Annotated in this window: 54 protein-coding genes and 1 tRNA gene (2 of these 55 only partly in view); 23 read left to right on the top strand and 32 right to left on the bottom strand. The window is 33.1% G+C overall.

The genetic code is table 11. From position 1 onward, the window contains the following. The 11 genes from NCC77_RS13785 to NCC77_RS13735 all read right to left on the bottom strand — a co-directional run. Positions 1 to 703, bottom strand: partial view of a FecR family protein gene (locus tag NCC77_RS13785; RefSeq protein ID WP_250836086.1) — the 5' portion only. It extends 413 nt beyond the left edge of the window; only the first 703 of its 1,116 coding nucleotides appear in the window; it begins with the start codon at positions 701 to 703; its stop codon lies beyond the left edge, outside the window. A 90-nt stretch (positions 704 to 793) separates the two neighbouring features. Beyond that, the gene (locus NCC77_RS13780) at positions 794 to 1,399 is read right to left on the bottom strand and encodes an RNA polymerase sigma factor (RefSeq protein ID WP_250836085.1); all 606 of its coding nucleotides are present in this window, start codon (positions 1,397 to 1,399) and stop codon (positions 794 to 796) included. Between the two features lie 513 nt (positions 1,400 to 1,912). Beyond that, positions 1,913 to 2,341 (bottom strand): hypothetical protein, encoded by a 429-nt coding sequence (locus NCC77_RS13775; protein ID WP_250836084.1) that lies wholly within the window; start codon positions 2,339 to 2,341, stop codon positions 1,913 to 1,915. A 142-nt stretch (positions 2,342 to 2,483) separates the two neighbouring features. Then, on the bottom strand, positions 2,484 to 3,356 hold the full coding sequence (sucD, locus tag NCC77_RS13770) for a succinate--CoA ligase subunit alpha (protein ID WP_057118027.1): 873 nt from the start codon (positions 3,354 to 3,356) through the stop codon (positions 2,484 to 2,486). Between the two features lie 86 nt (positions 3,357 to 3,442). Next, positions 3,443 to 3,805, bottom strand: a complete 363-nt coding sequence (locus NCC77_RS13765) for a nuclear transport factor 2 family protein (RefSeq protein WP_250836083.1) — start codon at positions 3,803 to 3,805, stop codon at positions 3,443 to 3,445. A gap of 1 nt (position 3,806) precedes the next feature. Next, on the bottom strand, positions 3,807 to 4,736 hold the full coding sequence (locus NCC77_RS13760) for a UDP-3-O-(3-hydroxymyristoyl)glucosamine N-acyltransferase (protein ID WP_250836082.1): 930 nt from the start codon (positions 4,734 to 4,736) through the stop codon (positions 3,807 to 3,809). A 121-nt stretch (positions 4,737 to 4,857) separates the two neighbouring features. Further along, positions 4,858 to 5,424, bottom strand: a complete 567-nt coding sequence (gene efp / locus NCC77_RS13755; protein ID WP_095929274.1) for an elongation factor P — start codon at positions 5,422 to 5,424, stop codon at positions 4,858 to 4,860. 126 nt (positions 5,425 to 5,550) lie between these two features. Then, positions 5,551 to 6,336, bottom strand: a complete 786-nt coding sequence (gene lpxA, locus NCC77_RS13750) for an acyl-ACP--UDP-N-acetylglucosamine O-acyltransferase (RefSeq protein ID WP_091497682.1) — start codon at positions 6,334 to 6,336, stop codon at positions 5,551 to 5,553. Between the two features lie 74 nt (positions 6,337 to 6,410). Further along, positions 6,411 to 7,799, bottom strand: a complete 1,389-nt coding sequence (locus tag NCC77_RS13745; RefSeq protein ID WP_095929337.1) for a bifunctional UDP-3-O-[3-hydroxymyristoyl] N-acetylglucosamine deacetylase/3-hydroxyacyl-ACP dehydratase — start codon at positions 7,797 to 7,799, stop codon at positions 6,411 to 6,413. Next, positions 7,792 to 8,835 (bottom strand): UDP-3-O-(3-hydroxymyristoyl)glucosamine N-acyltransferase, encoded by a 1,044-nt coding sequence (gene lpxD / locus NCC77_RS13740; RefSeq protein ID WP_095929273.1) that lies wholly within the window; start codon positions 8,833 to 8,835, stop codon positions 7,792 to 7,794. Before lpxD ends, NCC77_RS13745 begins: the two co-directional genes overlap by 8 nt. A 39-nt stretch (positions 8,836 to 8,874) precedes the next feature. Beyond that, a complete protein-coding gene (locus NCC77_RS13735; RefSeq protein ID WP_250836081.1) occupies positions 8,875 to 10,104 on the bottom strand; it encodes an HD domain-containing protein in 1,230 nt (409 codons plus the stop codon). A gap of 223 nt (positions 10,105 to 10,327) precedes the next feature. Here NCC77_RS13735 and porX point away from each other — a divergent pair, with 223 nt between their 5' ends. The 4 genes from porX (at position 10,328) to NCC77_RS13715 (ending at position 14,088) form a co-directional block, all read left to right on the top strand. Then, positions 10,328 to 11,881: a T9SS response regulator signal transducer PorX gene (gene porX / locus NCC77_RS13730; protein WP_095929271.1), complete on the top strand. Its 1,554-nt coding sequence runs from the start codon at positions 10,328 to 10,330 to the stop codon at positions 11,879 to 11,881. Between the two features lie 104 nt (positions 11,882 to 11,985). Continuing rightward, a complete protein-coding gene (gene tsaE / locus NCC77_RS13725; RefSeq protein ID WP_095929270.1) occupies positions 11,986 to 12,393 on the top strand; it encodes a tRNA (adenosine(37)-N6)-threonylcarbamoyltransferase complex ATPase subunit type 1 TsaE in 408 nt (135 codons plus the stop codon). An 84-nt stretch (positions 12,394 to 12,477) separates the two neighbouring features. Then, positions 12,478 to 13,677: an alanine dehydrogenase gene (locus tag NCC77_RS13720; RefSeq protein ID WP_095929269.1), complete on the top strand. Its 1,200-nt coding sequence runs from the start codon at positions 12,478 to 12,480 to the stop codon at positions 13,675 to 13,677. Positions 13,678 to 13,713: 36 nt separating this feature from the next. Next, on the top strand, positions 13,714 to 14,088 hold the full coding sequence (locus tag NCC77_RS13715; protein WP_095929268.1) for a DUF4258 domain-containing protein: 375 nt from the start codon (positions 13,714 to 13,716) through the stop codon (positions 14,086 to 14,088). 143 nt (positions 14,089 to 14,231) lie between these two features. On the opposite strand, the gene NCC77_RS13710 is transcribed toward NCC77_RS13715, so the two are convergent. After that, positions 14,232 to 14,897, bottom strand: coding sequence for a uracil-DNA glycosylase (locus NCC77_RS13710; protein ID WP_250836080.1), 666 nt, complete (start codon positions 14,895 to 14,897; stop codon positions 14,232 to 14,234). A 183-nt stretch (positions 14,898 to 15,080) separates the two neighbouring features. Between NCC77_RS13710 and NCC77_RS13705 the strand changes: the two genes are divergently transcribed. Together NCC77_RS13705 and NCC77_RS13700 are read left to right on the top strand one after the other, a co-directional pair. Then, positions 15,081 to 17,246, top strand: a complete 2,166-nt coding sequence (locus NCC77_RS13705; protein ID WP_250836079.1) for an endonuclease MutS2 — start codon at positions 15,081 to 15,083, stop codon at positions 17,244 to 17,246. A 284-nt stretch (positions 17,247 to 17,530) separates the two neighbouring features. Then, complete coding sequence (locus NCC77_RS13700; protein ID WP_250836078.1) at positions 17,531 to 17,944, top strand: thiol-disulfide oxidoreductase DCC family protein; 414 nt, start codon at positions 17,531 to 17,533, stop codon at positions 17,942 to 17,944. A gap of 248 nt (positions 17,945 to 18,192) precedes the next feature. Here NCC77_RS13700 and ettA read toward each other — a convergent pair whose 3' ends face one another. The 3 genes from ettA to holA form a co-directional block, all read right to left on the bottom strand. Then, positions 18,193 to 19,884 (bottom strand): energy-dependent translational throttle protein EttA, encoded by a 1,692-nt coding sequence (ettA, locus tag NCC77_RS13695; protein ID WP_198855721.1) that lies wholly within the window; start codon positions 19,882 to 19,884, stop codon positions 18,193 to 18,195. A gap of 50 nt (positions 19,885 to 19,934) precedes the next feature. Next, on the bottom strand, positions 19,935 to 20,117 hold the full coding sequence (locus NCC77_RS13690) for a CAL67264 family membrane protein (RefSeq protein ID WP_250836077.1): 183 nt from the start codon (positions 20,115 to 20,117) through the stop codon (positions 19,935 to 19,937). Positions 20,118 to 20,181: 64 nt separating this feature from the next. Beyond that, complete coding sequence (gene holA / locus NCC77_RS13685) at positions 20,182 to 21,186, bottom strand: DNA polymerase III subunit delta (RefSeq protein ID WP_250836076.1); 1,005 nt, start codon at positions 21,184 to 21,186, stop codon at positions 20,182 to 20,184. Positions 21,187 to 21,279: 93 nt separating this feature from the next. On the opposite strand from holA, the gene NCC77_RS13680 reads away from it, so the two are divergent. The 3 genes from NCC77_RS13680 to NCC77_RS13670 are packed head-to-tail and all read left to right on the top strand — an operon-like array spanning position 21,280 to position 23,642. Next, positions 21,280 to 21,732, top strand: a complete 453-nt coding sequence (locus NCC77_RS13680; RefSeq protein WP_248726757.1) for a type I restriction enzyme HsdR N-terminal domain-containing protein — start codon at positions 21,280 to 21,282, stop codon at positions 21,730 to 21,732. Between the two features lie 24 nt (positions 21,733 to 21,756). After that, positions 21,757 to 22,776 (top strand): glycosyltransferase family 2 protein, encoded by a 1,020-nt coding sequence (locus tag NCC77_RS13675; RefSeq protein ID WP_250836075.1) that lies wholly within the window; start codon positions 21,757 to 21,759, stop codon positions 22,774 to 22,776. A 32-nt stretch (positions 22,777 to 22,808) separates the two neighbouring features. Further along, positions 22,809 to 23,642, top strand: a complete 834-nt coding sequence (locus NCC77_RS13670) for an OmpA/MotB family protein (protein WP_095929259.1) — start codon at positions 22,809 to 22,811, stop codon at positions 23,640 to 23,642. 187 nt (positions 23,643 to 23,829) lie between these two features. Here NCC77_RS13670 and NCC77_RS13665 read toward each other — a convergent pair whose 3' ends face one another. The 4 genes from NCC77_RS13665 to NCC77_RS13650 all read right to left on the bottom strand — a co-directional run bounded on the left by NCC77_RS13665 (position 23,830) and on the right by NCC77_RS13650 (position 28,445). Continuing rightward, complete coding sequence (locus tag NCC77_RS13665) at positions 23,830 to 24,450, bottom strand: L-threonylcarbamoyladenylate synthase (protein WP_250836074.1); 621 nt, start codon at positions 24,448 to 24,450, stop codon at positions 23,830 to 23,832. A gap of 110 nt (positions 24,451 to 24,560) precedes the next feature. Next, positions 24,561 to 26,897: an ATP-dependent helicase gene (locus NCC77_RS13660; protein WP_250836073.1), complete on the bottom strand. Its 2,337-nt coding sequence runs from the start codon at positions 26,895 to 26,897 to the stop codon at positions 24,561 to 24,563. Positions 26,898 to 27,289: 392 nt separating this feature from the next. Further along, positions 27,290 to 27,448, bottom strand: a complete 159-nt coding sequence (locus NCC77_RS13655; RefSeq protein WP_250836072.1) for a hypothetical protein — start codon at positions 27,446 to 27,448, stop codon at positions 27,290 to 27,292. 229 nt (positions 27,449 to 27,677) lie between these two features. Further along, the gene (locus NCC77_RS13650; RefSeq protein ID WP_250836071.1) at positions 27,678 to 28,445 is read right to left on the bottom strand and encodes a sulfite exporter TauE/SafE family protein; all 768 of its coding nucleotides are present in this window, start codon (positions 28,443 to 28,445) and stop codon (positions 27,678 to 27,680) included. A gap of 125 nt (positions 28,446 to 28,570) precedes the next feature. On the opposite strand from NCC77_RS13650, the gene NCC77_RS13645 reads away from it, so the two are divergent. Further along, positions 28,571 to 29,095, top strand: coding sequence for a DUF7935 family protein (locus tag NCC77_RS13645; RefSeq protein WP_250836070.1), 525 nt, complete (start codon positions 28,571 to 28,573; stop codon positions 29,093 to 29,095). 91 nt (positions 29,096 to 29,186) lie between these two features. Here the strand turns inward: NCC77_RS13645 and NCC77_RS13640 are convergent, their stop codons facing one another. Both NCC77_RS13640 and NCC77_RS13635 read right to left on the bottom strand, forming a co-directional pair. Further along, positions 29,187 to 30,095 carry a patatin-like phospholipase family protein gene (locus NCC77_RS13640; RefSeq protein WP_250836069.1) on the bottom strand — a complete coding sequence of 303 codons (909 nt, stop codon included), beginning with the start codon at positions 30,093 to 30,095 and terminating at the stop codon, positions 29,187 to 29,189. Positions 30,096 to 30,204: 109 nt separating this feature from the next. After that, positions 30,205 to 32,268, bottom strand: coding sequence for a M1 family aminopeptidase (locus NCC77_RS13635; protein ID WP_250836068.1), 2,064 nt, complete (start codon positions 32,266 to 32,268; stop codon positions 30,205 to 30,207). Positions 32,269 to 32,368: 100 nt separating this feature from the next. Here NCC77_RS13635 and NCC77_RS13630 point away from each other — a divergent pair, with 100 nt between their 5' ends. Genes NCC77_RS13630 through NCC77_RS13620 form a run of 3 tightly spaced genes read left to right on the top strand, consistent with a single transcriptional unit; the run spans position 32,369 to position 33,992 of the window. Beyond that, positions 32,369 to 33,106 carry a Dph6-related ATP pyrophosphatase gene (locus NCC77_RS13630; protein WP_250836260.1) on the top strand — a complete coding sequence of 246 codons (738 nt, stop codon included), beginning with the start codon at positions 32,369 to 32,371 and terminating at the stop codon, positions 33,104 to 33,106. After that, entirely contained in the window at positions 33,107 to 33,487 is a 381-nt protein-coding gene (locus NCC77_RS13625) for a hypothetical protein (protein ID WP_250836067.1), read from the top strand. A 1-nt stretch (position 33,488) separates the two neighbouring features. Beyond that, on the top strand, positions 33,489 to 33,992 hold the full coding sequence (locus tag NCC77_RS13620) for a hypothetical protein (RefSeq protein WP_250836066.1): 504 nt from the start codon (positions 33,489 to 33,491) through the stop codon (positions 33,990 to 33,992). Positions 33,993 to 33,994: 2 nt separating this feature from the next. Here NCC77_RS13620 and NCC77_RS13615 read toward each other — a convergent pair whose 3' ends face one another. The 4 genes from NCC77_RS13615 to NCC77_RS13600 form a co-directional block, all read right to left on the bottom strand. Beyond that, positions 33,995 to 34,396, bottom strand: a complete 402-nt coding sequence (locus NCC77_RS13615; protein WP_250836065.1) for a DUF4348 domain-containing protein — start codon at positions 34,394 to 34,396, stop codon at positions 33,995 to 33,997. Further along, a complete protein-coding gene (locus NCC77_RS13610) occupies positions 34,396 to 34,935 on the bottom strand; it encodes a DUF1697 domain-containing protein (protein WP_250836064.1) in 540 nt (179 codons plus the stop codon). Before NCC77_RS13610 ends, NCC77_RS13615 begins: the two co-directional genes overlap by 1 nt. 30 nt (positions 34,936 to 34,965) lie before the next feature. After that, a complete protein-coding gene (locus NCC77_RS13605; protein ID WP_250836063.1) occupies positions 34,966 to 36,735 on the bottom strand; it encodes a hypothetical protein in 1,770 nt (589 codons plus the stop codon). 130 nt (positions 36,736 to 36,865) lie between these two features. Further along, positions 36,866 to 37,291, bottom strand: a complete 426-nt coding sequence (locus NCC77_RS13600; RefSeq protein ID WP_250836062.1) for a hypothetical protein — start codon at positions 37,289 to 37,291, stop codon at positions 36,866 to 36,868. 241 nt (positions 37,292 to 37,532) lie between these two features. Between NCC77_RS13600 and recG the strand changes: the two genes are divergently transcribed. Then, positions 37,533 to 39,641, top strand: coding sequence for an ATP-dependent DNA helicase RecG (gene recG, locus NCC77_RS13595; protein ID WP_250836061.1), 2,109 nt, complete (start codon positions 37,533 to 37,535; stop codon positions 39,639 to 39,641). A 251-nt stretch (positions 39,642 to 39,892) separates the two neighbouring features. Here the strand turns inward: recG and NCC77_RS13590 are convergent, their stop codons facing one another. The 4 genes from NCC77_RS13590 to NCC77_RS13575 all read right to left on the bottom strand — a co-directional run bounded on the left by NCC77_RS13590 (position 39,893) and on the right by NCC77_RS13575 (position 42,446). Then, positions 39,893 to 40,495, bottom strand: a complete 603-nt coding sequence (locus tag NCC77_RS13590) for a PAS domain-containing protein (protein ID WP_095929244.1) — start codon at positions 40,493 to 40,495, stop codon at positions 39,893 to 39,895. 57 nt (positions 40,496 to 40,552) lie between these two features. Continuing rightward, positions 40,553 to 40,897: a hypothetical protein gene (locus NCC77_RS13585; RefSeq protein WP_250836060.1), complete on the bottom strand. Its 345-nt coding sequence runs from the start codon at positions 40,895 to 40,897 to the stop codon at positions 40,553 to 40,555. A gap of 66 nt (positions 40,898 to 40,963) precedes the next feature. Continuing rightward, a complete protein-coding gene (locus NCC77_RS13580; RefSeq protein WP_095929242.1) occupies positions 40,964 to 41,818 on the bottom strand; it encodes a histidine kinase in 855 nt (284 codons plus the stop codon). A 28-nt stretch (positions 41,819 to 41,846) separates the two neighbouring features. Then, positions 41,847 to 42,446 carry a TlpA family protein disulfide reductase gene (locus NCC77_RS13575; RefSeq protein ID WP_250836059.1) on the bottom strand — a complete coding sequence of 200 codons (600 nt, stop codon included), beginning with the start codon at positions 42,444 to 42,446 and terminating at the stop codon, positions 41,847 to 41,849. Between the two features lie 477 nt (positions 42,447 to 42,923). Here NCC77_RS13575 and NCC77_RS13570 point away from each other — a divergent pair, with 477 nt between their 5' ends. The 5 genes from NCC77_RS13570 to NCC77_RS13550 all read left to right on the top strand — a co-directional run bounded on the left by NCC77_RS13570 (position 42,924) and on the right by NCC77_RS13550 (position 50,616). Further along, a complete protein-coding gene (locus NCC77_RS13570; RefSeq protein ID WP_250836058.1) occupies positions 42,924 to 43,982 on the top strand; it encodes an efflux RND transporter periplasmic adaptor subunit in 1,059 nt (352 codons plus the stop codon). A gap of 115 nt (positions 43,983 to 44,097) precedes the next feature. After that, positions 44,098 to 47,196, top strand: a complete 3,099-nt coding sequence (locus NCC77_RS13565) for an efflux RND transporter permease subunit (RefSeq protein WP_250836057.1) — start codon at positions 44,098 to 44,100, stop codon at positions 47,194 to 47,196. 37 nt (positions 47,197 to 47,233) lie between these two features. Continuing rightward, positions 47,234 to 48,544 carry a TolC family protein gene (locus NCC77_RS13560; protein ID WP_250836056.1) on the top strand — a complete coding sequence of 437 codons (1,311 nt, stop codon included), beginning with the start codon at positions 47,234 to 47,236 and terminating at the stop codon, positions 48,542 to 48,544. 213 nt (positions 48,545 to 48,757) lie between these two features. After that, on the top strand, positions 48,758 to 49,621 hold the full coding sequence (locus NCC77_RS13555; protein ID WP_250836055.1) for a bestrophin family protein: 864 nt from the start codon (positions 48,758 to 48,760) through the stop codon (positions 49,619 to 49,621). 71 nt (positions 49,622 to 49,692) lie between these two features. Further along, on the top strand, positions 49,693 to 50,616 hold the full coding sequence (locus tag NCC77_RS13550; protein ID WP_250836054.1) for an AraC family transcriptional regulator: 924 nt from the start codon (positions 49,693 to 49,695) through the stop codon (positions 50,614 to 50,616). Positions 50,617 to 50,694: 78 nt separating this feature from the next. Here NCC77_RS13550 and NCC77_RS13545 read toward each other — a convergent pair whose 3' ends face one another. Together NCC77_RS13545 and NCC77_RS13540 are read right to left on the bottom strand one after the other, a co-directional pair. After that, complete coding sequence (locus tag NCC77_RS13545) at positions 50,695 to 51,069, bottom strand: DUF779 domain-containing protein (RefSeq protein ID WP_250836053.1); 375 nt, start codon at positions 51,067 to 51,069, stop codon at positions 50,695 to 50,697. 234 nt (positions 51,070 to 51,303) lie between these two features. Further along, on the bottom strand, positions 51,304 to 52,809 hold the full coding sequence (locus NCC77_RS13540) for an aldehyde dehydrogenase family protein (protein ID WP_250836052.1): 1,506 nt from the start codon (positions 52,807 to 52,809) through the stop codon (positions 51,304 to 51,306). A gap of 274 nt (positions 52,810 to 53,083) precedes the next feature. Between NCC77_RS13540 and pheT the strand changes: the two genes are divergently transcribed. Next, complete coding sequence (pheT, locus tag NCC77_RS13535) at positions 53,084 to 55,504, top strand: phenylalanine--tRNA ligase subunit beta (RefSeq protein ID WP_250836051.1); 2,421 nt, start codon at positions 53,084 to 53,086, stop codon at positions 55,502 to 55,504. A gap of 242 nt (positions 55,505 to 55,746) precedes the next feature. On the opposite strand, the gene NCC77_RS13530 is transcribed toward pheT, so the two are convergent. Continuing rightward, entirely contained in the window at positions 55,747 to 56,259 is a 513-nt protein-coding gene (locus tag NCC77_RS13530; protein ID WP_250836050.1) for an adenine phosphoribosyltransferase, read from the bottom strand. A 114-nt stretch (positions 56,260 to 56,373) separates the two neighbouring features. Here NCC77_RS13530 and NCC77_RS13525 point away from each other — a divergent pair. The 3 genes from NCC77_RS13525 to NCC77_RS13515 all read left to right on the top strand — a co-directional run. Beyond that, positions 56,374 to 56,447 (top strand) — tRNA-Arg (locus NCC77_RS13525). A 386-nt stretch (positions 56,448 to 56,833) separates the two neighbouring features. Continuing rightward, complete coding sequence (locus tag NCC77_RS13520; protein WP_250836049.1) at positions 56,834 to 57,415, top strand: Crp/Fnr family transcriptional regulator; 582 nt, start codon at positions 56,834 to 56,836, stop codon at positions 57,413 to 57,415. Between the two features lie 147 nt (positions 57,416 to 57,562). Continuing rightward, positions 57,563 to 57,671: the 5' end (the start) of an isochorismatase family protein gene (locus tag NCC77_RS13515; protein WP_250836048.1), read on the top strand. Its footprint extends 494 nt past the window's final position; the window shows 109 of its 603 coding nt (coding positions 1-109); it begins with the start codon at positions 57,563 to 57,565; the stop codon falls past the right edge of the window.

Below are 57,671 nucleotides of genomic sequence, written 5' to 3'. Positions count from 1 at the left end.
GAACAAGAACTTCAACATTTTGCTGATCTGGATAAGCTTTTATTCTAAAACTCGTTCCCACAACTCTAGTTACAATTTCGTTGGCATAAACAAAAAAAGGCTTTTTAGGATTTTTACTAATTTCAAAGAAACCTTCGCCGGATAAATACACCTTTCTTTCGTTTCCGGTAAAGATTTTAGGGTAACTTAATTTACTATTAGGCTGTAATAAGACCGAACTTCCGTCAGATAAAGTAATGGTTTGAGATTTTTCAGTATTGTTGGTTTGTTCTACTAAACCTTCATTGTTTTCTTGAACCAGTTCGTTGTAAGTAACTTCATTATCATTTGCAGTTAATTCCGTTCTAAAAAACCATACAGAAAAAATACCAACTAAAATAGCTGCAGCAACACCGCTAATCCAGTATCTCTGCACTTTTATTTTTTTGATTTTTGAAGTCTGATGAGAAAATTCTTCTCTATGTTCAATTTTACGCCAAGTTTCCTGTAAGGCTTCATGAACTTCATTTGAAGATATGTTAGATTCTGGAACTCGCATTGCCAGTAAAACAAGCCTTGCATCTTCAACAAGTTTTGCTCTTTGAAGATTTTCGAGAGTCCATTCTTCCCAGCCTTGTTCATCAATCTTAGACAAAATCCATAATTGAAAAGACTCATCGGCTAAGAAGTCTTCTATTTCGGTATAATTGTTACGTTTTTGCATCTCACTATTAGGGTTACAAAAACATAGAGGACAGTTTTTTTATTATATACTCATCTATTTAAGATTTTTTTTTGATTTTCTCTTAAATTTTTAAAAAACCCCTGAAGATATAAGGATTAAAAGCGGAATACTGCCTTTCCATTCTTTTCGAAGACTTAACAAACCACGATGCAAAAGATTGCTAGCCGATTGATAATTCACATCTAACAAGTCGGCTATTTGATCTACACTAAGGCCTTGATGATAACGCAGATACAATGCTTCTTTTTGACGGCCAGGAAGATCGTTCAACAATTTATTTAAATACAAAACGCGCTCGGCTGTAACTTCATCTTCAACCAAACGGTTTTCTATAGAAAAGTCAAAAAGAAATTCTAAAACATCAGTCGTTGTAGTTTTTCTAAATACATGATCTCTTTCATGCAAACGCGCAATTCGCTTTCTAACACTAGAAAGCAAATAAGCTTTAACAATAACATTATCTTGAAGAGAGTCGCGATAAAGCCAAATATCAGCAAAAACATCTTGAATACAATCTTGCACTTTCTCTTCATACGGACAAAGTGAATTGCCGTAACTGATTAAGTCTGTATAATATTTCTCAAAAAGTAAAGAAAATGATTTCTCATTACCATTTTTCAAATTATTCCATAGAATAAAATCGTCTAAAACTTTGTTCTTTAAAATTTGGCTCATACAAAAAAGCTTTGGGGCGTAAAATCAAATTATTTAAGATGGATTTCTTTAAATAACAGATTAATTACAGGGATTAAATTGTATACTAAATTTTGATTTTTTTTCTAGAATTAAAACTAACCTACAAAACGTTTAATTAACAAAAATTAAACAAGTATTTTACATGCTAACTCGTTTTAAGACCTATAAAAAGAATCAAATTTTAACATTATTTTTTGTTTTTGTTTGATAAATATAGAAAAGCAAATAATCAAAACCCAACTTATTACAAAAAAAGATAAACTTTTTCTAAAATCATCAGAATTTACCTTTTCTTTTTGATTAAACTTAAATTTACTATAATTTAAATTTTAATTAACTAAAATAGATTCAGCTATTAAAATTTTAAGCTCTCAGAACATTTTGCCAAGATTTTATAAAATGAAGTACACTTATAAAGATTGAAACATAATTCCATAAAAAAAGCCTTACTGTTTTTTCAGTAAGGCTTTTCTTCTATAAATTTTGTATTGCTTAAAAAGCTACATTCCATCTTGGCAATTTACCATTTACATCTAAAAAGTTTTGCAAAACCTGTCCTTCAACCGCAGTTGGAATAGCTTTTACATCTGCATTAAAAGTTTCGTACCAAACTACTTCTAATGCTTCAATGTTCTCTAATTTCATTTGTGCTGGCCAAGAATATTTTCTTCCAGTTTTAGCAAATTGGTGTCCATTTACGATTTTATCGTAAAGTCCGCCATTTTTACTTTTTAAAGTCCCGTCATTCTGAACAGTTCCTGTAGAACCAACCATGATCAATTCTTTTTCATCACCTTCAACAGCATAAACAACAAAGATTCCTGCACTACCTTCTGGCGCGTTGCAAGCTTCTTCTAAACTATCATTTACAGTAAAAACAAAACTGTTTGTTGACTTAAATTTTTCTAATTCTTTGTACATATTTCTTCTTTAAGCTTCTAAGATACTGAGGTTCTAAGATGCTAAGTTTTTTTCATTTACGCCTCAGCCTTTAAAATGTAAAAAAGTCTCAACAGAATATTGAGACTTTTTTTTTGGAATTTTTTATTTTGAAACTTGAAAATTATCCAAGTACTTCTTTTACTTTTTTACCAATTTCAGCTGGTGAATCAACAACGTGAATTCCGTTGTCTCTCATAATTTGTTTTTTAGCAGCAGCTGTATCATCAGAACCTCCAACGATTGCACCTGCGTGACCCATTGTTCTACCAGCAGGAGCAGTTTCTCCAGCGATAAATCCAATAACTGGCTTACGGTTACCATCAGCTTTTACCCATCTTGCAGCATCAGCTTCAAGTTGACCACCGATTTCACCAATCATGATGATAGCTTCAGTTTCTGGATCGTTCATTAATAATTCAACAGCCTCTTTAGTTGTAGTTCCAATAATTGGATCTCCACCAATTCCGATAGCTGTAGTGATTCCTAAACCTTGTTTTACAACTTGATCAGCAGCCTCATAAGTTAAAGTTCCTGATTTAGAAACGATACCAACTGTTCCTTTTTTGAAAACGAAACCTGGCATAATACCAACTTTAGCTTCACCTGGAGTAATTACACCTGGACAGTTAGGACCAATTAATCTTGAATTTCTTTCTTTAACATAATTATTTGCTTTAATCATATCTGCTACAGGAATTCCTTCTGTAATAGCAATAATTACTTTAATTCCAGCATCAGCAGCTTCCATAATTGCATCAGCAGCAAAAGCTGGCGGAACAAAAATGATAGAAGTATCAGCACCAGCTTGGTCAACAGCATCTTTTACTGTATTAAAAACTGGACGATCTAAATGGCTAGTACCACCTTTTCCTGGAGTAACACCTCCAACAACATTAGTACCGTACTCAATCATTTGAGAAGCATGGAAAGTACCTTCGCTTCCTGTAAATCCCTGAACAATTATTTTGGAATCTTTATTAACTAAAACACTCATGATATATATTTTATGTAGTTTTTAAATTTGTGTTGCAAAAATAAGGTTTTGTAATGTATTTTGCCTCTTTTATTGTCAAAAAAATATTAAGAAAATTGACTCATTTGATAACCCCTATAAAGTTTATCGTCTTTTATCTGCCAAATGGTTGCAAAATGTGCTAAAAGCATTTCTTCTCTCGGATTCTCGATAGTTTTTACAAAATGAGAGTAACGCACTGATACTAAATCATCTTCGCTAATAATATGGCTAATTCTAACTTTAGAGCGCACATAGGCACGGCTAAGCTCATTGGCCATTTCAACTATCGCATCATAATCCATTTGAATAAAACCTTTACTGCTGTTCCATTCAAGGATAACATCAGGATGCAGATAAGTTTTTAAAATTTCGCTATCAATTAAGGCATCTGACTTGTAAAATTTCTGAACAAATTCTTTAATAGACATATTACTTCAATTTACTTAAAATTTCAGGAATCTTCTTAATATTGGCTAATTGTTTCAATTTTTCTCTAGACTCCTCAATTGGAGTACCAAAATACGATTTCCCACCTTCAACCGACTTAGTAACACCCGTCTGCCCCATTACAACGGCTTTTGCACCAATTGTAATACCGCTAGTCGTTCCTACTTGCCCCCATAAGGTTACTTCATCTTCAATAATCACACAGCCTGCAATACCAGTTTGTGAAGCTATTAAACATTTTTTACCAATTACGGTATCATGTCCAACATGCACTTGATTATCTAGTTTTGAACCAGCTCCAATTGTCGTATCTCCAGTAACACCTTTATCGATTGTGCACAAAGCTCCAATACCAACATTATCTTCAATAACAACTCTTCCACCAGAAACTAACTGATCAAAACCTTCTGGACGTTTCTTATAGTAAAAAGCATCGGCTCCTAAAATAGTTCCCGCATGTATGATTACATCATCTCCAATTACAGTATGATCGTAAATAGAAACATTAGAATGTATTAGACAGTTTTTACCAATTTTCACATTGTTCCCAACAAATGTATTAGGCTGAATTATAGTTCCCTCACCTATTTCTGCAGATGCTGCAATAGCGACATTAGCAAACTGGAATGGTTTAAAATGCTTCGTAAGAATATTGAAATCTCTAAATGGATCATCAGAAATTAAAAGGGCTTTACCTTCTGGACATTCTACTTCTTTGTTTATTAAAACAATAGTAGCAGCCGACTGCAAAGCTTTATCATAGTATTTTGGATGGTCCACAAAAACAATATCGCCAGGCTCTACAACATGTATCTCGTTCATGCCTAAAACTTGAAAGTCTTTGTCTCCAATAAATTTGCAGTTAAGCAAATTGGCAATTTCTTGTAAAGAATGACTCTTTGGAAATTTCATATAGTATAATTAGAAAACTTGTAAATTAGAAAATGAGTCAATTAGAATGTGAATATACAAAATTATGTCGATTCACAGATTATCTAATTGACTCATTGTCAAATTATCTTAATTAAAATAACTATTCTTTAACACGCTCCATGTAAGAACCTGAAGCTGTATCAATTTTAATTTTATCGCCTTCGTTGATAAACAAAGGAACGTTTATGTTTGCTCCAGTTTCTACTGTAGCATTTTTTGTAGCATTTGTAGCAGTATTTCCTTTTACTCCTGGCTCTGCATAAGTAACTTCAAGAATTACAGATGCAGGCATATCTACTGATAACGGCAAATCTGTTTCTGTGTTGATTTGCACCATAACATTTGTTCCTTCTTTTAACAAATCTGGAGCATCCAAAATGTTTTTGTTTAAAGAAATCTGCTCAAACGTTTCAGCATTCATAAAGTGAAATTCATCCCCTTCTGGGTATAAATATTGAAATGTATGCGTTTCAACACGAATAACGTCAATTTTGTGACCTGCTGAAAAAGTATTGTCTAATACTTTACCAGAAGTTAAACTTTTCAATTTTGTTCTTACGAAAGCTGGACCTTTTCCAGGTTTTACGTGAAGAAATTCAATGATTTTATAGATATCGTGATTAAATTTAATGCACAATCCGTTTCTAATATCTGATGTAGATGCCATTTGTTTTTTTATTTTAGATTTTAGAATGTAGATTTTAGATTCTAGACAAAGAATCAATCTTCATTTTTTTTTGTTATTTATTATCTGTCGTTTAGAAATCTAAAATCAGAAATCTAAACTCTAAAATTAATAGTTCCCTGAGTAACCTTTCATAATTCCTCGAGAAGAATTTCTAATAAAATCTAGAATTTCATCTCTTTCTGGAGTTGCTTCCATTTCAGCTTCAATAATACTTAAAGCTTGAGTTGTATTGTAATTCTTTTGATATAAAATTCTATAGATTTCCTGAATTTCTCTAATCTTTTCAGTAGTAAAACCTCTTCTTCTTAAACCAACAGAATTGATTCCAACATAAGACAACGGCTCTTTTGCTGCTTTTGTAAAAGGCGGAACATCCTTTCTAACCAATGATCCTCCAGAAATCATTGCATGATCTCCAATATGAATAAACTGATGAATTGCTGCTAAACCACCAATAACAGCATGGTTTCCAACCACTACGTGTCCAGCTAATGCCACGCCATTTACAATAATTGCATTATTTCCAATCTCACAATCGTGCGCGATGTGAGCATAAGCCATTACTAAACAATTATTACCAATTACAGTCTGACCTGAAGCAATTGTTCCTCTATTTATAGTTACACATTCTCTAATTGTACAATTATCACCGATAATAGCAAGAGAATCTTCACCTCCGAATTTTAAATCTTGTGGCACCGCAGAAATTACAGCTCCTGGAAAAATGTTACAGTTTTTTCCAATTCGAGCACCTTCCATAATGGTGACGTTTGAACCAATCCAAGTACCATCACCAATAACAACATTATTGTGAATTGTTGTAAATGGCTCTATTACAACGTTTTTAGCGATTTTCGCGCCTGGATGAACATATGCTAATGGTTGATTCATCTGTATGTTTTATATTTTTAATTAAAATATTCTAATTTGAAGCAACAAACCTAAACAATAAATTTGATAATTTATTATTGTTTTCTTGCTATTTGTGCCATTAATTCTGCCTCCGTTACTAATTTACCATTTGCATAAGCGTTAGCTTGCATATGGCAAATTCCTCTTCTGATAGGAGAAATTAACTCGCACTTGAAAATTAAAGTGTCTCCTGGCAACACTTTGTGTTTAAATTTAACATTGTCAATTTTCATGAAATATGTTAAGTAATTTTCAGGATCTGGAACAGTGCTCAATACTAAAATTCCACCTGTTTGTGCCATTGCTTCTACAATTAATACACCTGGCATAACGGGAGCTTCTGGAAAGTGACCTACGAAGAAATTCTCGTTCATAGTAACATTTTTCAATCCTACTACATGACGATCAGACATTTCAATAATTCTGTCGATTAACAAGAATGGTGGTCTGTGAGGTAGCATAGACATGATTTTATGAATATCCATCAATGGTTCTTGATGCAAATCATAAGTAGGAACATGATTTCTCTGCTCTATTTTGATAATTTTTGCTAATTTCTTTGCAAATTGAGTGTTTACAAAGTGTCCTGGCTTGTTAGCAATAATTTTTCCTTGGATACGAACTCCGATAAGAGACAAATCTCCAATTACATCAAGAAGCTTGTGTCTTGCTGCTTCGTTTGGATAGTGTAAAGTCAAATTATCTAAAACGCCGTTTGGTTTAACAGAAATCTCTTCTTTACCAAATGCTTTCTTTAAATTCTCCATTGTAGATTCAGAGATTTCTTTATCTACATATACAATTGCATTGTTTAAATCTCCACCTTTAATAAGTCCGTGCTCTAACAAAGACTCTAATTCGTGTAAGAAACTAAAAGTTCTTGAGCTTGCAATTTCAGATTTAAAATCTGTTAAACTTTTAAGAGTAGCATTTTGAGTACCTAAAACTTTAGTACCAAAATCTACCATAGTAGTAACCTGATATTCGTCGCTTGGCATAACAAGAATTTCGCTTCCTGTTGCTTCGTCTGTAAAAGAGATAACTTCTTTTACTACATAAACATTACGTTGTGCGTCTTGTTCTTCGATTCCAGCTTTTTCAATAGCTTCAACAAAATATTTTGATGAACCATCCATAATTGGAAGTTCAGAGGCATTCAATTCAATAATAATATTATCCAAATCACAGCCAACCACTGCAGCTAAAACATGTTCTGGTGTTTGAATTTTTACACCAAGTTTCTCAAGATTTGTTCCTCTTTGAGTATTAACAACATAATTAGCATCAGCTTCAATTACTGGTTGACCTTGCAAATCTACTCTTACAAAAGTGAAACCATTATTAACGGGTGCAGGTTTAAAAGTCATTGTAACTTCTTTTCCAGTGTGTAAACCAACTCCTGTTAGCGAAATTTCATTTTTGATGGTCTTCTGTTTAACCATTATTTCCATTTTTTGGGTTTATTATTTGTTTCTTTAATTCTTCAACTTCAGCCACAATTTTAGGCAGATTCTTAAAATGAACATACGATTTATTAAAATCTGTATATCCAAGAGACGGAGTTCCTTGTAGAACTTCATCATCTTTAATGTTTCTGGCTACACCCGATTGCGCTTGAAGCCTAACATTATTTCCTATTGTTAAATGACCTGCAATACCTACCTGCCCTCCAATCATACAATTCTCTCCAATTTTTGTAGAACCAGCAACGCCACTTTGAGCGGCTATCACGGTATTTTTTCCAATTTCTACATTGTGAGCAATCATAATCTGATTGTCTAACTTAACTCCTTTTCTAATTATTGTAGAACCTAGAGTTGCTCTATCTATTGTTGTGTTAGCACCAATATCTACATTATCTTCAATAATAACGTTTCCAATTTGCGGCACTTTACTGTATTCGCCATTTTCATTTGGAGCAAAACCAAAACCATCAGCTCCAATTATAACGCCAGAATGAATCGTGCAATTGTTTCCAATTACAGTTTCTGAATAGATTTTTGCACCAGCAAAAATGAATACGTTGTCACCAATAGTAACATTGTCGCCAATAAAACTATTTGGATATATTTTTACATTATTACCTAAAACTACATTTTGTCCGATATAACCAAAACTTCCTAAATACAGATTTTCTCCATATTTGGTTCCCTCAGACATAAATGACTGTGGTTCGATTCCTGTTTTGTTTAATTTTACCTGATTATAAAAATGTAAAAGTTTAGAAAACGCCGCATAAGCATCTTCCACTTTAATTAGTGTAGTTGTAATTTCTTGTTCCGGAATAAAGCTATCATTAACAATTGTTACCGTCGCTTTTGTAGTATATATATAATTGATATACTTTGGATTAGCCAAAAAAGTAAGCGATCCTTCGTCTCCTTCTTCGATTTTAGAAAGCTTAGAAACTTCTGCATTGGGATTCCCAACAACTTCTCCTTCTAAAATTCCTGCTATTTGTTCTGCTGTAAATTTCATCGCGACAAAAATATAAAAAATAGGTTTTAAATGTTAATTTTATATAAGTTGTTTTGGAAAACAGATATAATATTTTGTCACCAATTTAGATAACGATTTCAAATTCAGCTGGTCAGAAGCTTCAACAACATCTTCAATTGTTTTATCTTTTTTCAAAATACGAATAGGTTCTGCTTCTTTACTGTATGCTTGGTTTTTTATTTTTCCTCTAAAAATAAAATATCCTGCGTCTACAGCCGAAATTTGATGTGCTTCTGCAAACTCTTCTTTTAAAGACTGAGATTCTTCCATTGGGATTTTTTCTGCACTAAGCTTAATTTTCAACAAATCTCTGTTGATAATCATTTTGCTTAAAGTAGAAAGTATAAAATCATTATGTCTCTGCCAAGCTTTCAACGCGCTAATAATATCAAAATCATCTAATTGCGAAAACAAATCCAAATTTTCGGCGTCAAAATCTTCTAGTGTAATTTTATTTTGCATGAAATACATTAGAGGCTCACTGCAAGGCAATTTAACCCCTTTTAAAGTCAGTTCTTTTGCTCTTTTCAAGACTTTCATCAAAATTAACTCAGCAACTAAACTGGTTTTGTGCAAATAAGCCTGCCAATACATCAATCTTCTTGAAAGCAGGAATTTCTCTACAGAATAAATTCCTTTTTCTTCAATTACTAAAACATCATTTTCCACATTCATCATCTGAATCAATCGTTCAGAATTCACATTTCCTTCAGCAACACCTGTATAAAAACTATCTCGCTTTAAGTAATCCATTCGATCCATATCCAACTGACTTGAAATCAATTGTAACATGAATTTCCTATGATACTCTCCTTTAAAAACCTGAATTGCCAAACTTAATCTTCCGTCAAACTCTTCATTCAGCTGATTCATAAACAATAATGAAATCGCTTCGTGATGCACATCTTCCACAATACTTTTTTCCATAGCATGCGAAAATGGTCCGTGGCCAATATCGTGAAGCAAAATTGCTATTAAAAGTGCATTTTCTTCTTCTTCAGAAATTACAACATCTTTAAAACGAAGCGTATCAATTGCTTTCTTCATCAAATGCATACATCCTAATGCGTGATGAAAACGAGTATGATTTGCTCCAGGATATACCAAATACGACAATCCCATCTGCGAAATACGACGCAGACGCTGAAAGTAAGGGTGCTGAATTAAGTCGTAAACTAGTTCGTTCGGAATCGTAATGAAACCATATATAGGGTCGTTGAATATTTTTAATTTATTGATCTGAGTCACAGTTCAGTTATTTTTTTGGTCAACAAATATAAGTAAATAAGTATAAAGAGTTTGGTGTTTTTTATTTAAAAATCACACTTTAAATTACCATGATTATCAATAAAATACATTTAAAAATGTTAAAATTCAAAATAAAATCATGCTTCAACTTTGGTAATTTTATACTATTTTTAATACTTTTTAAGTTCTATAACTTTAAATTGCAGTAAAATTAAATTGATTTATGGATAAGATAAAAATACTTTGGGTCGACGATGAAATCGATCTTTTAAAGCCTCACATATTATTTCTAGAAAAAAAGAATTACGAAGTTACTACTTGCAATAACGGATTAGACGCGATTGCTTTGTTTGAAGAAGATAATTTTGACATTGTTTTTCTAGACGAAAACATGCCTGGAATGAGCGGATTGGAAACACTTTCTGAAATGAAAGAAAAAAAATCAGCCATTCCGATGATTATGATCACCAAGAGTGAGGAAGAATATATAATGGAGGAAGCCATTGGTTCTAAAATTGCGGATTATTTGATTAAACCCGTAAATCCGAATCAGATTCTATTGAGTTTGAAGAAAAATTTGGATGATTCGAGATTAATCACAGAAAAAACAACTTTAGACTATCAGAAGGAATTCAGAAAAATTTCAATGGAATTGGCAATGGTTAATTCTTATGAAGACTGGATTGAATTGTATAAAAAATTGCTTTTTTGGGAATTAAAACTAGAAGACATCAACGATACAGCGATGATTGAAATTTTAGAATCTCAAAAAGTAGAAGCTAATTCCCAATTCGGAAAATTCATTGAACGAAACTACGAAGATTGGTTTGCTCCAAAAGCAGATAAACCGATACAGTCCAATACCTTATTTAAAGAACTTGTTGTTCCTGAACTTAAAAAGAAAGACAAGCCGATTCTATTTGTGGTAATAGACAATCTAAGATACGATCAATGGAAATCTTTCGAATCTGTCATTTCAAATTATTACAAATTAGAAAAAGAAGTACCTTATTACTCTATTCTTCCAACAGCTACGCAATATGCGAGAAATTCAATTTTCTCAGGTTTAATGCCCTTAGAAATGGAAAAACAGTTTCCTGAATATTGGAAAAATGATGTTGAAGATGGCGGAAAAAACCTTTACGAAGCAGAATTTTTATCGGCTCAATTAAAACGTTTGGGTTTAAATATTAAAGAAGATTATTTTAAAATCACCAATTATGCTGGCGGAAAAAAGTTAGCAGAAAACTTTAAAGCATTAAAAGGAAATGATTTAGTAACGGTGGTTTACAATTTCGTTGACATGCTTTCGCACGCTAAAACCGAAATGGAAGTAGTAAAAGAATTAGCTTCAGATGACAAAGCGTATCGTTCTTTAACATTGAGCTGGTTTAAAAATTCTCCATTATTAGAAATTATTCAGCAGGCACAACTTTTAGGATTCAAACTTATTTTAACCACAGATCACGGAACCATTAATGTGAAAAATCCGTCGAAAGTTGTGGGAGATAAAAATACAAGTCTAAATTTGCGCTACAAAACAGGACGTAGTTTAACTTACGAACAAAAAGATGTTTATGTAGTAAAAGAACCTAAAACCATTGGTTTACCCGCCATAAACATGAGTAGTTCGTTTATTTTTGCCAAAAATGATTTCTTTTTAGCATACGTAAACAACTATAATCATTATGTGAGTTATTACAAAAACACGTATCAGCATGGCGGAATTTCTTTAGAAGAAATGATTATTCCGTTCTTGGTATTTAATCCGAAATAAAAGTTTATCGCCACGAATTTCACAAATTGACACTAATTTTAATTGAAAAGAAAGAATTAATTCGTAAAAATTCGTGAAATTCGTGGCAAAAATCAACACATACAATGAACATCGTTTTTTCATTAGATCAAATTCAAGAAGTTGCCGAGCAGATTATCGCTTCAAATCCTAAAAAAATCATTCTTTTTAATGGCGAAATGGGAGTTGGAAAAACAACTTTAATCAAACAGTTGTGTAAAAGCTTAGGTGTTAAGGATGCTACCAGCAGTCCTACTTTTTCTCTTGTAAATGAATATCAAACTTCTAATAATCAAACCGTTTATCATTTTGATTTCTACCGATTAAACAAAGAAACCGAAGCGCTAGATATGGGAGTTGATGATTATTTATACTCGGGAAATTGGTGTTTTATTGAATGGTCTGAAAAAATTGCGAGTCTCCTTCCTGAAGACACTTCAACAATAACAATTGAGCTATTAGCAGATGGAAAAAGGGAATTAAAATTAGCTTAATATTGACCCTTACTATTAGCAGAATTTTTACACTAATTTTAAAACTTTTTACGTAATTTGTACCCTTAATTTTTTGCATTATCCATGTCAATCACATTAACTCCATTTACAAAACAACAATTAATACCACAAGAGGAAAAACTTGAGGTTGGTCGTTTTAAAAGAGAACTTTTTATAGGAATTCCTAAAGAGACAAGTTATCAGGAACGCCGCATCTGCCTTACGCCTGATGCAGTGACTTCTTTAACTTACGAAGGTCATCGCGTTATGATCGAATCTGGAGCGGGAGAAAGTTCGAGTTATACAGATAAAGAATATGCAGATGCTGGTGCAGAAATCACAAAAGACACTAAAAGAGTTTTTGGTTGTCCGTTTCTATTAAAGGTAGAACCGCCTACTTTAGCAGAAATCGAAATGATAAATCCTGAAACGGTTATTATTTCTGCTATTCAGCTTAAAACTAAAAAGAAGGAATACTTCGAAGCGCTAGCGCAAAAAAAAATTACAGCATTAGCTTTTGAATATATTAAAGATGAGGACGGATCCTATCCTGCAGTAAAATCTTTAAGCGAAATTGCAGGAACAGCTTCAATTCTTATTGCAGCTGAATTAATGATTACTAACGAATTTGGAAAAGGCCTTTTGTTTGGAAACATTACAGGCGTTCCTCCTACTGAAGTTGTTATTTTAGGAGCAGGAACAGTTGGCGAATTTGCCGCAAAAACAGCTATTGGACTTGGTGCAAACGTAAAAGTTTTTGATAATTCTATTACAAAACTACGTCGTCTTCAAAACAATTTAAATCAAAGAATTTTCACTTCGACTATACAGCAAAAAGGTTTATTAAAAGCCTTAAGACGTTGTGATGTAGCTATTGGCGCCATGCGCGGAAAAGAAAGATGTCCGATTGTTGTTAATGAAACAATGGTTGAGCACATGAAAAAAGGAGCTGTAATTGTTGATGTCAGCATAGATACTGGCGGTTGCTTTGAAACTTCAGAAGTTACAACTCACGAAAAACCTACATTTATAAAAAGTAACGTTTTGCATTATTGCGTGCCTAACATACCTTCACGTTATTCTAAAACAGCCTCATTATCAATAAGTAATATTTTAACTCCTTATCTGCATCAGATAGCTGAAGATGGTGGTATCGAAAGTGCAATTCGTTGCAACAAAGGTCTTAAAAACGGGATTTATCTGTATCACGGAATTTTAACTAATAAAGCAATTGGCGATTGGTTTGATTTACCTGATAACGATATCAATTTACTTGTATTCTAAAGGAACTTTAGTGTACCTTTGCAAAAAAATTATTTCATGAAGTTCGCATACCGTTTTGCATATTATCTGATTGGTCTCGTAATGGGATGTTTTATTGTATCAGGATTTTTTATTGGAAAAGACACTCGTTGTAATTATTTCCCAAATGCTCGAGTTTTAAATAACCTTAGAACAAAACCTTTTCAATATTCTCCAAAAGCCGTTCAGACTTTAAGTGAAAAATGGGTTGACACAGCAGACGTCAAAAATACACTAACTTATGGGGATGTAGATTTTGACCAAAGTAATGTTCCGTTCAACAAAGGAAAACTTTATATCATTGAAGGAAAAACAGTAAAAAATCAAGAGATTATTCTAAAAGTGGTCAATTATGAAAATAAAGCTGTTTTAGAAGAAATTGTAAAAAAATAAAAAGAAACCCAATAACATCAAAACAAGTTATTGGGTTTTCTTTTATAAAAAAAATATTTATCTAAAGTCAAAAATATCTAAAGTTTTTCCCTTTTGCCCCTTTGCCCCTTTGTCACTCTGAGACTTTGTCACTTTAAAAAAAATCACCACTCAATTTCCTTAAATCCTTTAGATTTCAAAAATTCATTTGTTTGGCTAAAATGTTTATTTCCAAACCAAAATCCTCTGTTTGCACTTAATGGCGAAGGATGTCCCGATTTTAGAATATGATGTTTTGAAGCATCAATCAAAGCGGCTTTCTTTTGAGCGAAACCTCCCCAAAGCAAGAAAACAACATTTTCTTTTTCAGCAGAAATCTGCCTGATCACGGCATCTGTAAATTTTTCCCAACCTTTTCCTTGGTGGCTTCCTGCTTCAGATTGCCTTACCGTTAAAGTTGCGTTTAAAAGAAAAACACCTTGATCTGCCCAACGTTCCAAATTACCTGTGTTAGGCATTGGTATATTGAAATCATCTTGAATTTCTTTGAATATATTTTGAAGTGATGGCGGAAAAGGAATTCCGTCATTTACAGAAAAACACAAACCATTTGCTTGATTTGGCCCATGATAAGGGTCTTGTCCAATAATAACCACTTTTACTTCATCAAAATGGCAATGATCAAAAGCTGAAAAAATCTGATTCCCTTTTGGATAACAAACTTTTGTTGTGTATTCAGATTTTACAAATTCAATTAAATCGTTGAAATATGGTTTTTCGAATTCTTCATTCAAAACTGGTTTCCAAGAAGAATGCATTTTTACGTCCATAATTTTTTTTATGCGAATTTCAGAAATAATTACTTAAAATCATATTTACTAAAAAGAAAAATATCAAAATCAAAAGTCAAAACTTAAAATCACAGCAAAGAAAAAAACTTATAAAACATAATTCATAATTCACAATTCATTATTGTTTTCGTACTTTTGCCTCTACTTTCATAAAGAAATTAAATGATCAGTATTACAGAAAAAACATTACAAGACTTACAATTTCCAACTGTTTTGGAAACCATCTCAGATGGTTGCAACACCGATATTGGAAAAGAAAAGGCTTTACAAATAAAACCATTTAGAGATAAAGAAGAATTAATGCAATCGCTGATGCAAACATCAGAGTATGTATCTTCTTTTCAAAATAATAACGCAATTCCGAATCACGGATTTGACGCTATCACGCACGAAATTAAATTCTTAGCAATTGAGGATAGCTTTCTTGAAGTAGGAAGTTTTAGAAAAATCTCAAATCTTTCTGCAACAACAAATGTCTTATTGAATTTCTTGAAAAAATTCGATGACTATTATCCCAATTTAAATGCTAGAGCTTCAAGAGTAGAATTAACCAAAGACATTATTACTGCAATTGATGCAATTGTAGATAAGTATGGCGAAATAAAAGACAATGCTTCTCCTGCTTTGGCTGGGATTAGACAAAATATGAACCTGGTTCGCGGAAAAGTGAATCAAAGTTTTGGTGTAGCTTTAACGCAGTACAACGGCTTGGGTTATCTAGACGATATTAAAGAAAGTTTTGTGCAAAATCGTAGAGTTTTAGCGGTTTTAGCTATGTATCGTCGTAAAGTAAAAGGTTCAATTTTAGGGAGTTCCAAGACCGGAAGCATTGCCTATATCGAACCTGAAGCTACTTTGAAATATTCTCGCGAATTAGCCAACTTAGAATACGAAGAGAAAGAAGAAATTACAAGAATTTTAAAGAATTTATCAAACGTAATTCGTCCTTATCTTCCTTTATTAGTAGAATATCAAGACTTTTTGAGCGACATTGATGTAGTTGCAGGAAAGGCAAAATATGCAAATCGAATAAACGGAATCTTACCAACAATTACAGAAGAGAGAAGATTATTCTTTAGAGAAGCGTATCATCCGATTTTGTATCTCAACAATAAGCAGAAAAAAGAAGTTACGCATCCGCAGACAATCGAGTTAAAACAAGAAAATAGAATTATTGTAATTTCGGGACCAAATGCTGGAGGAAAAACCATTTCCTTAAAAACAGTTGGTTTATTGCAATTAATGCTACAATCTGGAATTTTGATTCCGGTTCACGAAAGAAGCGAAACTTTCTTATTTGATAGAATCTTAACCGATATTGGAGACAATCAATCTATTGAAAATCATCTAAGTACTTATAGCTACCGATTAAAAAACATGAATTACTTTTTAAAGAAATGTAATAGCAAAACCATGTTTTTAATTGATGAATTCGGTACAGGTTCTGATCCTGAATTGGGTGGTGCTTTGGCTGAAATTTTCCTAGAAGAATTTTATCATCGTGAAGCATTTGGAATTATTACAACGCATTATTCCAATTTAAAAATTTTGGCAAACGAGCTGCCATATGCTACAAATGCAAATATGATGTTTGACGAAAAATCTCTTGAACCAATGTATAAATTAGCTTTGGGTCAGGCAGGAAGTTCGTTTACATTTGAAGTTGCTCAAAAAAATGGAATTCCGTTTGGATTGATCAATCGTGCAAAAAAGAAAATTGAAGTCGGAAAAGTTCGTTTTGATAAAACAATTGCGACTCTACAGAAAGAGCGTTCGAAGTTGGAAAAAACTTCTTTGAATTTAAAAGAAGAAGAAACTCGTGCTCGAGAAGAAAGCAAAAAGATGGAAAACATCAATACGAGAATCCAGCAAAAATTAGAAAGCTATCAGGAATTATATGACAGCAACCAAAAGATAATTTACATCGGACAAAAAATTGATGATATTGCTGAGAAGTATTTCAACAACAAAAACAAAAAAGAACTGATTGGTGAATTTTTGAAAATTGTTGAGATCGAAAATTCTAAACGTAAAAAAGCAACTCCGAAAGAAGTAAAAGCAAAAGTTGAAAAACAAAAAGAAATTATTGCTGAAGTACAGGTAAAAGTTGAGGAAATTCGAAAAGAGAAAAAAGAGAAGAAACTTAAACCCGTTATTGAAAAACCAAAACCAATTTTGAAAGTTGGCGATAGAGTAAGAATGCTAGACGGAAGATCTGTTGGAAGCATTGATTTAATCGAAAAAAATAAAGCAACGGTTAATTACGGAATTTTCACTTCGAAAGTAAGTTTAGATGAGTTGGAATTGGTAGAAGCGGTTAAAAAGTAAAAATTTCAGTCTCGGCGGCAGTTTTTCGTCTTTAAAAACGGCTAAAAAACTACAAAATCAAAATAAAACGATTTAAGAAACGTTTTTTTAAAATACGATAAAATAGATACTTTATTTTTTAAAATTCATTTTAAAGGATTTATTAAAGCCGTTTTTGATTTGTAAAATTTATTAAAAACAACAATTCAATAAACAAAATAGATAAGTAACTAATTTAATTAATCCAAGTTCACTTTCATATATATCTAAACATGAAATGTAAAATTTGAAATAAACATAATAAAATGGAAAGCCTTCCAGAAAATAAAAAAATAGTTCTTTTTGACGGAGTTTGCAATCTGTGCAGTTCTGCTGTGCAATACATTATAAACCATGACAAAAAAGACATTTTCAGATTTGTTGCATTGCAATCAGAATTGGGTATTTCAATCTGCAAGTATCTAGGAATCAGTTTTTCTAAAATGGATAGTATTATTTTGTACGATCCAAAAACAGCGTATTTTTACAAGTCTTCTGCAGTAATTGAAATAGCTAAAAATTTTGGAGGCCTATGGAAGTTGACTCCTGTCTTTAGAATTGTTCCCATTTTTATCAGCGACAGAATTTACGATTACGTTGCAAAAAAAAGATACAATTGGTATGGCAAGAAAGAAAGCTGTATGATTCCGACTCCAGAGTTGAAATCTAAGTTTTTGTAGAAAATTCCAATGTAAAGATTCCAAATTCCAAAAAGCAAAACTTCAGTGAACGCAATATTGTCATTTCGACGAAGGAGAAATCTTCGTGAGAAATTCGACAAAGATTGGATTCTCGTTGCGGAGTTACTTGCGAAGATTTCTCCTTCGTCGAAATGACAAACTCAACGTAAAAACCTATAAAATATAAAAATCCCAAACTCCGGTAAATTTGGAATTTGGGATTTTTTTATTTGAAAATTATCAAAAAATTATCTGATCAATTTTCTGTATTTCAAACGTTTTGGAGTTAAATCACCGCCAAGACGTTTCTTTTTGTTTTCTTCATAATCTGAGAAACTTCCTTCGAAGAAATAAACTTCAGAATCTCCTTCGAAAGCTAAGATGTGAGTACAAATTCTATCTAAGAACCATCTGTCGTGAGAAATAATTACAGCACAACCTGCAAAATTTTCTAAACCTTCTTCAAGTGCACGAAGAGTATTTACGTCAAGGTCATTCGTTGGCTCATCCAGTAAAAGCACGTTTCCTTCTTCCTTCAAAGTCATTGCTAAGTGCAAACGGTTACGCTCACCACCAGAAAGCATGGAAACTTTTTTGTTTTGCTCGCCACCACCAAAGTTAAAACGTGATAAATAAGCTCTTGAGTTCACTTGCTTTCCTCCCATCATAATCAATTCCTGACCATCAGCAAAGTTTTCCCAAATAGATTTGTTTGGATCAATATTAGAGTGCGACTGATCTACGTAAGCAATTTTTACTGTGTCTCCAACAGAAAATTCTCCGCTATCAGTAGCTTGTTCGCCCATAATCATTTTGAAAATAGTCGATTTACCAGCACCGTTTGGTCCGATAATTCCAACAATACCAGCTTGTGGCAAAGTAAAGTTCAAATTATCATATAATAATTTATCACCAAAAGCTTTCGCAACATTTTTAGCCTCAATAACATTTGTTCCTAAACGAGGGCCATTCGGGATATAGATCTCTAATTTTTCGTCTAGTTGTTTTTGATCTTCATTTAATAATTTGTCGTAGTTCTGTAAACGCGCTTTTTGCTTAGTCTGACGACCTTTAGCTCCTTGACGAACCCACTCCAACTCACGCTCTAAAGTTTTTCTACGTTTAGAAGCCACTTTTTCCTCTTGAGCCAAACGGTTTGATTTTTGATCCAACCAAGAAGAATAATTTCCTTTCCATGGAATACCTTCTCCTCTATCTAACTCTAGAATCCATCCAGCAACATTATCCAAGAAATAACGGTCGTGCGTTACTGCAATTACAGTTCCTGAATATTGCGCTAAATGCTGCTCCAACCATAGAACTGACTCAGCATCAAGGTGGTTAGTTGGCTCATCTAATAACAATACATCTGGTTGCTGCAATAACAAACGGCATAAAGCTACACGACGACGCTCTCCTCCTGATAGGTTTTTAATTGGAGTATCTCCTTCTGGAGTACGCAACGCATCCATTGCGATTTCTAATTTTGTATCGATTTCCCAAGCACCAAGAGCATCAATTTTGTCTTGTAATGCCGCTTGACGGTCCATCAATTTATCCATTTTATCCTGATCTTCGTAGTATTCTGGAAGACCAAATAAGTCATTGATTTGGTTGTACTCCTCTAAAACTGCCATTGTTTCTGCAGCTCCTTCACGTACAATTTCGATAACTGTCTTAGAATCATCAAGAATTGGTTCTTGCTCTAAATATCCAACTGTATATCCAGGTTGAAAAACTACATCTCCTTGGTAGTTTTTGTCAACTCCAGCAATAATCTTTAAAAGAGAAGATTTTCCAGAACCGTTAAGTCCCAAAATACCAATCTTAGCACCATAAAAGAAACTAAGATAAATATTCTTAAGAACCGGTTTGTCTGCTCCCTGATAGGTTTTGCTCAATTTCTGCATTGAGAAAATTACTTTCTTATCGTCTGACATTTTTTATTTTTTTTATTATAATTATTTACTTTTTTTTAAATCTCAAAATTCTAAACTCTGCCTTTCAAAGCATTGAATACCCAAGCATTAGCAAAAAAACCAACTCCAACAGCAGCAAATCCCCACCCTGAGACATCACTGTATCTAAAGACTCCTAGAGCTATAAGCAACAATCCCATAAGTACCATTATAAAAGTAGCCCATCCTAAAACGGTATTTTTATTCATTCCCATAATTGTGTAATTATTTTTAAGTAGTAAAATTTTTAGAAACGCAAATATCGTGAATTTTGATGGCTTAATTAAATATTTTGTACAGCATTTCTTTTAGTAAATCCGATTGCGGTAAAGCATTGGCTCCCACACCTTTACTTTTAACATCAATATCGCGTAAGGCTCCAACAATTTGACTTACTTTTCTCATTGGATAGTTTTTTACTGCTAAATCATACTCTTTTAAGAAATACGGATTAACTCCAAGTGCTGAAGCGACATTTTTAGGGTTTTTATCTTTTAATCCGTGGTATTTTAAAAGCTGGACAAAGAACCCAAATACCAACCCAGTAGTCATAACTAAAGGATATTCTTTAGGGTTATGAGCAAAATTCTCTGCTATCTTATAAGCTTTCAATTGATTGCGTTCTCCGATTGCTTTTCTAAGCTCAAATACATTATAATCTTTGCTAAAACCAATATTCTCTTCGATATGCTCTGCAGTAATCATCGTTCCTTGTGGCAAAATAATCTGTAGCTTTTCTAGCTCATTGTTGATTTTACTCAAATCTGTACCTAAAAATTCAACCAGCATGGCATTGGCTTTCGGATCAATTGTATATTTTTTTCCAGCCAAAACGCGTTTAATCCAGTCTCCTACTTGATTTTCGTATAATTTTTTACTTTCATAAACAACGCCTTTTTGCCCTAATAGCTTAGTAACTTTTTTACGTTTATCGAGTGTTTTATATTTATAGCAAAAAACTAAAACAGTTGTTTGCATTGGATTTTCTACATAAGACTCTATTTTATCAATTGTTCTGGATAAATCCTGTGCTTCTTTTACGATAACAACCTGACGTTCAGACATCATAGGATAGCGTTTGGCCGTTGAAACAATATCATCAATTGATACATCTCTTCCATACAAAACTGTCTGATTAAAACCTTTTTCTTCTTCAGCTAATACATTCTGTTCAATATATTCAGACAATTTATCTATATAATAAGGTTCTTCACCCATTAAAAAATAAATCGGTTTAATATCTCCGGCTTTAATTTCATTAACAATTTTTACTACTTCGTCCATTCAATCTTTTGTTTCAAGTTTCAGGTTTCAAATTCTGTTTCAAAACTTGAAACTTTAAATTTGAAACCTGAAACTATTTTATATTTTTGCTTTATGCTTAAACTTAATTTCCCAGCTTATACTTTCCGATTCAAAAATAGCGAAAATAAAGTGTCTATTTTTGATGAAATCAGGAAAAAATTTATAATTCTTACGCCAGAAGAATGGGTTCGCCAACACGTAGTTCATTTTTTAATGCATGAAAAAAAATATCCCAAATCACTTATTAATGTCGAGAAAGTTTTAACCGTCAACGGATTACGAAAACGATACGACGTTGTTGTATTTAACCCAGATGGTTCTATACACATATTAGTAGAGTGCAAAGCGCCAGAAGTTAAAATCTCTCAGGCAACTTTTGATCAAATTGCACGTTACAATATGACAATGCAGGCACGGTTTTTGAATGTGACCAACGGACTGAACCATTTTTATTGTCAAATGGATTTTGAAAACGAGAAATATGAGTTTTTAAAAAATCTGCCTGACTATAAAGAAAACCACTAACAAATAATAAAGAACTAAGTACTTTTGGATAAAATAGCAGTTGTAATTTTAAATTGGAACGGAGTAAAATTGCTGGAGCAGTTTTTACCCTCTGTTATTCGGTTTTCAGAAGGAGCAGCAATTTACGTTGCTGACAATGATTCTACGGACAATTCTGTTGCGTATGTTACAGAACATTTTCCAACCGTAAAAATTGTAAAAAACTCAGGCAATTATGGTTTTGCAAAAGGTTATAATGACGCCTTAAAACATATTGATGCTGAAATATACGCATTAGTAAATTCAGATATTGAAGTCACCGAAAATTGGCTTCAACCCATTCTAGACACTTTCGAAAAAGAAAATCAAACTGCTATTATTCAGCCTAAAATTCTTGATTTCAAAAACAAGGAATATTTTGAATATGCAGGTGCTGCCGGTGGTTTTATCGATAAATACGGATTTCCTTTTTGCAGAGGAAGAATATTCGATACAATTGAAAAAGACAATGGGCAATACAATGATAATATAGAATTGTTCTGGGCTTCAGGCGCTTGTTTTTTTATTAGAAAAAACGTTTTTCATGAATTGGGAGGTTTTGATGAAAGCTTCTTCGCACATCAAGAAGAAATTGATTTATGCTGGCGAGCTGCAAATGAAGGACATATTATAAAATACAATTACCAATCTGTTGTTTATCATGTTGGCGGCGCAACTTTACAACAAGGAAATCCTAAAAAAACGTATTTGAATTTTAGAAATTCATTACTAATGTTGGTTAAAAATCTGCCTTCAAAAGGATTATTTTTTGTGATTTTTTTCCGCATGGTATTAGATGGCATTGCCGGTATCCGTTTTCTTACACAAGGCAAATTTGGGCACACTTTTGCCATTTTAAAGGCCCATTTTTCTTTTTATTGCTTATCTTTAAAATATCTTAAAAAACGAAAAGATTTTCAAATACAGCAATACTATTCGGTGAAAAGCATCGTTTTCCTTTATTATATCAAGAAATTGACCTTATTTAAAGAAATCTTTAACAGTATTCAAAATATTAAAAACTAAATTTGTAATCAAGTCTAATTAAAATTAAATTTATGAGAAAAATAGTTATCGCACTATCAGTATTAATGGCCCTAACATCTTGTGTTTCTAAAAAGAAATATGCAGAGTTAGAAGCTAAAAACAAAGAGACTCAAGATTTGTTAAACTCTTGTACTGTAAAATTAAACACGTGCTTAGAAGAAAAAGCTGGATTAGCTGCTACAGCTGAAAGCTACAAACAACATAATCAAGATTTAATCAACAGCTCTAAAGATTTAACTATCTTAACTACTAAAGGTGCTGAAAATCTTGAAAAATCTCTTGAAAGTTTAAAAGAAAAAGATTTGAAAATCTCTAGACTTCAAGACGCTTTAACTAAAAAAGACAGTGTTACTTTAGCATTAGTTACAAGCTTGAAAGGTGCTGTTGGAATCAATGATCCAGACATCGAAATTAATGTTGAAAAAGGAGTTGTATTTATCTCTATTGCTGATAAATTATTATTTAAAAGCGGAAGCTACGACGTAAGTGATAAAGCTAAATCTGTTTTAGCAAAAGTTGCTAAAGTTGTAAACGACAAACCAGATTTCGAATGTATGGTTGAAGGACACACTGATGACGTTCCTTACAAAAGCAACGGAATTATCTTAGACAACTGGGATTTAAGTGTTAAACGTTCTACTTCAATTGTACGTGTATTAACAAACGATCTTGGTGTTAACCCAGCTAAATTAATTGCTGCAGGTAGAAGTTCTTATGTACCATTAGTTGCAAACGATTCTGCTGAGAACAAAGCTCGTAACAGAAGAACTCGTATTGTTGTTATGCCAAAAATCGATCAATTCTATGATATGATTGAAAAAGAAATGAAGAAACAACAAAAATAATTAGAGTTTCACATACTTTATAATACAGAAAAAGCAGGTCTAATGACCTGCTTTTATGTATCCTTAATTTTTTTAATAACCAATTAAATATAAATCAAGAATAGCATTATTTTTAAATAACTAACTAAATTTTAACATAATAAAGTTACTCATAATTTCTCTACTTTTATACTTTTAGTGTATTTTTTTACAAAATATCAATATCTCCCTTACCTTCCCTTACGATAACTGGCTCATGTTCAGAAAGATCAATAATTGTAGAACCTACGTTATCTCCATAGCCACCATCGATTACAAGATCTACAATATTCTGCCATTTCTCGAAAATTAATTCTGGATCAGTAGTATATTCTATTACATCATCTTCATCTCGAATAGAAGTAGAAACAACCGGATTTCCTAATTGTCGAACAATCTCTAATATAATATTATTATCAGGTACACGAATACCAACTGTAGTTTTCTTTTTAAACTCTTTTGGCACACTATTATTTCCAGGTAAAATAAAAGTATAGGGTCCCGGCAAGGCTCTTTTTAAAATTTTAAAAGTCGAAGTATCAATCTGTCTTACATAATCTGACAAATTACTCAAATCGTGGCAAATAAATGAAAAGTTCGCCTTCTCTAATTTTACGCCTTTTATTCTAGCAATTTTTTCTAACGCTCTCGAATTGGTAATATCACAACCTAACCCATAAACAGTATCAGTTGGATAAATTACCAAACCACCATTCTGAAGCACTTTTACCACTTTTGCAATAGCAGCTTCACTAGGTTTATCTGGATATATTTTTATAAATTCGGCCATTTTTCTTTTTTGTTAGTTTTTGTTTCAGGTTTAAAGTTTCAAGTTATGCAGTTATTCTCAAAGTCAAGCAACCTGAAACTTGAAACTTTAAACCTGAAACAAAAATATTATTATCCTACGACATCTAATTTAGCAAATCTTAACAACAATTTCTTAATTCCTCCTACTTCAAATTTAATTTCTGCTTTTCTATCTGGCCCAACACCTTCTAGATTCATCACTTCTCCTTTTCCAAAACGTTCGTGCATTACCACATTTCCAACAGTTAGTTTACTGTCAAATAAATTCGAATTTCCGTTACTTGGCGCATTTCCAGAAACTGGTTTTAGTTTTCTAATATTTAAATCAGGCTTCGGATTGTTGTCTGTAATATGTTTTGGTGGAGTTCCTCCTACCGGTTTTGCCAATCGTAATTTTGATTTGTCTACATCTCCAAAAATATCGCCATCAATTGGAGACTTATAACGATAATTTGTTTCGGCTGGAGTTAAATATTCTAAAAACTGACCGTCAATTTCTTCAATAAAACGAGAAGGTTCACTATCCGTTAATTTTCCCCAACGGTAACGAGACTGAGCATAAGTCAAATACGCCTGATGTTCTGCACGGGTTAACGCTACGTAGAACAATCGGCGCTCTTCTTCCAATTCACTTCTCGTACTCATACTCATAGCACTTGGAAACAAATCTTCTTCCATACCCACCACAAATACATGCGGAAACTCCAGTCCTTTTGCTAAGTGAATTGTCATCAAAGCAACACGATCATCATCGTTTGTATCTTTATCCAAATCGGTTGCTAAAGCTACATCTTCCATAAACTCAGAAAGCGCACCTCTTGCTCCGTCAATTTCTCTTTGCCCTTCCGTAAAATCTTTAATACCGTTTAAAAGTTCTTCGATATTCTGAATTTTCGCCATCCCTTCAGGAGTAGCATCTTTCTTCAATTCCTGAACCAATCCGGTTTTCTTTGCAACGTGGTCTGTAATATAAAAAGCATCTTGATTCTGATCGATAACCTGAAAACTCTGGATCATAGTAACAAAATCTTTCAATTTGTTTTTTGTACCAGCATTCAATTTCAAATCGATTTTATCAATATTTACCATTACTTCCCAAATCGAACGTTTATAATGATTGGCCGCAATAGTTAATTTTTCGACTGTTGTATCTCCAATACCACGTGCTGGATAGTTGATTACACGAACCAAAGCTTCTTCGTCTTTCGGATTTAAAACCAGACGCAAATAACATAAAACGTCCTTAATCTCTTTACGTTGATAGAAAGACAAACCTCCATAAATTCTATACGGAATATCCCGTTTTCTTAAAGCATCCTCCATGGCGCGCGACTGAGCGTTGGTACGATACAAAATTGCAAAAGCACCATTATGCAATTGATTTTGCATTTTCTGTTCAAAAATCGTACTTGCAACAAAACGACCTTCTTCTGCATCAGTCAAACTTCTATGAACTTTAATTTTTGGTCCAAACTCGTTTGCTGTCCAAACTACTTTATCTAGTTTGGTTTTATTGTGTTCCATCACGGTATTTGCCGCTTCTACAATGTTTCTTGTTGAACGGTAATTCTGCTCTAAACGAAACATAATTACACCTTCATAATCTTTTTGGAAATTCAGAATGTTATTGATATTCGCACCACGGAAAGCATAAATACTCTGCGCATCATCTCCAACCACACAAATATTCTGAAATCTATCCGATAAAGCCCTAACAATCAAATATTGGGAGTGATTCGTATCTTGGTACTCATCAACCAAAATATAACGGAAACGATCTTGGTATTTAGCTAAAACCTCAGGGAAACGAGTTAATAGCTCATTGGTTTTCAACAACAAATCATCAAAATCCATTGCGCCAGCCTTAAAACAACGATCCACATACTGCTGATAAATCTCTCCTAATCGCGGTCTTTTGGCCATTGCGTCAGCCTCAACCAATTCTGGATTGTTAAAATAAGCTTTAACCGTAATTAAACTATTTTTATAATTAGATATACGTCCTAAAATTTGTTTTGGTTTGTAAATATCACGATCCAGCTGCATTTCTTTTATAATAGAAGAAATCAGCCTAGCCGAATCCTGAGAATCATAAATTGTAAAGTTTGAAGGATACCCCAAATGATCTGATTCGGCACGCAAAATACGAGCAAAAATAGAGTGGAAAGTTCCCATCCAAAGGTTTTTTGCTTCGCTCGCTCCCACAATATCAGAGATCCTGTGTTTCATCTCGCGGGCTGCTTTATTGGTAAAAGTAAGCGACAAAATATTGAAGGCATCAATACCTTGAGCCATCAAATACGCAATTCTAATTGTTAAAACACGTGTTTTTCCCGAACCTGCACCAGCAATAATAATCATTGGCCCGTCTTTCTTTAAAACAGGCGCTCTCTGCGCTTCGTTGAGCTGGTCAATATATTTCTGCATGTAATTTTCTCCTTTTATGCAAAAATAAGAATTAAAAAAGAAAGTTCCTAAGATGCTTTTGGAAGGTTCTAAGTTCCTAAGATTCTAATATGCTAAGTTTTTTTTCGAAGCCAAACAAAAGGCATTTTTTCAAACATGGTTTCCCGCTTTCGGCTATATCTCTCAGCTCCGCTAGGAGGATACCGCCTCAATCGGGGCTAAAATCAAACAATTTTTTTAAGATGCTAAGGTTCTAAGATTCTAAGTTTTTTCGAAGCCAAACAAAGGGCATTTTTTCAGACATGGTTCCCGCTTTCGGCTATATCTCTTCGCTCCGCTACGAGGATACCGCCTCAATCGGGGCTAGAAAACAGACAATTGGTTTTCTTTAAATATTTTGAGAAAACTTGGAATTAGATATTATATTTATTTTTTAATTTTTCTTTAAAATCAGAAAAAGAAATAACTCTTCCAGCTTTAATATCATCCATACTTTTTTGAAGTTCTTTATTTAAATCTTCATCGGGAACATCGTTAAAAAAAACTTCAGCATCTTCTATAATTTCATCCATTTTCTTATGTTTTCTAATTTTTAATTGCCTCCAATTATTATGCCATACAGTTTTGAATAGCCGTTGGTTTTAACCAACGGTCAAGTTTAAAATATAATTAGGCTTTAGCCAAAATCGTAAAGTTTGGCTAAAGCCTAGTCCATTTAATTTAAAGAACCGTTGGTTAAAACCAACGGCTATTCAAAAAAAAAAAAACTCAGTATCTCAGATTCTTAGAATCTTAGAATCCTTATTTAAAAAACACATCATAAGCAAATCGTATCAAAGTTCCGACAACCACAATCAAAAAGAAAATTCTAATAAATCCGTTTCCTTTGTTAATGGCTAGTTTTGCTCCGAGCCAACCTCCAAGTCCATTGCTAATTGCCATTGGAATTGCAATTGTCCAAATGATTTTTCCTTTAATCATAAATAGGCAAATCGAACCGAAATTGGTTGCTAAATTTACCATTTTAGCATTCGCAGAAGCGTGAAGAAAATCGAAACCTAAAAGCGCAATAAAAGCCACAACAAAGAAACTTCCTGTTCCTGGCCCGATGAATCCGTCATAAAATCCAACAATTATACTAATAACAACAGCATAAAATATTTGGGTTGTTGCCGAATGGTCTTTAGCAACATGCTGTCCGAAATTTTTCTTGGCGTAGGTATATACAAATAACAACGATAAAACCACTAACAAAAGCGATTTCATAAAATCATTGCTGACCAATGTTAAAATTGTAGAGCCTAAAAATGCTGACGGAACCGCCAAACACATCATAATAATTAAGAGTTTCCACTGAATCACTACTTTCTTCAAATATTGAAAAGCCGCAAAAGCAGTTCCGCTAAATGCTGGAATTTTCAAGGTTCCAACTACAGTCGAAACAGGAAGATTTGGTAATAAAATTAATCCCATTGGGGTTTGGATTAATCCGCCGCCGCCTACAATTGCATCAATAAATCCCGCAGCAAACGCCGCCAAACAAAGAAAAAGTATTAGATATGAATCCATTGCAAATATATTTTTGATCTCAATAAAAAACAAGTTGCAAAAGTACAGCTTCCTTTTTGTTTATTACCATAAATTTAAAGTTGATTTTTGATCAAAAAGTATATTTTTGCTTAAAAATTATTCAAATGGATTTCAACAAAATAATAGAACTTGCGAGTTATACTTTACCAGCCTTAGTTACAGGAGTTGTAGCTTATCGTTTTTTTGAGTTACATATTAAAAACAACGACAGAAAACGTGCTTTTTTATTAAACAAACAAGCACACAAAGAATCATTGCCCTTACGTTTACAGGCTTACGAACGTATGACTTTGTTTTTGGAGCGTATTAACTTGACAAAATTGTTAATCAGAATTTCTCCTATTTCTCAAAATAAACATGATTACGAAAATTATATAATTGACCAAATTGAACAGGAATTTGAACACAATTTAACACAGCAAATCTATATGTCAGAAGAATGCTGGACAATCATTATAACGGCAAAAAATGCAACAATCCAAATGATTCGTAAAGCTGCAATGAGCGATAAAGTTGAAAATGCTGATAAACTTCGAGAAGTAATCTTGAATGATTTATTAGAAAAACAATCTCCAAGTAACGCCGCTTTGAGTTTCATTAAAAGTGAAGTTGCAGACCTTTGGTATTAAAAATATTTTAGATTGTAGATTGCAGATTTTAGATTGATTTTTCTAAATCTGAACTGTAAAATCTACAATCTTAAATCTTAAATCTTAAATCTTAAATAAATATCTTATTGTCGCTCATTACTTCGGACTTATTCTGAGCATACTCATAACCTTGTTCCCACCATTCTTTCATTACCTCCTTATTAAAAATCAAGGCATTATCGGTTAACTTAATGGGAGTGTAATATAAATTTAGTTTTACATTCTTATTGTTTGCCATAAGTTTTCCTATAGCAATATCATGTTTTTCAACTTGATCTAAAGCAATTCGGAACAAATCGATCATTAAGGAAAACGGATTTTTACCAATTACTGTTTTCGTTGTATTTACCTCTGTTTCAAGTACGATTACGTCTATTTCTGTAGCTCCTCTGTTAATTGCTTCACGTATTGGAACCAAGCTCGAAAATCCGCCATCACCATATTCGCAGTTGTTTTTTTCAACCAAACTCATAAAAGGAACATAATTACTCGATATCCAAGACCATTCGCAAAATTCTTCATACGTACAGTCTTTTACCGATTTATATTCAGATTCGTTTTTAGTAAAATTGGTTACCGTAACAATAACGTCGGTTTTTAGTTTTTTGAGTTTATTAAAATCTGAAAGAGAAAAATTATTCTGAATATACTTTTTTAGTCCTTTACTTTCTCCAAAAGTACGTTTCCCTTTAAAAAACTGACGTAATACATTAAAGTGATTAATGGTCACAATATCAACGCCATCTTTATTTTTTACCACAAACGGACAAATATTAAAAATACTCGACATAGTAACATTGGTATATACAGAATGTATTTTTTTAATATGACCGAGAGCTAAATGCGGAATTAATAAACTTCCTGTTGAAGTTCCTAAAAACAAATCGTATTCATGTCTTTTTTCTTCTATTAAATACTGGGCAACACCACCGGCAAAAGCGCCTTTACTGCCGCCACCTGAAATAACCAATGCTCTCATAAATTGTAATATAGGTTTTGTTTTTGGATTTTATTTAAGCTGAAAGAATATAGAATATAGAAAAAAAGACTTCTGCTCAATTTATTTTCTATTCTCTATTTTCTATTCTCTAAAGCTCTTTCAATAAACGATTCAATTGGAATTGTTCATCGGGTGTCAAATTAGGTAAAATTCTATTAAATGAAGCACGCATTTCAGGATTTTTTAACAGAAGTCTAATTGTGTCCCTTCCAAATTTTGAAAACTGCCACATATGGTGTGTAGTAGCGCCAACTAAATTACTCAAAACCTGATCGTTAATAATTTTAAAGGCGATTAACTTTTCTAAAGCATTTTGTCGTGTTGTGGCTTCATATTTGGTAGACGAAAACGCAATCAACTCATTTACCAAAAAATCTGGATCATTACTATAGTTTGGTGTTGACAAAGCAAGAGAAAGCCACAACGTTCTTAGATTATAATCATTAAAACCAATCCAATCTTTAGATTTATCCAAATATTCGGTTCTATGATTAGGGAAATTTCTCCAAAGCCAATACAGTGCTACTTCTTCTGTCTGATAGGATTTATCATCTAAAAGTGTTTCGTAATTTGCTCTAAAATCTTCTGGAATTTTGGTTAAAGATCCGGCCAGATTTTGACGGACTTTAATATTATTGGTTTGCATTGCTAAAAGCAATAGCGACTTTTTATCTTCGTATTTTTCATTTTCCAACTGATCAACAACCGCTTCTTTTACAGATTGGTAAACATCTGATTCTAAAACATTTTTCAAGATATCTGTTTTTTCTCTTAAAGGCGTTTTTTTTAGTTTATCGATTTCCAATCTTTTTTGGATTGCCTTGTTTTTACTTAATAAAGCATTTGCAGTTGGCGTGTCAAAAGCAGTTGATTCCAGCCAAGTTTTTTGAAATTTATCCAAATCGAAATCAGATACTTTTTTTATTTCGTCGAAAAAATTCTGTGTGTTTACGGTTTGATAAGCGTATTTATTTAAATAACTTTTAATTGCTTTTTTAAACGCCTTATCTCCAATAGATTCATGCAAAACGAATAGTGCCCAAGCTCCTTTTTCGTAAAATGTGAGCGAACTTGCTTTTGGATTTAAAACTGGAATCGTATCGGTGCGAGAAGCAAATTTTATCTGCTGTGCCGTATCGTATAATTTAGAATAAAAGTAATCTTCTCCATAAATATCTTTTTCAGCAAGCAAGGCAAAGTATGTCGCAAATCCTTCCTGAAGCCAATGATGCGTACTACTTTCAGCGGTAATCAAATCACCAAACCAATGATGTGCCAATTCATGCGCATCTACATTGGTATAATTTCGATCGCAAAAACCTGTTGAATCTACTACATATCGTGTTGCAAAAAGAGTTGAAGTTGTATTCTCCATTCCAGCATACAAAAAATCTCTAACAGGAATCTGTCTGTTAATCTTCCAAGGATATTTTACGCCAATTTCTTTTTCCAGAAAATCAAAAATTCGTTTTGAATAACGATAAGTTGGTTCAAAACGACCTGCATCTTTAGGCTCGTAATAATATTCTAAAGGTATTCTGCTTTTAGATTTAAACTCTCTTTTATCAAATTTTCCGATTGCCAGCATTAACAAATACGAGCTCATTGGCTTCTCCATCTGATATTGCCAGTGATTTAGATTTCCGTTAGCCGTCTTTTCTTTTAAAACTCCGTTTGAAACTACTTGATAGTCTTTATCGTAAGAAATGCCTAGATTAAATATCAATTTTTCATTCACATCATCAAAACTTGGAAACCAATTACTCGTGTATCTTCCCTGCCCTTGTGTCCAGATTTGTACTTCTTCGTTTTCCATATCAACAAAATACAAGGCTTGTTTTGGTTTTGTCGAATAATTAAAAGTTAGATGATTTTCTCCTTTTTTAAATGGAAAAACCAATTTTAATTGTTTGGTTGTATTCAAGAAAATGATTTCTTTTTCGTTGATTTTCACATTCGAGAATTCCATGTTTTTAGCGTCAAGCGAAATCGTATCACAGTCCTTTAAAACCTCAAATTGAAAATCGACAGCACCCGAAACTGTTTTTTCTTTTGAATTTAAAGACAATTGACCTGAAACAGATTTAAAATCGACGTATTGTGTTTGCTGTGCAAAAAGAAAACCAGTGAATAATAAAAAGATGTATTTCATTGAAACAAATTTGAAGGCGAAATCCCAAAGTTACAAAAGGTTTCCTTTACAAATAGAATGAAATTTGTAAGTTTACCATATAAAACCGCAAATCGTGTCGATACCTCAAAAAGCCTTATTTAACTGGAGCAGCGGTAAAGATTCTGCTCTAGCCTTATACAAAACACTTCAAAATACTGATTTTCAGACAGAATGTTTATTGACAAGCGTAAATCAGCAATATCAACGCATTTCGATGCACGGAATTCGCGTTGAACTATTACAGGAACAAGCACAAAGCATCGGAATTCCGTTAAAAATTCTTGAAGTTCCAGAAATGCCAACTATGGAAGTTTATGAAAAAGTGATGACTGAAGTCTTAACCGAATTAAAAGAAAACGGAATAACACATTCTATTTTTGGAGATATTTTTCTGGAAGATTTGCGTCAATATCGCGAAAATCAATTGGCAAAAATTGGCTTAAAAGGTGTTTTTCCGATCTGGAAAATTCCAACTCAAGATTTAATTCAGGAATTTATTGCATTGGGATTCAAAACAATTGTCGTTTGTGTAAACGAAAAATATTTGAACAAAAGTTTTGTTGGTAGAGTTATCGATCAGGATTTCATAAATGACTTGCCTAAAAATGTAGATGTTTGCGGTGAAAATGGTGAATTTCATACTTTTACTTTCGACGGACCCATATTTTCTAAACCAATTGATTTTGAAATTGGAGAAATTGTTTATCGAAAATATGAAAAACCAGAACAAAAAGATTCGTCAAACACTGCTTGCGACACCAATGATCAAACTGCTTTTGATTTTGGATTCTGGTATTGTGATTTAATTAAAAAATAAATGAAGTTTTTTTATAAATTTATATTTCTAGTTCTTATTTCTTTCTCTTTGCAAAGTTGTTTGGTTAACAGGTGTAAAAGACCACAAATTACTGGCTATATTTACGATGCAGAGACGAAACAACCTATAGGAAATTGTACAGTTAGAGAGACTTTAAGTCAATCAAACGGTTACTTTTCATTAGCAGAGAAGCGCTATCGCCAATTTACATTTTTTGGTTTCGAGGCGCCAACTTTAGCTGTAAATGAAGCGATTAAAAAAGAAGGTTACGAATCTCAAAACATTCAATTTATACAGCCTTTTGGCGGTGGATTGAAAAAAGGAGCTTTTCATAATGCAGACACTATTTACATCAAGAAGAATATTTTAAAAACAAACTAATATGGCTTTAAAAGAAAATGATGAAGTGAAAAAAGTACTATTCTTTTTGAATGAAATTGGCATTGAAATTATTGAAAAAGAGCTTGAAGAAACCTTTTTGCCAGGCTTAGATTTAGGGCCTAATTGCATTTATATCGATTATACTAAATTATTATATCCTGGCGATATTTTACATGAAGCTGGACATCTTGCAGTAACAATTCCTTCAGAAAGAGAATTGGTTGGTTCGACACAAATTTCTAAAGATTGGCCGACTCAAGGCGATGAGATTGCGGCTATTTTATGGTCGTATGCTGCATTGCATCATTTACAATTTCCTGCTGAATTTGTATTTCATCCAAACGGATACAAAGGTCATTCTGAGTGGTTTATTTCTAACTTCGAATCTGGAAATTATATGGGATTGCCTCTTCTGGAATGGATGGGATTGTGTCTTGGAAATAAAAAAGCCGGAAAAGAAAATAAATCTCCTTTTCCGGCTATGCAAAAATGGCTTCGGGATTGATCTTAAGTAGATTGATCTACAAAAGTTTTCAAGAACCATTTGTTATCTTTTAGTTCAAAAATGTAATCAATATAAATTCCGCTATCAAGTCCTCGTTCTTGAAGTGTGACTTTATTTTTCTTTACCACCAAGGCGCGCTTCAAATATTTCTCATCCGATTTTCTACTCAAATTAAGGGATTTATAATTTTCTTTTGGCATTGTATAATCCGCTAATTCAAAATCATCATTATTCATTTTGTATTTTAAAGGAAAAATAACTCTGCTAATTTGAAATTTCTGATCTTCATTAAATTTCTTAAAAAAGACATTAAAATCTTCTGGAGCTGTTTTGGCATTCTGAGCATAAACTGCAGCATTTAAACTCATTGCAAAAACAAAAACTATAAAAAAGTACTTTTTCATTATTCTTCATACATTTTAAGCAAGTTCGTAACGGTATTCCAGTTTCGAATTGTTGCTGTTACATTCAATTTTTTCTCGATATATTTTTGATCAAAACGTGTTTTTCCAGCGCCAACGGCATATTTAATAAAAATCCTATTTTCATCAATACTGGCTTCGTCTGGTTTAAACTGACTGATTTTCAAATCGTTTATACTTTCCTTTTTTAAATTCATTGAAACAAAGGCCACATAAAGCTTTTTGGTATCAATATCTTTCTCTTTTAAAAACGGATTATTGGCAAAACAAGATTCTAAGTTCTCTTTGGTAATCATCACAACAGGAACTTCATGTCCAAAAACTTTAAATATTTCCTGTTTGATCATAAAACCAACTTTAGAGGCTTCTTCTTCGCTGTCTACAAAGACATTTCCAGACTGCAGATACGTTCGAACATTCTTAAAACCAATATTTTCCAGCATTGCTTTCAAAGCTTCCATTTTCATCATGTTATGCCCAGAAACGTTGATTCCGCGTAAAAGCGCTAAATGTGTTTTCATTTTTCTAATTTTATTCAAAGATAAAAACTACTATTCATCTTCTTCGCTGATTTCGATACCAAACTTTACTAAAAAATCGTTAAACTTTTGCTTATACTTTCTTTGCGCCTGATCTACAATTTCATCTGCTTCTTCGTTAGTTTCTATTGCATCGAGATTAAACTCTTTTTTAACCCATTCGTGAAACTCTTCCAGGTTTTCGCTTTCTTCATAATACTCATCGTCTTTATAGAAATACGCCTTGTCAAAATCAACAGAGATTTCAGTATTTAGAGTTAGAAGCTGAATCAATTTTTGAGTGTTTTCTGCAACGACATGAACTCCTCCTTCGTCACCAAAAACCACAATCGGACAATTATTCAAATCTTTGTCAATAAGCCAATACGCATACGAACTTCCTGAACCATTCGCGCCTGCAAATTCGATAAAACTATTGTAAAACTCTTCTTCTTCAGACCATGTTTTTATTCCTGTTTTCTCTTCAGTTATAGTAAGTCCAAAACATTCCGAATAAGATTCTACTCCATGTTCTTGCTCGAACTCATATAATTTTACTAAATCTTCAGGTAATTTATAGTCGCCAAATTGAACTGCAAATTCTTCTAACGAAAAACTGCTATCATAATCTCCATATTCTGTTTCATCATCTTCGTCATCTTCTTCTTCGGCTTCTAGAGCCATCAATATTTCAAATGTTTTCATGACAGCATTTTTTACGCAGAAAAACTCAATTCCTGGAGCATTTTCGTCATTCATCCATTGGTATTTTGGATCTCCGTTTTCATTAAGATATTCTAGAATAATCATAATTTCTTCATCTTCATGACACCATAAAGCACGCATTCTGATGTTAAAACCATTAGAAATTTCTTCAGAAATCTGGCTGTATTTTTTTCCTTCATAATCAAAAGGAATAAACAAATAAGTGGTTCCAGAAATATGCCTAACTATTTTTCCGTTTTCTTTCAATTCTTCATTTTCAGACAAAACTTCCACCATATTGATAAACTGATTGCGGAAATCTGCATACGAATACTGCTCTTTTTTATCGTAATCTAAGATCGAAAGTCCTTCTTTAAAAATATCTAAATAGTTATTGCCCAATATTTCGCTGCCATAACTTGAAAGCTCTACAAAAGCATCGTCTACAATATCTGAAAGTTTGTGTGTAGAAGGCAGATAATTCTCAACAGTTATAATAGATCCGTCAGTGTCTTGCACATTACTGCAAATCAAAACGTCGGGTCTGCCCGAACTTATAATCGCCTGAACATCTGTAAAACGTTCAAAATGAAACAGCATGTCATCTGTATAAACCAGCCAAGCTATAAGATCGCCTTTTACAAAAAGTTCTCCATGATTGTATTCTCCCGCAAGTGTATCGCACTGTAAGCCTCCGCCTAAATAATGAACGCTTCCGAACAAATTGATATTGACTGTTGTTGTCTTTCCTAAAACAATTAAAGCCGGAGAATTATCCGTATCATAAGAACTGATAAGATTTGCAACTGTTAGATTTCCTTTGAAAATAAATCCTAAAATGAAAATATCCGGATGTTCTTCTGTGCTGAAATCCATCTCAAATAAATCCATTTCTACATCATCTTCTGCTAATAAAAATATCGGATTTTCTTCGTAATCAGGAAAACGCCAAGTATCTTCAAAAACATTATAAATTTTCTGATTCTTGAAATCGGTAAGATCTCCAATAATATTGTGGGCTTCGTGTCGGTTAATTACCTTGAATGTAATACCAGAAAACACCATAGTTTCAAAAGGAACTTTTTCTTCTTTAATCATAATTTGAGGCTTATAATTTAAATGTTTTAACAAATCTAATAATCTTTTTTATTAAAATTATACTGACGATAAAAATAAAAAACTCTGTTAGTTTCCCAACAGAGTTTTACAGCTTTTACTTATTTCAATTTTAATTTGCTTTCTTAAATACAAAACTGCCGTCACATGCGCGAGCATCATCTAGCAGATGTCCTGACTTGTCCAGAGTAAAACTTTCTATCAAACTGCCTGTACAGTTTGAAATGAATGAATTTTCCTTTTTCTCTTTATAAGTTAATACAAAACGAGTTAAATTTTCTTTGCTTATAATCTCAAAAGTTCCTGTAAGCGTTACATCAATATTTTCATAAACTCTCCTTTTTGAAAATGTATTGTCTTTATTAAATACATAAGAATACTGATTTGAAGAAGGGTCGTTTGAAAACTTAGCCTCGGTATACTGTATCCACTTCCCGTAATAATCTATAACGGCTGCATCTGCCTTGTCGCTTGAATCGTCGTTAGAGCAAGAAATTAAAGAAACAAACATTGCAATCAAAAGTCCAATTTTTTTCATTTTTATAGTTTTTATTGAGTTAATTATTATTAAGATTTTACTTTCTTAAAACAGTTGCGTCTAAACATTACAACTTAACGATAAGTTAATATTCAAACACTTGAAAACAACAAATCATTTTCAAAATTCCCAATTAAAATCTATCTTCGCTTTTTAAAGAGAAAAGAAAATAGAAGAAAGAAAAAAGACAAGAGCTTTATCTTTTTTCTTTCTTCTTGGCTCTACAAAATCTAATCTTCGAATGTCTAATAATCTTCTAGAAACTCCAATTGAATACTTAAAAGGTGTTGGCCCGAGCCGTGGCCAGCTGCTTCGTAAGGAATTGGGCATTCATAAATATGGAGATTTAGTCAATCTTTTTCCGAATCGATATATAGACAGAACGCGTTATTACAAGATTAACGAATTGCAGAATACGGGTTCTGAGGTTCAAATTATTGGAAAAATAATCAATATTAAAACCGTTGAATTTGCCAAAAACAAAAAACGTCTTGTGGCGAGTTTTGTTGATGATACGGGACAAATTGATTTAAATTGGTTCCAAGGCCATAAATGGATTCGCGAAAGCTTAAAGATTAACGAACCTTTGGTCATTTTTGGAAAATGTTCATTGTATGGAAGCCAGTTTAGTATGGCACATCCCGAAATTGAATTATTAAGCGAACACGAAAGAAGTTTACGTTCGGCTATGCAGCCTGTTTATCCTTCGACAGAAGCTTTGGCTAATAAAGGAATTTCGAACCGTACCATTAATAAGTTAATGGAACAGCTTTTCTTGGAAACACAGGCATTGTTTACAGAAACTTTTCCACCGTTTTTAATTGAAGAATTAAAACTGATTCCGAAACGCGCTGCATTATTCAACATTCATTTTCCAAAAAGCGCCGAGATTTTAGCGAAAGCGCAATTCCGATTAAAATTTGAAGAATTGTTCTTTATTCAGCTGCAATTAATTACAAAGAATCTCATTCGAAAACATAAAATAAAAGGACATCCATTTGACAAAGTGGGAGAACTTTTTAATGAATTTTATAAAAATCATTTGCCTTTTAATTTAACGAATGCTCAAAAAAGAGTAATCAAGGAAATTAGGACAGATATGGGCAGTAATGCTCAAATGAATCGTTTGCTTCAAGGTGACGTGGGTTCTGGAAAAACCATCGTGGCTTTTATGAGTATGCTTTTGGCAATTGATAATGGTTTTCAGGCTTGTTTGATGGCACCAACAGAAATCTTGGCCAATCAGCATTTTTTGGGTTTATCTGAATTTGCTAAAACACTAAACATTAATATTCGAATTTTAACAGGCTCTACTAAAACTGCTGAAAGAAAAATTATTCATGAAGAGCTAGAAAGCGGAGAACTTAAAATTTTAATTGGAACCCATGCTTTACTGGAAGATAAAGTGCAATTTCAGAATTTAGGTTTAGCTGTAATTGATGAACAGCATCGTTTTGGCGTGGAACAAAGATCTAAATTGTGGAAGAAAAACGATATTCCGCCACACGTTTTAGTCATGACCGCTACTCCTATTCCCAGAACGCTGGCAATGAGTTTATATGGCGATTTGGATATTTCGGTTATTGATGAATTACCTCCTGGAAGAAAACCAATTCAGACCGTACATCGTTATGATACGAATAGATTAAAAGTCTGGAAATTTCTTCGTGATGAAATTGCAAAAGGAAGACAAATCTATATTGTTTACCCGCTTATTCAGGAGTCTGAAAAAATGGATTATAAGGATTTAATGGACGGTTACGAGAGTATATCTCGAGATTTTCCGCTTCCTCAATATTCAATCTCTATTCTTCATGGAAAAATGAAGCCAGCTGATAAAGATGCTGAAATGAAGCGTTTCTCTGAAGGAAAAACCAATATCATGGTGGCAACAACTGTAATTGAGGTTGGTGTAAACGTGCCAAATGCGAGTGTAATGATCATAGAAAGTGCAGAACGATTTGGGCTTTCTCAATTGCATCAGCTTCGTGGGCGTGTGGGACGTGGTGCCGAACAGAGTTATTGCATTTTAATGACAGGACATAAATTAAGCTCTGACAGCAAAACTAGAATGGAAACCATGGTGCAGACCAACGATGGTTTTGAAATTGCCGAAGTTGACTTAAAGCTTCGTGGCCCTGGAGATTTAATGGGAACACAACAAAGCGGCGTTTTAAACCTTCAAATTGCTGATATAGTAAAAGATAGAGATATTTTATCTCTGGCAAGAAATTATGCCATGAAAATCTTAAAAGAAGATTCTGCGCTTCAAAAACCAGAACACGCTGTTTTACGAAACATCTTCATAGAATTAACCAAGAAAAAGAATATTTGGAATTATATAAGTTAGAAAGCTTCTAAGTTGCTAAGATTCTAAGACTCTAAGTTTTCCTAAAAAAGGTCAAAGGTTAAATACTTAATCTTTGACCTTTTAAACTTTTAAACTTTCAAACTTAGAAACTTAGTATCTCAGAACCTTAGCATCTTTAAAAAAAAACTCCATTGCGTCCTTTATTTTCATTCATGTGATTTAGTTTTGCTGGGGGACAAATTTAAGGGGTGAATATTTTTATCAGACACAATGAAGTATATAATCCGTTGTTATTTTTTTGCCTCGTTTTTCTTTTCAAAAAGACCGCTAAACAAACCTTTGCTTATTTTATTTTTATCATCCTTTCCGGTTGCAATCATGTGATCGATATATTCCATGTACGTTTTCTTTCTCTCTTCTAGAAAACCTACAAGATATTCCTCAGAAGCATGCATACCGCTGGTTTCTTCAATCTGCAAAAGTTTCTTGTACAAGGGTTCAATAAATTTTACAATAATATCGTTTGGAACCGATTTTCGAGTGCAGAAGAAGCCTACAATTTCACCATCGGTATCTGCCACAATTTTAAAATCGGTTACAACCCAGTAATAACGGCCTGTTTTTGCCATGTTTTTTACAATGACATGAATGTTTTCACTAGATTTAATACTATCCCACAAAAATTTAAAAATTACTTTTGGCATATCGGGATGACGTACAATATTATGAGGCTGGCCAACAAGCTCAAATTCATCATAACCAGAAACATCTATAAAGTCTTCATTGGCATATAAAATGGTTCCTTTTTTATCAGTTTTACTAAGCAATACTTTATTCTTATTCCAGTCCACTTCTCTATCCGAAGCTGTTGGACGGTGTAATCTGGTATCCATAACTCTTACATTTAAATTAATTTACAATTCAATTCGCATAAAATGAATCCATAAACCTTAATTTGACTCGATTTCTAAGACAAGTAGAATGTTTCTGATTTTACGAAAAACTGTTTCCAATTCATTTTCAAGCCATTCTGGAATTTCATTATTAACAGCTAGATTAAGCTGTCTAATATCATTCATAATCTGAATTAGCTTTTTATATTGAAAATCAAGATCGTAAACATGAGAACTCGTTCGGTAATTTTTAAAAATCTCCTTTACCTCTATTTCAAAATCAGATTGAATCCCTATTTTTTCAATCGAATCTAATGTTATGCTTTCATTCAAAAAATCTTCAATTATTCTTTTAAGACTATGCAGCGTAGGCACTGCAGTGGGTAAATCATGCTTAAACATACAACAGGTTTAAAAATATTAATATTGTTTTCTTTGGGACTTGACTTTAATTCCAGTTTTAAAAAACTAGTTTCTATTGGTTGTTGATTTTACATGAATATCATTTACTAAATCATCAATTTTTTTGGCACTTTCTCTCATCATTTCAAGATAACTAAGCAGCTTGTCATTATCTGTATGTCCTTTTGAAACATCAATTAATTTTAAAACTGAATTTACAGGCAGTTTTAAATCTAAAGTTGTTCTATGAATAAAATCATTATAATCTTTTGTAGCTGACATTGAGCTGTATTTTGCCGAAGCCAATTTCATGTTTTCCAACTCATATTCGTCTGAAATTTTAGAGATATGATTTTCGCTATGTTCTTTAAAATAGTATGCCCAATAGCCGTTCATAAAGAAAACCACTGCAGCCAAAACGGTATGAATAATTAATGTTTCGAGATCAAAATTTACTTGCGAAAAATACACCTGAAGGCCGTTGGCATCATTATAAATATAGTTTTGCAGGTACGCCAATCCAGCATGGTGGAGAACAACCAATAAAGTAAGCGGAATTTGAAGCTTCCAATTCTGATAAATAATCAAAATGGTACTGGCAATGAATACAGTAAAATGCATTTCGAACATTCCATGCATTTGATAAATGTACTGCGCCATAAAAATAGCCAGAACGACCGATAAAACGTATTGATAAAATTTGGAATTTTTCATGAAAAATTTTGCCGAATAATAAAGCAAAAGGTTCAATGTCCCGACGCCAACACCAATTTCAAAAGTATCATATTTAAAAGAAAGTCCGATACCCAGAAGAAAATATACTGCAAGTACATAATTAATAATTGTATCTGACTTTTGTGTCATTGTAGACATAAAACTGTGCAGATAATCTTGTTCGTTTAAGCTAGCTTTTGTTTTCATAGGTTTAGATTTAGGTTTTTGGAAAAAGTTATTTAGTACATTTTGGTAACGAACATCCGTATGCTTTAAGAGCTAAAGCATTAAAAGAAGGTTTCTCTTTTTGGTTAAGAAGAGAATCAATCGCCATTTGAGCATAATTGCTTTTGGTATCTGTACAATATCTGGTTTTATTGTAATTCCCTCTGTAATATAAATTATGTGATTGATCTAATAAAACTGCCTGCGGAGTAGAGAAAACACCACATTTTTTAGCAATTGCTTCATCAAAATATACTGGGATCTCAGCACCAAACTTTTGCTGAATTTCATCAATGGTAAAATTCTTCTGTTTGTTTAACACCACAATTTTAAAATTGACCTGATCTCCGTACTTTTTAATTAAGTCGCTTACATGTGGGACATTAAATCGCGAACATGGACATTCGGGATTATAAAAGTGGATAAAAATGGGTTTATTATCAAATGCACAGCACGGACCAAGTTCAATCTTTGAACCCATTGCAATCGCATGATAATTTTTAGGAATAGGTGTTGGAAGACTGTATTGGAATTCATTCTGCCAAAACAGATAACCAATTGAAAGAAGCAAAAATGTAAACCATAAGCTTAGAAGTAATTTTTTCTTCATAAATTATTTTTTTTTTATATTATGCAATAACAAACAATAAACACTTGTTAATACAATAATTCATTATATTTAACCAAAAAGCAAAAAAACAACTCCTACATGCGTATTTTAACACAAAAATTAAACGCAACCGTTAGCTTTCGTGTTAAAATCTTTCATTTTGTTTAACATATCAATGTTACAAATAAAATCGATAAAGTGCAAAAAAAATCAGACAAATTGCTAAAAATTTCTTCTGCACTAGAAAAGATAAGCGCTTATCTAAGTCTTAGAACGTAATTTCACCCTTAGCATCTCTACTTTCTTCAAAAAAAATTAAACTTAAATTAAACCTTTTTGCCTGCCTGTAGTCTAAATGCAAACCTTTGTACCTACAAATGTTAAATAAACGCTAACAGCTTTCGATTTCGCACCAAAAAGTTAAATTTGTAAGCTTACTAAAAACAAAAACCTAAATTCTATATTCACCTCATTTTTATGAAACTAAAACACCTCATTTACACCCTTTTAATTGTTGCAATTGGTGGCTTTGTCACCTATAGAATTATTTCGAACAAGGGTAAAAACGATGAATCTAAAAATTTCAATGATAAAAAAGCTCCAACAACTGTTAATGGAATTATAATAAAGACGGCTACTTTTGACAATAATTTAGCATTATCAGGATCTATTGAAGCAAACGAACAAGTAGAAATTCATAGTGAGGTTTCAGGAATTGTTGAAGGAATATTTTTTAACGAAGGCAGCAATGTAACAAAAGGACAAGTGCTTCTTAAAGTAAATGATATCGAATTAAAAGCACAGCTAAGACAAGCTCTAACTAGAGAAGATTTGGCTGCTGAAAACGCAAGAAGAGCAAAATTACTGCTACAGAAAGAAGCAATCAGTCAAGAAGAAGCAGATGTTGCAAAAGCAGATCTTGCTTCTGCTCAAGCGCAAAGCCAGCTAATTAGAGCACAAATCTCTAAAACTTCTGTTAGAGCACCTTTTTCAGGAAAAATTGGTTTGCGTAATATTTCTCCAGGAACTTATATTACACCAACTGTTTTAGTAGCAAAATTGGTAAATACCAGTAAATTAAAAATTACTTTTTCTATTCCAGAAAAATATGCATCAGAAGTAAAATCGGGATCTGTAATCGACTTTAAAGTTTCTGGATCTGACAAAACGTATAATGCAAAAATCTATGCTATCGAACCAGAAGTTGCTGTTGCTACACGTACACTTCAGATTCGTGCGCTTGCTGATAATAATGACGGAAAACTTTTTCCCGGGACTTTTGCAGACATCAAATTGCCTTTAAATATTATCAAAGACGCGATAGTTGTTCCTTCTCAAGCAATTATTCCAATTCAAGACGGTAAAAAAGTATTTGTTGCCAACAACGGGCAAGCAAAAGAAGTAATGGTTGATGCGACAACAAGAACAGATTCTTCAATTTTAATTTTAGCAGGATTAAAACCTGGAGACACTTTAATTACAAGCGGTGTTATGTCATTAAAAAACGAAGCTCCTATCAAGGTTCAAGTAAAATAGTTCTAAAGCCAAAAGTCAAAAGTCGAAAGACTTGAATATAGATTTAAAGATGGTAGTAAAGATTTAGCAATAAATCTGAAATCTAAAATCAACAATCTAAAATCTAAAATTACAAATGAGTTTATCTACTACAAGCATAAGAAGACCTGTTTTAACCATAGTACTGAATTTACTTATTATTCTATTCGGTTTTATTGGTTATACTTTTTTGGGTGTCAGAGAATTTCCTTCGATTGATCCTGCGCAGGTTTCCATTCGTACCAATTATACTGGTGCCAATTCTGATATTATTGAATCGCAAATTACAGAGCCTCTTGAAAAAGCCGTAAATGCGATTGATGGAATTAGAAATATTACTTCATCCAGCAACCAAGGAAGCAGTACCATTACAATCGAGTTTAATTTAGATAAGGATTTAGAGGAAGCGGCTAATGATGTTCGAGACAAGGTCTCGCAAGCCATTAGAAATCTTCCACAAGATATAGATGCCCCTCCAGTTGTTTCTAAAGCCGATGCAGATAGCGAATCTATTATTTCGATGACGGTTCAAAGTGACAGCAGAAGCTCTTTAGAATTAAGCGATTATGCCGAAAATGTTATTTCTCAGCGTTTGGAAACTATTCCAGGCGTAAGTGGCGTGCAAATTTGGGGACAAAAACGCTATGCAATGCGTCTATGGATAGATCCTGTAAAACTAAATGCTTATAAGTGTACAGTTGCCGATGTGAGAAACGCATTAAATGCTCAGAACGTCGAACTGCCATCTGGTAAATTAACAGGAAACAATACCGAATTAACCGTAAAAACAGTTGGAAATCTTTCTAAACCAGAAGAATTCAACAATATTATCATTCGCACAGATGGCGATAAAATCGTAAGACTTAGTGATGTAGGCGGTGCCGAATTAGGTCCAGAAAATATAGAGACTTCCTTGATGTCTTCCGGGCTTCCAATGATCGGAATGGCTATTGTTCCAATGCCAGGAGCCAATTACCTGGATATTTCAGCTGAATTTTACAAAAAATTTGAAGCCTTAAAAAAAGATTTACCTAAAGACATTAAACTTAATATTGCGCTTGATAACACGCAATTTGTAAAGAAATCTGTATTGGAGGTTGCCGAAACTTTAGGAATATCAATCGTTCTGGTTATTATTATTATTTATTTATTTTTTAGAGACTGGGCAATTGCTTTCAGGCCATTAATTGACATTCCTGTATCGTTAATTGCTACATTCTTCATTATGTGGCTTTTTGGTTTCTCAATAAATGTACTAACACTTCTTGCTATTGTACTTGCAACAGGACTTGTTGTGGATGACGGAATTGTTGTAACTGAAAACATTTTCAAAAAAGTCGAAGAAGGAATGTCTCCTATCGAAGCAGCCATTAAAGGTTCTAATGAAATCTTTTACGCTGTTATATCTATTTCTGTCACTTTAGCAGCGGTATTTTTGCCAGTAATTTTCTTAGAAGGTTTTGTTGGCCGACTCTTTAGAGAATTTGGAGTTGTAATTGGAGCTGCAGTATTGATTTCAGCCTTTGTCTCCTTGACTTTAACACCAATGTTAAATGCCTATTTAATGAAAGGCGGCGAACAAAAGAAATCAAAATTCTATATTAAAACTGAGCCATTTTTTGAAAAAATGAACAGCAGTTATGCCGAATCACTGACAAAATTCATGGACAAAAAATGGATCAGCTTCCCTATTTTAATTGCTTGTTTTGGAATTATTTATTTATTCTTTACGATTCTTCCAAAAGAAACAGCACCTTATGATGACAGAAGTTCTGTTACCATGCGTATGACTACGCCAGAAGGATCTTCTTATGATTATACTTATCGTTTTATGCAAGAAATTTCAAAACTTGTTGACGATTCAATCCCTGAAAAAAAAGTTAGTTTAGTAATTACTGCTGGAGGATCTGGAGGTTCTGCAACTAACTCAGGTTTTGTGAGACTATCATTAAAAGAACCAGACGAAAGAACCAGATCTCAAAAAGAAATTGCAGACAAATTAAGCAAATGGACAAAAAGATATCCTGATGCTAAAATAGCAGTAATTCAGCAGCCTACAATTGCCGTTAACAGACGTGGCGGGTTACCAATACAATATATTATTCAGGCTCCAAACTTTGATAAGTTGAGAGAAAAAATCCCTGTTTTTATGAATGAAGTAGGTAAAAGTGATGTATTTTCGACAACAGATGTAAACTTAAAATTTAACAAGCCTGAAATCAACGTTACCATTGACCGTGCAAAAGCAGAAAGTTTAGGAATTTCCATCCTTGACATTGCACAGACTTTACAGCTTTCTTTAAGCGGACAACGTTTTGGCTATTTTATTAAAAACGGAAAACAATATCAAGTAATTGGACAATTTGACCAAAAAGACAGATCGAAACCTTTGGATTTGACTTCTATGTTTGTGAAAAACAAAAATGGCGAATTGATTCAGATGGATAACGTTGTAAACGTATACGAACAAAGTAATCCGCCGCAATTGTATCATAATAACAGATACATGTCTGCAACAGTTTCTGCTGGTTTAGCGCCAGGAAAAAGTATGGGAGACGGAATTGAAGAAATGGATCGTATTAAAGCAAAAGTTTTAGATGAAAGCTTCACTACAGATTTAGCTGGAGAATCACGAGATTTCGTAGAAAGTAGCTCTAATACTTCTTTCGCTTTCGGATTGGCTTTATTGTTAATCTTCTTGATTCTTGCGGCACAATTTGAAAGTTTCATTGATCCATTCATTATCATTTTGACGGTTCCAATGGCGGTTGCAGGGGCTTTATTTTCATTATGGCTCTTCAATCAAACATGGAATATTTTTAGCCAGATTGGTACGGTAATGTTGATTGGTCTGGTAACCAAAAACGGTATTTTGATTGTAGAATTTGCCAATCAGTTACGAGAACAAGGTAAGCCTAAATTAGAAGCTATTTTAGAAGCTTCAGAAGCACGTTTACGTCCAATTTTAATGACGAGTTTGGCCATTGCATTAGGAGCGCTTCCAATTGCAATGTCGCTTGGAGCTGCCTCTACAAGTAGAATTGGTATGGGAGTTGTAATTGTGGGAGGAACTATTTTCTCATTGGCTTTAACGCTTTTTGTAATTCCTGCCATTTATTTAATGTGGTCTAAAGCCAGAAAACATTATCCTGAGTTTGATCATATTGACGAATACGAAAGAGAAAGCATTAAATAAAAATCAGAAATATACTTTCTGGTTAAAGAAAACGAATATGAATATCAAAAAAATATATTGTACAGTACTTATCCTGCTTTTTTGTGCAATTCAGACAAAGGCACAGGAAGTTCTTACTATTGAACAAGCTATGACCATAGCTTTGGAAAATAATTTTGAGATTAAAATTGCTAAAAATAATTCCAAAATAACCGAAACAAATGTAACAATTGGTAATGCAGGAATGTTGCCGACTGCAACCGCAAATATTACAGACAATAATAATCTTACGAATTCAACACAGGTACGTCAAGATGGTACATCAACTACATTGAACAATGCTAAAAACAATAGTTTAAATTATGGCGTAAGTTTAGGCTGGACCGTTTTTGACGGAATGAAAATGTTTGCCAAACTAGACCAGCTAAAAGAGCTTCAAAAACTGGGCGACGCAGAACTAAAAAGAACTATTTTAGTTAAAATTGCTCAGGTAAATTCAGCTTATTATGATTTAGTTCAAATGCAACAGCAATTGTCTGCATTAGATACTACAATTGTTATTTCGAACCAACGTTTGACTTTAGCTAAAAATCGCTTCAGCATAGGAAAAGCTTCAAAACTTGAAGTATTAAATGCACAGGTGGATTTAAACTCAGATCAGGTTGCTTTATTAAGACAAAAAGAAGCGTATGCTAATGGTAAAATTTTACTGAATCAGCATTTAGCGCGCGATCCAAAAATTGATTTTAAAGTGATTGATAAAGTTACAGTTGATAATAAATTAGTTTTGGCTGATTTAATGGAATTGGCTCAAAAGCAAAATCCAGGTTTAGAAGCTGAAATTATAAACAAACGCATAGCCGAATTACAACTTAAACAAGTAAAAGCAGACCGCTACCCTACTTTGAGGTTAACTACGGGATACAATTTTTCTGAAAGCCAGTCGAGTCTAGGATTTACTAGTGAAACATCTTCCAAAGGTTTAAACTATGGTTTTAATGCTTCTATGAATATATTCGACGGTTTCAATCAGCATCGTAATGAAAAAGTTGCCAAATTACAGATCGAAAATTCACAGCTTGCTATAGAACAGCAAAACATAACTTTAAACACTCAGTTGAGCACTGCTTTTCAAACCTATTTAACCAATTTAGAATTAATTGATTTAGAAGAAGATAACGAAGCTATCGCAAGGCAGAATTTAGAAATCACTTTGGACAAATTTAAAATCGGAACTATTACAACGCTAGATTTTAGAACAGCCCAACTTAATTATGTCAATGCAAAAGTGCGTTACAGCAATGCGCAATACGAAGCAAAATTATCTGAAATTGCTCTAAAAGAATTAGCGGGAAATATTAATTTCTAATTTTCCTTTTAAAATCAAATATTAACTGCCCGATCTGCTAAATCTGCGAGCTATTTTGCTCTCGCAGATTTAGCAGATTTTTTTTTTAATTTCAGCAAAAGTTACATAACGTTTTTAAGAAAACATTCTGTTTGTTCTTGGTGCTGAATATTTTTATAATTTACTTCCAACAGAATATTTTTTTACTTTAAATTTGTTACAAAACAAGTTTCAATGATTACATACAATACCAAAGATTGGTTTACTTTTATTTTTCATTTTCATAAGTCAGATACAGTTCGAAAACTGTTTACGATTATGATTGCAATTGGAATTTATGCTTCAGCTGTTTGTTATCTTGAACTTCATTATTTTAAAGTAACCAAAAACGATTATATCCACAACATTCCAATCATGCACGGAATGCTTGGATTTGTAATCTCGCTTTTGCTTGTTTTTAGAACCAATACAGCGTATGACAGATGGTGGGAAGGCCGAAAACTTTGGGGCGGACTTGTAAATAACAGCCGTAATCTTGCTATAAAACTATCCGCAATTTTAAAAGACGAAAATGATAGAAAGTTTTTTAGAAAATACATTCCGATGTACGCAGATATACTTCATCATCATTTAAAAGATGAAGATACAGGCAAAATGCTATTTGATGATGTTGAACTAGAAATTGATCACCATAAACACAAGCCGAATCAATTAAAAAAAATCATGTATCACAAAATCAATGATTTGTATGATGCAAAAAAAATATCAGGAGAGCAACTCATTACGATAAATGAAGAATTAGTTGCTTTTACAGACATTTGCGGAGCGTGCGAACGTATTAAAAACACTCCTATTCCCTACTCTTACAGCGCTTTTATTAAGAAATTCATCTTCTTTTATACTATGACGCTTCCTTTTGGATATTCTGTTAGTTTAGGTTATCTAGTTGCTCCTGTTGTTGTTTTTATCTTTTATGTTTTGGCAAGTTTGGAACTTATTGCTGAAGAAATTGAAGATCCGTTTGGAAATGATGAGAACGACCTTCCAACAAAAAAAATATCTGAAAACATCAGAAAACACGTTGAAGAATTGATATAATTAAACGTTAAATCTGGCATTTATATTCTTATTTTCATTAAATTTAAAGTCTTCACCAAAAAATAAATTTAATGAACAATCAACGATTTTTAGTCAATCCGCTCCAATTATCGCAAGAAAAATCATTAAAAACTCTTGTAGAAAATAGAACTATTTACAATCTGAATCATTGTGAATTGAATCTATTTGAAACCTACGAATCGACTCAAAAAGTTCCATTGAAGTTTAATGATTTGGTGGTGACCAGCATGCTCCGCGGTAAAAAAATCATGCATCTTTTTGATGACCCTGAATTTGTATATCTTCCAGGCGAAACTGTGATTGTTCCTTCGAATGTAGAAATGAAAATTGATTTTCCTGAAGCTTCAAAAAACAATCCGACGCAATGTTTAGCATTGGCCATTGATCAGGATAAAATTGCTGAGATTTTAAATTTCTTAAATGAGCAATATCCAAAAGAAGGCAGTAATATGTATTGGCAGCTCAATTACCAGAATTATTTCTTTTATAATAATATCGAAATGGCCGCTACCATAAACAAGCTCATCAAAGAATGTATGAGCACTTCGATTACCAAAGACATTTTTGCCGATTTGACTTTAAAAGAATTATTAATTAGGATTATTCAAACGCAAACTGTAAAATCTCTGGATGAAGGAAAACCTTTTGAAGATAATAATCCGATTAAAGAAGTTACCGAATATATCAAGCAAAATTTAAAAGAGAATATCAATTTGAAATCGCTAAGCGAAAAAGCTTGTATGAGCACCACTTCTTTCTATCGTTTCTTTAAACGCGAACTTGGAATGAGTCCGATTGAATATATTTTAAATGAAAAAATAAAATGCGCTAAAAATCTATTAAGAAACCCAACGCTTCAAATTAACGAAGTTTGTTATTTAGCAGGGTTTGAAGATGCGAATTACTTCATTAGATTATTCAAAAAATATGAAGGAATTACACCAAAACAGTATCAGTTACTATATATCAATTAGAGATGCTAAGATTCTGAGATACTGAGATTCTAAGTTTTTCAACCTGAAACCTGAAACCTGAAACTTGAAACAAAAAAACTATTCAATCCTAAAAACCGGTTCCAAATCCTTCTCTTCTTCGGGAGTGAAAATGCGATATTCTATTTGAAACGTTTTCTTTAATGGGGTTTCTAACGAAAAACCTCCTACTCCAAAGGCATCAATTACGGTTAAGGTAAAATGTGCGTGTTTCCAATATTCAAATAAATCTTTGTCTACCCAAAATTCAACATCTTCTACTGTACCAATACAAACATCTCCAGTTCGCTGATAATAGCCACCTTTTTCAAAACACTGCGGTTGTGTACCTTCGCAGCATCCACCAGCTTGGTAAAACATCAAATCACCGTGTCTTTCTTTTAGAACCTTTATTAATTCTATAGCTTTTTCTGTGGCATCAATTCGTCTAATCATCTTTTTATCATTAAAATTTAAAAAGCAGTAAACTCTATGAAGAAATTTACTGCTTTGACATAACCAACTATTTATGTTTTACTTTCAACCAAACAGTAATTCGATTCTATTGAATATTTTCAAATCAAAATTGCCTGGAGTGAGCTTGCTTAATGTCATTAAATTTTCATTTAACGCCCCATACATTCCGCTAACTTTTTCCTAAGAATACTCCAGGATTTTGATAGTTAGTCTTTAGAAAAATCCTAATTTCTTTTTGTCATAAGAAATCAGCATGTTTTTGGTTTGACGATATTGGCTCAACATCATTTTATGGTTCTCACGACCAATTCCAGATTGTTTGTAACCACCAAACGGAGCACCTGCTGGGTAAGAATGATATTGATTTATCCATACTCGACCGGACTGAATTGCTCTTGGAACCTGATAAATTTCGTGCACATCACGAGTCCAAACTCCAGCCCCTAAACCATACATCGTATCGTTTGCAATTTCGATCGCTTCTTCTGTAGTTTTAAAAGTCGTGACCGCCAAAACTGGCCCGAAAATCTCTTCTTGAAAGATTCTCATTTTGTTGTGACCTTTAAACAAAGTTGGCTTAATGTAATAACCGCCTTCTAATTCGCCTCCTAATTTATTTTCATCTCCTCCAGTTAAAACCTCTGCTCCTTCTTCTTTTCCTAATTTAATGTAAGACATGATTTTTTCTTTCTGCACAATCGAAGTCTGAGCCCCAATCATAGTCGATTTATCCAACGGATTTCCAGCTATAATGGCTTCAGTTCTTTCTATTACTTTTTTGATGAACTTGTCGTATATATCTTCGTGAATTAATAGCCTAGAAGGACAAGTACAGATTTCACCTTGATTTAAAGCAAATAATACAGCACCTTCAACCGCTTTGTCAAAGAAATCATCATCGTGATCTGCTACTGACGGGAAGAAAATATTTGGAGATTTTCCACCCAATTCTAAAGTAACCGGAATAATGTTTTCTGTAGCGTACTGCATTACCAAACGTCCTGTTGTAGTAGAACCCGTAAATGCCGCTTTTGACACTTTTTTATTGGTTACCAACGGACGTCCTAATTCGGCACCAAAACCATTTACAATATTTAGAACTCCTGGAGGAAGAATATCACCAATTAATTCCATTAAAACCATAATCGAAATTGGCGTGCTTTCTGCTGGTTTTAAAACAATTGTGTTTCCTGCTGCGAGAGCTGGAGCAATTTTCCAAACTGCCATTAAAATCGGGAAATTCCACGGAATAATCTGCGCCACAACACCAAGAGGTTCGCTTAACGCAATAGAAACAGTTTGCGAATCCAATTCTGCTATCGAACTTTCTTCTGCACGAATTACGCCAGCAAAATATCTAAAGTGGTCAATGGCTAAGGGAATATCAGCTGCAAGAGTTTCACGAATTGGTTTTCCGTTGTCTACCGTTTCAACTGCTGCAATATATTCTAGATTGTCTTCAATTTTTTGTGCAATTTTGTTTAGCAAAATACTCCTTTCGGTTACCGAAGTTTTTCCCCAAGTTTTAAATGCTTCATAAGCAGTATCTACAGCCAATTCGAGATCTTCTTTTCCAGAATGTGCTGCTTTTGTAAATACTTTTCCATCAATTGGAGAAACAACATCAAAGTATTCTCCTTTAATTGGGGCTACAAACTTTCCACCAATATAGTTATCGTATTTTGCCTTAAATTCAGGTCTTTTTACTGCGGTACTCATAATTTTCTTTTTTTGATTTACTCCAAATTTAGTTTCATAAAAAGAAACAGAATAGCACTTTTCATTCATCTTGTAGCACAAAAATTACACATTCGCTTTTTTTAGACTTTTATAATAATCATTTAGCAAAATTTTAATCTATAAATTGCTAAATAATTAGTAGACAGCATTTTTCGGTCATTTAAAAACAACTAGAAAAAACTACTCAATTTTTTCTTACTCCAACGCGCAATCCTTATATTTGTAACCTCATACAAAGAATTAAAGAACTACAATGAAAATATCTTACAACTGGTTAAAACAATTTATTAAAACTGATTGGACATCTGAGCAGACTTCTGAATTACTAACAGATTTAGGTTTAGAAGTTGAAGTTGTTGAAAAATACGAATCAATTAAAGGAGGTTTGGCAGGCGTTGTTGTTGGACACGTTCTAACTTGCGAAAAACATCCTGATGCTGATAGATTGAAAGTTACTACAGTTGATGTTGGTTTAGAAGCTCCTGTCCAAATTGTTTGCGGCGCTGCAAATGTGGCTGCAGGACAAAAAGTGCCTGTTGCAACAATCGGAACCGTTTTATACGATAAAGATGGTGCAGAATTTACCATTAAAAAAGGAAAAATTCGCGGACAGGAAAGCCACGGAATGATCTGTGCTGAAGATGAATTAGGTTTAGGAAATAGCCATGACGGAATTATGGTTTTGGCCGAAGATTTGGTTCCAGGAACTCCTGCTTCTGAAGTTTTTCAAATTGCAAATGATGAAGTTTTCGAAATCGGATTAACACCAAACCGTGCCGATGCAATGAGCCATTATGGAACTGCTCGTGATTTAAGAGCAGGAATGCTACAACGTGGTATAAATGTAGAATTGATTACGCCTTCTGTAAGCAATTTTAGAGTTGACATGCGTACGCTTAAAATTGACGTAAATGTTGAGGACAATCATTTAGCTCCAAGATATTGCGGTGTAACTATTTCTGGAATTTCTGTACACGAATCTCCAAGCTGGTTACAAGACCGTTTAAAAGCTATTGGTCTAACTCCAAAAAATAATATTGTTGACGTTACTAATTATGTTCTACATGAATTAGGACAACCTTTACACGCTTTTGACGCTGCCAAAATCAACGGAAAAATTATTGTAAAGACCGTTGCAGAAGGAACTAAATTTGTTACTCTTGATGATGTTGAAAGAACACTTCACAAAGAAGATTTAATGATTTGTGACGAAAAAGGACCGCTTTGTATTGCTGGAGTTTTCGGAGGAAAAAAATCTGGAGTTTCTGAAGGAACTACTTCTATATTCTTAGAAAGTGCTTATTTTGATCCAGTAAGCATTCGTAAAACAGCAAAAAGACACCAATTAAGCACAGATGCTTCTTTTAGATTTGAAAGAGGAATTGATCCAACGATTACAGAATACGCTTTAAAACGTGCAGCGCTTCTAATTCAGGAAGTTGCGGGCGGAAAAATCACTTCTGATGTTGTAGAAGTTTATCCTAAAAAAGTAGAAGATTTCTCTGTTTTGTTGAATTTTAGCCATGTTTCTAAAATTATTGGACAAGAAATTCCAAAAGATACGATCAAAAAAATCTTGGTTTCTTTAGACATTAAAGTAAATAGTGTTTCTGATACTGGTTTAGGTTTAACGATTCCTGCATATCGTGTAGACGTTCAGCGCGAAATTGATGTAATCGAAGAAATTTTGAGAGTTTACGGTTATAATAACATTAACTTCTCTAAGAAATTTAATGCTACAGTAGCAAATTCGCCAAGAACAGAAGACTACAAAGTACAAAACGTAATTGCTTCTCAGTTGAATTCTCAAGGTTTCCACGAAATGATGGCTAATTCATTGACGACTGCTGCTTACGCCAAATTATCTGCTTCATTAAAAGAAGAGCACAATGTATCGATGTTGAATCCGTTGAGTAGTGATTTAGCAACACTTCGCCAGTCTTTATTATTTTCTGGATTGGAAGCGGTTTCATATAATATCAATAGAAAAAATTCAGATTTAAAATTATTTGAATTCGGAAAAACATATCATAAGTATTTAAACGGTTACGAAGAGCATAAACACCTTTCTTTATTGATTTCTGGAAACAGAAACAAAGAAAGCTGGACAAATCCGCAAAAAACAACAGATTTCTTCTTGCTGAAAGGATATGTAAAAGCAATTTTATCTCGTTTAGGAATTGAAAAAATCGGTAACGCTCCTGTTCAATCTGATATTTATTCTGAAGGAACAGCAATTACCTACAACAACGATATTTTGGTTGAAATGGGTGTTGTTAAAAAACCTATTTTGAAGCATTTCGGAATTAAGCAAGACGTTTATTACGCAGATTTTAACTGGGATTTGGTTTTAAAAATCATTACAGGAAAAATTAAGTATACTGAAATTCCTAAATATCCGGAAGTTCGTAGAGATTTGGCTTTACTAATCGATGAAAAAACGACTTACGAAAGCATTTTCAACTTGGCAAAACAAACAGAAAAAGCGCTTTTAAAAGACATTAATCTATTTGATGTTTATCAAGGAAACAAACTACCAGAAGGAAAAAAATCATACGCCTTGAGTTTTACTATTCAAGACAATACTAAAACATTAACCGACGCTCAAATCGACAAAATCATGTCTAAATTACAGCAGACTTTCGAAACTGAACTTGGTGCAAGTTTAAGATAATTTCTTTCTTACTTCAAAAATAAAAAACCCGACAAAATGAATTGTCGGGTTTTTTATTTTGTTTCAGGTTTCAGGTTTCAGGACGTTTAAAATTGTGTTAAGCCAAACCGGGTACTTTGTTTGGCTTTTATCTTCTTTTTAAATCTGAATCATGATTTTACTATTTTCTAGCCTTAAATGCGTAATAAAAGGCGAAATTAGACTTAAACCTTTTACTGCACGAGATTTTTTTTTCGTTTCTATTAGTATGTTAGCGCAGCAAAAACGGGATACTCTTTTATTTTTTCTCTTCCGTTAAGAAAAGTCAGCTCCATTAAGAAATTACACTGTACAATTTCGCCACCTAATTGCTCTACCAATTCGCAAACTGCTTTTGCGGTTCCGCCAGTCGCTAACACATCGTCATGAATTAAAACTCTATCGCCTTTTTTAATAGCATCGGTATGCATTTCGAGGCTATCAGTTCCATACTCCAATTCATAAGAAGCAGAAATGGTGTCAAACGGAAGCTTTTTTGGTTTTCTTACGGGAACGAATCCGGCATTTAACTCTTGCGCTAATAACATTCCGAAGAAAAAGCCACGTGATTCGGCACCAACAACCTTATCTATTTTTTGATCATTTAAAGAATCTACCAAAATTTTTAAGCAATTTGTTCGTGCTTCAGGGTCATTTAGTAAAGGTGTTATATCTTTAAACAAAATTCCTTCTTTTGGAAACCCTTGAATATCACGTATATAATTTTTAATCTGCATTTTTTTTTATTTTTCTGTTATTTTTCTCTTGTATATCTCACATTTATGTCTATCTTTGCACCCGCAATAAGCAATCAACAAAGCTACAAAAAAATAGCTAATTGATAACAAAAAGGCCTCGTGGCGCAACTGAATAGCGCATCTGATTACGGCTCAGAAGGTTACTGGTTTGAATCCAGTCGAGGTCACAAAAGCCAAATGGCGCCAATTGAAAACAATTGGCGCCATTTTTTTATTACCTTATAGCAATATTGACTCGTTTTTGAGCCGTTCCTAAAGTACAATCTTATATATAATTACAATAAATCTATTAAAGATTTGGTGTTTTATTTTTCATAATCCTTCTAGATATTCTCTCCAAGAGCTGGTTTGTTTCTAATTGATGTAGTATTAGTTTTTGATAATTATGACTTTATTTTTACTAATGGACAAGCATTGCAGTGATTTTGGTAATCGTTTTATAACTGCTTTAACTTTGATCAATCAGCACTTTTTCCAATGCTAATTGTAATAACAAAAATCATGCTTCTTAAAAAAATATTTTGTCGTACTTTTATTTAAAATATTTAAATCTATGTATAACCAGCTTTTCAGCTACATTAGCAGATACAGTGAATCTCCTCTTACAGTAGAAGATGAAACATTAATTAAATCAGCACTCAAACCTGCCAAATTAAAAAAGAAGGAGTTATTCCTCGAACAAGGAAATATCTGCCAGTATACAGGTTTTATAATAAAAGGCGCTATGAGACAATACAGCATTGACAGCGCCGGTAATGAGCATATCATTCAGCTGGCTCTTGAAAACTGGTGGATGGTGGATCGTGAAAGTTATCTTATGAAAACACCATCGGTATATAATATTGATGCATGGGAAGATACAGAACTTCTAATATTGGAAGCGGATGATCTGCAGCGTCTGCTTGAAATACCTACAATTAAGGAAATGTTCTGGAAAATGAACCAGAGCAGTTTCATAGCTTCCCAAAAAAGATTAAACAATTCCATTGCCCTTCCCGCCATGGAAAGATATGAGCAATTACTCAAAAGCTACCCTGATTTTGTACAGCGCTTTCCCCAGCATATCATTGCTTCTTATTTAGGTATCAGCAAGGAAACTTTAAGCCGCGTGCGCAGTAAGCTATTCCAAAAATAAAATTAAGATCCTGCCCTGCTTTAGTTCTTCTATTGTTCTTTATTGACAAATGTCATCGTTTTCTGTTCTATGGCCGCAATAAATTTGCCTTATAAATCAGTAACAAAGATTTTTAAAATTTAGAACAACATTTAAAACATTAGAAAAATGAAACAGTTTACAAAAGATGATACCGTTATGCTATTAATTGATCATCAAACAGGCACACTTAATTTTGCAGCAAACAGACCTCACGAAATGATCGTGAGCAGAACAA

This window comes from Flavobacterium tyrosinilyticum, from assembly GCF_023656565.1.
GTDB lineage: Bacteria > Bacteroidota > Bacteroidia > Flavobacteriales > Flavobacteriaceae > Flavobacterium > Flavobacterium tyrosinilyticum.
The sequence above is the reverse complement of the archived record's forward strand: the minus strand, read 5'-3'. Positions and strand labels throughout refer to the sequence as shown.

Excerpts from the sequence above, each read along its gene's own strand:
- NCC77_RS13780 (WP_250836085.1), bottom strand. The coding sequence starts at position 1,399 with ATGAGCCAAATTTTAAAGAACAAAGTTTTAGACGATTTTATTCTATGG.
- NCC77_RS13775 (WP_250836084.1), bottom strand. The coding sequence starts at position 2,341 with ATGTACAAAGAATTAGAAAAATTTAAGTCAACAAACAGTTTTGTTTTT.
- sucD (WP_057118027.1), bottom strand. The coding sequence starts at position 3,356 with ATGAGTGTTTTAGTTAATAAAGATTCCAAAATAATTGTTCAGGGATTT.
- NCC77_RS13765 (WP_250836083.1), bottom strand. The coding sequence starts at position 3,805 with ATGTCTATTAAAGAATTTGTTCAGAAATTTTACAAGTCAGATGCCTTA.
- NCC77_RS13760 (WP_250836082.1), bottom strand. The coding sequence starts at position 4,736 with ATGAAATTTCCAAAGAGTCATTCTTTACAAGAAATTGCCAATTTGCTT.
- efp (WP_095929274.1), bottom strand. The coding sequence starts at position 5,424 with ATGGCATCTACATCAGATATTAGAAACGGATTGTGCATTAAATTTAAT.
- lpxA (WP_091497682.1), bottom strand. The coding sequence starts at position 6,336 with ATGAATCAACCATTAGCATATGTTCATCCAGGCGCGAAAATCGCTAAA.
- NCC77_RS13745 (WP_095929337.1), bottom strand. The coding sequence starts at position 7,799 with ATGGTTAAACAGAAGACCATCAAAAATGAAATTTCGCTAACAGGAGTT.
- lpxD (WP_095929273.1), bottom strand. The coding sequence starts at position 8,835 with ATGAAATTTACAGCAGAACAAATAGCAGGAATTTTAGAAGGAGAAGTT.
- porX (WP_095929271.1), top strand. The coding sequence starts at position 10,328 with ATGGATAAGATAAAAATACTTTGGGTCGACGATGAAATCGATCTTTTA.
- tsaE (WP_095929270.1), top strand. The coding sequence starts at position 11,986 with ATGAACATCGTTTTTTCATTAGATCAAATTCAAGAAGTTGCCGAGCAG.
- NCC77_RS13720 (WP_095929269.1), top strand. The coding sequence starts at position 12,478 with ATGTCAATCACATTAACTCCATTTACAAAACAACAATTAATACCACAA.
- NCC77_RS13715 (WP_095929268.1), top strand. The coding sequence starts at position 13,714 with ATGAAGTTCGCATACCGTTTTGCATATTATCTGATTGGTCTCGTAATG.
- NCC77_RS13710 (WP_250836080.1), bottom strand. The coding sequence starts at position 14,897 with ATGGACGTAAAAATGCATTCTTCTTGGAAACCAGTTTTGAATGAAGAA.
- NCC77_RS13705 (WP_250836079.1), top strand. The coding sequence starts at position 15,081 with ATGATCAGTATTACAGAAAAAACATTACAAGACTTACAATTTCCAACT.
- NCC77_RS13700 (WP_250836078.1), top strand. The coding sequence starts at position 17,531 with ATGGAAAGCCTTCCAGAAAATAAAAAAATAGTTCTTTTTGACGGAGTT.
- ettA (WP_198855721.1), bottom strand. The coding sequence starts at position 19,884 with ATGTCAGACGATAAGAAAGTAATTTTCTCAATGCAGAAATTGAGCAAA.
- NCC77_RS13690 (WP_250836077.1), bottom strand. The coding sequence starts at position 20,117 with ATGGGAATGAATAAAAATACCGTTTTAGGATGGGCTACTTTTATAATG.
- holA (WP_250836076.1), bottom strand. The coding sequence starts at position 21,186 with ATGGACGAAGTAGTAAAAATTGTTAATGAAATTAAAGCCGGAGATATT.
- NCC77_RS13680 (WP_248726757.1), top strand. The coding sequence starts at position 21,280 with ATGCTTAAACTTAATTTCCCAGCTTATACTTTCCGATTCAAAAATAGC.
- NCC77_RS13670 (WP_095929259.1), top strand. The coding sequence starts at position 22,809 with ATGAGAAAAATAGTTATCGCACTATCAGTATTAATGGCCCTAACATCT.
- NCC77_RS13665 (WP_250836074.1), bottom strand. The coding sequence starts at position 24,450 with ATGGCCGAATTTATAAAAATATATCCAGATAAACCTAGTGAAGCTGCT.
- NCC77_RS13660 (WP_250836073.1), bottom strand. The coding sequence starts at position 26,897 with ATGCAGAAATATATTGACCAGCTCAACGAAGCGCAGAGAGCGCCTGTT.
- NCC77_RS13655 (WP_250836072.1), bottom strand. The coding sequence starts at position 27,448 with ATGGATGAAATTATAGAAGATGCTGAAGTTTTTTTTAACGATGTTCCC.
- NCC77_RS13650 (WP_250836071.1), bottom strand. The coding sequence starts at position 28,445 with ATGGATTCATATCTAATACTTTTTCTTTGTTTGGCGGCGTTTGCTGCG.
- NCC77_RS13645 (WP_250836070.1), top strand. The coding sequence starts at position 28,571 with ATGGATTTCAACAAAATAATAGAACTTGCGAGTTATACTTTACCAGCC.
- NCC77_RS13640 (WP_250836069.1), bottom strand. The coding sequence starts at position 30,095 with ATGAGAGCATTGGTTATTTCAGGTGGCGGCAGTAAAGGCGCTTTTGCC.
- NCC77_RS13635 (WP_250836068.1), bottom strand. The coding sequence starts at position 32,268 with ATGAAATACATCTTTTTATTATTCACTGGTTTTCTTTTTGCACAGCAA.
- NCC77_RS13625 (WP_250836067.1), top strand. The coding sequence starts at position 33,107 with ATGAAGTTTTTTTATAAATTTATATTTCTAGTTCTTATTTCTTTCTCT.
- NCC77_RS13620 (WP_250836066.1), top strand. The coding sequence starts at position 33,489 with ATGGCTTTAAAAGAAAATGATGAAGTGAAAAAAGTACTATTCTTTTTG.
- NCC77_RS13615 (WP_250836065.1), bottom strand. The coding sequence starts at position 34,396 with ATGAAAAAGTACTTTTTTATAGTTTTTGTTTTTGCAATGAGTTTAAAT.
- NCC77_RS13610 (WP_250836064.1), bottom strand. The coding sequence starts at position 34,935 with ATGAAAACACATTTAGCGCTTTTACGCGGAATCAACGTTTCTGGGCAT.
- NCC77_RS13605 (WP_250836063.1), bottom strand. The coding sequence starts at position 36,735 with ATGATTAAAGAAGAAAAAGTTCCTTTTGAAACTATGGTGTTTTCTGGT.
- NCC77_RS13600 (WP_250836062.1), bottom strand. The coding sequence starts at position 37,291 with ATGAAAAAAATTGGACTTTTGATTGCAATGTTTGTTTCTTTAATTTCT.
- recG (WP_250836061.1), top strand. The coding sequence starts at position 37,533 with ATGTCTAATAATCTTCTAGAAACTCCAATTGAATACTTAAAAGGTGTT.
- NCC77_RS13590 (WP_095929244.1), bottom strand. The coding sequence starts at position 40,495 with ATGGATACCAGATTACACCGTCCAACAGCTTCGGATAGAGAAGTGGAC.
- NCC77_RS13585 (WP_250836060.1), bottom strand. The coding sequence starts at position 40,897 with ATGTTTAAGCATGATTTACCCACTGCAGTGCCTACGCTGCATAGTCTT.
- NCC77_RS13580 (WP_095929242.1), bottom strand. The coding sequence starts at position 41,818 with ATGAAAACAAAAGCTAGCTTAAACGAACAAGATTATCTGCACAGTTTT.
- NCC77_RS13575 (WP_250836059.1), bottom strand. The coding sequence starts at position 42,446 with ATGAAGAAAAAATTACTTCTAAGCTTATGGTTTACATTTTTGCTTCTT.
- NCC77_RS13570 (WP_250836058.1), top strand. The coding sequence starts at position 42,924 with ATGAAACTAAAACACCTCATTTACACCCTTTTAATTGTTGCAATTGGT.
- NCC77_RS13565 (WP_250836057.1), top strand. The coding sequence starts at position 44,098 with ATGAGTTTATCTACTACAAGCATAAGAAGACCTGTTTTAACCATAGTA.
- NCC77_RS13560 (WP_250836056.1), top strand. The coding sequence starts at position 47,234 with ATGAATATCAAAAAAATATATTGTACAGTACTTATCCTGCTTTTTTGT.
- NCC77_RS13555 (WP_250836055.1), top strand. The coding sequence starts at position 48,758 with ATGATTACATACAATACCAAAGATTGGTTTACTTTTATTTTTCATTTT.
- NCC77_RS13550 (WP_250836054.1), top strand. The coding sequence starts at position 49,693 with ATGAACAATCAACGATTTTTAGTCAATCCGCTCCAATTATCGCAAGAA.
- NCC77_RS13545 (WP_250836053.1), bottom strand. The coding sequence starts at position 51,069 with ATGATTAGACGAATTGATGCCACAGAAAAAGCTATAGAATTAATAAAG.
- NCC77_RS13540 (WP_250836052.1), bottom strand. The coding sequence starts at position 52,809 with ATGAGTACCGCAGTAAAAAGACCTGAATTTAAGGCAAAATACGATAAC.
- pheT (WP_250836051.1), top strand. The coding sequence starts at position 53,084 with ATGAAAATATCTTACAACTGGTTAAAACAATTTATTAAAACTGATTGG.
- NCC77_RS13530 (WP_250836050.1), bottom strand. The coding sequence starts at position 56,259 with ATGCAGATTAAAAATTATATACGTGATATTCAAGGGTTTCCAAAAGAA.
- NCC77_RS13520 (WP_250836049.1), top strand. The coding sequence starts at position 56,834 with ATGTATAACCAGCTTTTCAGCTACATTAGCAGATACAGTGAATCTCCT.